The sequence below is a fragment of the Chitinibacter sp. GC72 genome (assembly GCF_009760905.1).
GTDB lineage: Bacteria > Pseudomonadota > Gammaproteobacteria > Burkholderiales > Chitinibacteraceae > Chitinibacter.
In genome coordinates, this window is the sequence record NZ_VIRW01000002.1 from 229851 (window position 1) to 287521 (window position 57671).

Below are 57671 nucleotides of genomic sequence, written 5' to 3' on the forward strand. Positions count from 1 at the left end.
CAACGACGGCCAAATCTTGGGCAGCTTCGTTGGTGTGATTCCTTTGGATCAACTCAAAGAAGGCGTGGTATTGGATCTGGCTCCAACTTCGGTGCCATTGCTCGACCAAGCTGGTCGTGTAGTGATTACCAAAGCTGAATCTTTGGCGATTACCAGCAGCGAAGAAGACGAAATCAAAGGCGCGATCGCGAGCGATAACGACGACGGTACCAGCGAGTTCTTCTACTTCGAACTCGAAAAAAACTAATTGAGCAATCCGCTCAATAAGCAGAAAGGCGCCAAACGGCGCCTTTTTTTATGGCTAATCCAGCTTAAATTTGCTCAATAATCGCAAACAAAGCGGTCAGCAAACTACTACCCAACTGAGTCGAACGCTCGCCATTCCAGCCGACCTCCGGCAATGGCCGATTGGCCGTGTCTTTAAACGGCATTTCCACCGTGTAGGCCAGGCAATCAAATTCATTGCCAACCCAGTTGGTACCCAGCGTTAAAGTCTCTGGGCCAAATTTGCCCACTTCGTAGCCGTGTTCAACCTGGAAGTCGGGGCTGGCAGCGAGCCACGCTTTTTTGAACGCTTCCTGCAAATCATGCTGGCGGCACGAGAATGATTCATTGCTCTCGCAACCGGCCACGAAATTATGCGGAATGCTCTCGTCGCCATGAATATCAAAAAAGGCGTCGACGCCAACCTGCTTCATTTTCTCGCGCACCCAATACACTTCAGGACTGCGCTCTAGACTTGGCGTTTGCCATTCGCGGTTTAAATTGGCACCCAGTGCATTGGTACGCAAATTGCCGCACATGCTGCCATCGGGGTTCATATTCGGCACTACGTAAAACACGCACTTTTCCAGCAAAGCTCGCGCGATGGCGTTTTGCGGGTCGAGCAAGGTTTCGAGCAGCCCCTCAACAAACCACTCGGCCATGCTCTCGCCCGGATGCTGGCGCGCCGTGATCCACACTTTCTTTTTATTGATGCCGTAATAGCCTTTTTGCACACCGATACGCAGCAAATCGAAATCATGCCCGTCCGGCGTCACGCCCAATTGCTCCAGCTTCACCCACGGTGCGGCGGTAATCGCATTACCGATCAGCGTTTGGTGGCGCTCCCAGCTATACGGCTCGAAATAGGCAAACCACATTACATCAGTATGCGGCGTGTGCTTGATCGTCAGCGTTTGGCCATCGTATTCGGTCTCGACGCGGAACCAGTTCTCGCGGTCATACGAGGCCACCGCCTGATAATCCGGCCAGCCATCGGGGTAAGCGCTCTGCCCCGCATTTTCGATCTTCAGCGTGCAATCAACATCGCGTGCGCCGCTCAAACGAAAATGAAACCACTGCGCAAAGTCGGACGCATTATCGGGGCGCAGTTTCAGACGAATATTGGCGGCATCGCTGGTATCAACGACATCGATTGAGCCTGAATCGAAGTTACTCGTAACACGAATCATCATATTTCCTTAAATTGAATAAAGCACTTAATCGATAACATCATCATGGGTAACGGATTCAAGCTGCTCCACATCATGTACCGCACCTGCTTTTGCAATATCACGTAAACGCCAAGCAATTAATCCTGAAAAGAATGCACAGGACCCAATCGCCAAATGCACCCAATTTTGCAGTGAAATCGGCCAAAGATTTAGCAATTGAGTCAATACCAGCAGCAACAACCACATCGCAAAAAAGCTAAAGAGATACTCAAGTAGCGTTTTGCTCATACTCAAATTGGCTCCCTTTGCGCAAAGCGTAGCGAGAGGCGGGAGAACAAGGCGAGCAAATAGCGAAAAACCGGAATGTACATTAAGTACATGAGGATTTTGAGCTGTTTGATCAACGCAGTTATCGCGCCTCGCAGTAGCGTTGTTAATCCAGCGGCGACCAATCGGTCACTGGCTTAAATTCATCATCATCTTCACTTTTGACAAAGCGCTCGAACACGCTACCAACGGGCGAATCTAGCAAAGGAATGATGTGGCTGTCGTAATTGGCGATCACATTCACATCAAATTCGCTGTGGTTTTTTGGGTTGTTTAAGTATTTTTGATCTTCGGTGCCCGAGAAAAAGCGCCAGCCGCTGTCGCCGTCTTTTTGTGGTTTTTCGCGGTACATTAAGCCGACCGGATAGCCTTCGATAGTGATTTCGTCGCTGGCGATGCAGCTGCCGTGCCCAAGGGCAATTTTCTTGATAATGCGCTCGTCGAGCAGGAATTCTTTCATGGGGTATATCTCGCTAGATTAATTTGGCACTGACCTACCGGGCAATACCCAGCAACGTATCTCGTGCATGTAAAGTCATCGCCAGCGCAGCGCGCGTTTTTTTGTGCGTCATGATCGTGCTTTCCAGCTCACCTGCGCGCAGCAGCTCGCAAAAATGTTCTGTTTCGTAATTCAGGCCAGAGCCTTGCGGCGTAATCGCGAGCTCTTCGCGCTCGCCAAGTGAATTGACCAGCGTGGCTTTGGCCGGATTCCACCATTTATCGTGGATAATCACATAGCCCGCGCTACCGCCAATCAGCGCCTCACCGCTACCGGTGATATCAAGCCCGCAATACAGCTGGCTAATGCCGTGTTCGTGCTGGATATTTAAGCTGGCAAAGGTATCGACACCGCTCGCGCCAATTCGCCCCAAGGTTTGAATTTCACCGGCAGCGCCAAGCCAATCGACCGCTAGAAAAGCTGAATAAATACCAATATCGAGCAAACCACCACCCGCTTGCGCCGGATCAAGCACAGCGTGACCGGCGGGGACGTTGGGATTAGCGAAGCCAGCGCGAACAAAGCGCGGCTCACCAATCGCACCAGCGGCAATGCGCTCGCGGATGAGCTGATACAGCGGGAAAAACGGCGGCTTCATCGCCTCCATATACAAGCGGCCAGTGGCCTGCGCGGTGGCGATCACCGCATCTAATTCGGTCAAGGACGTCGCGGCAGGCTTTTCGCACAGCACCGCTTTGCCGGCATTAAGCGCGGCGATGCTCAGCGCTGCGTGACTGGGATGCGGGGTGGCGATATACACGGCGTCGATGTCGCTGGCGAGCAGATCGTCGATTTCGTCAAACACGGTGGGGATATGGTGCACCGCTGCAAACTGCCGCGCCTTGGCACCGCCACGGCTATACACCGCCGCCACACAGGCATTGGGGACGTGGGCGAGGCCTGCAAAAAAGCGCTGGGCAATGCTGCCAGTGCCGATGATGCCAAAACGAATCATGTTTAACCTCTGGGTATATCCCTGCAAAACAGACATCGTATGAACTACAGAGCAATACACCAATCAGGTATTGCGATTACTTGTTTCGCCTTGTAGGGTGCGCGTGCGCACGCGGACTGTATCTTGATAGACACCCCGCTGCTAATTTGAACCGCATTCCGGTGCGCAAATCCCTGCGGGATTTTCACATCCTACGCCTGACTGAATTGCACCAGCGCCAGGCTACCAAACAGATTCGGCAGGAAATCAACCGTTTCGCCCTGATGCAGCACGACTTGTTTATCCACTTTCATGCCCATCTTGCCGAGCAGTTTGTCGAAATCTTTCACCGTGCAGAAGTGAATATTCGGCGTGTTGTACCACTCGTACGGAATCGTCTCGGATACCGGCATGCGGCCAATCAGGATTTGCCAGCGATTTTCCCAGAAGCCAAAGTTCGGGAAAGTAACGAGGCCGACTTTGCCGACACGCAGCATTTCCTGCAGGATGAGCTCGATATTGTGCATGGCCTGAATCGTCAGCGACAGCACCACATAGTCAAAACTGCCGTCTTCAAAATTTTGCAGGCCGCTTTCCATATCGGCCTGAATCACATTCAGGCCTTTTTCGACGCAGCTCACAATCGACATCACATCAACATCGACGCCGATGCCGCGAACGGCTTTATTGGCTTGCAACCAAGCGAGCAATTCGCCGTCGGCGCAGCCCAAATCAAGCACGCGTGAGCCGGGTTTGATTTGATCCGCAATGTGTTTTAAATCGGGGCGGAGGGTGTTGTGCTGAGCCATTACGCGATCTCCTTCGCCACATTATTCAAATAAGCGCGCATCACCGCCATATACGGCGCGTCCTCCATCAGGAAAGCATCGTGGCCATGCTGCGACTCGATTTCGGCGTACGACACGCTGCGATCGGCGTCGAGCAAGGCCTTCACAATCTCGCGCGAGCGCGACGGCGCGAAACGCCAATCGGAAGTGAACGAGACGACCAGGAATTTGGCTTCGGCCTGACGCATCGCCTCGGCGAGCGAACCGCCGTAATGACGCGCAGGGTCGAAATAATCAAGCGCTTTAGTCATCAGCAAATAGGTGTTGGCGTCGAACATCGTCGAGAATTTATCGCCCTGATAGCGCAAGTAGGATTCGATCTCGAATTCAACGTCAAAGCCATATTTGTATTCGCCGCTGCGCAACATACGGCCAAACTTCTCACCCATGCCATCGTCGGACAAATAGGTGATATGGCCGAGCATACGCGCCAAACGCAGGCCGCGTTTCGGCACCACGCCATGTTGATAAAAATCGCCACCGTGAAATTCAGGGTCGGTGATAATGGCCTGACGGGCGACGTCGTTGAAAGCGATATTCTGTGCGGTGAGTTTGGGTGCTGACGCAATTACCAGCGCATGGCGCACGCGCTCCGGGTAAGTAATCGTCCAGCGCAAAGCCTGCATACCACCGAGACTGCCACCAATAATCGCGGCGAACTGCTGAATGCCTAAGCGATCAGCCAATCGCGCTTGCGTTTCGACCCAATCGCGCACCAAGACCACTGGAAAACTCGAGCCATACGGCGCGCCAGTTTCGGGATTGATGCTCGATGGCCCTGTCGAGCCATGGCAACCACCGAGGTTATTGAGGCCAATCACAAAGAATTTATTGGTATCAATCGGCTTACCGGGGCCGACCATATTGTCCCACCAGCCTGCGGCTTTATCGCTCTCGGCATGCTTACCGGCGATGTGATGGTGACCCGATAAGGCATGGCAAATCAGGATGGCGTTGGATTTATCGGCGTTAAGTTCGCCATAGGTTTCCACCATCAGCTCGTAGCGCGGCAACACCGCACCGGAGGAGAGCGTGATGGGCTCGTTAAATTCGATTTTTTGCGGAATTACAATTCCGACACTGTCATTAGACATACTTGGCCTTTGGCACAGCTTGTTTATAGGGATTTAACTTAATACTTCGCCCTGCAATACACGATGATAAAGCTCAAGATAGCGCGCAACACAGCGCTCTATCGGAAAGGTATCGGCCGCAAACTGCCGACACCGCACCCGATCCAGGTGCGGGACATTTTCGGCTGCCTGGGCAAAATCGGCATCGCTCTGGCACAGCTGACCTGAAACACCATTCACAATCAGCTCGGGCATGGAACCACGCGGGCTGGCCAGCACCGGTGTGCCGCAGAGCATTGATTCTACAACTGCGAGGCCAAAAGGCTCATCCCATTCAATTGGAAAAACCATAAACGCAGCCTGCTGCAGCAAAGCCAGCTTTCGCACACCACCCACTTCGCCATGAAAATGGATTTTCGGTGACAGGCTATCGAGCAAGCCCCCGGCCTTGATTAAATCGAGCCGACGCCCACCAGCAACATCAAGCTGCCAACCTGATTGCCGCGCCATTTTCAATGTACGGGCAATCCCTTTGCTTTTGCGTTTCACCTTGGAAAAAAACAAGGCCTGACGTTGCGCAATGGCATTAAACGGATATTCATCCACCGGCAAACCATTATGCACAAAAGTGTGCCGCCCATGACGGCGAGCATGATCGGCACTGATGCACACCCAGTTGGGCAGAGGGAAAGTTTCGTTCAATTGCATATTGCCATGCAAGGTGGCCACAGCGGGCAAACCTTCGCCTGCGCCGTACCAGCCATGCAGATGAACCAGATCATATTGCCCTTGGTGCTGCAATAAAATCTGCCGCGCCTGAGCCTGCGTATTGGCTGGCCAGTGCGCAACACCTGGCAGCGCCGAGCCTGATGGCGCAACGAGGATCAGCTGATGGCCTAGGCGTAACAGTAGCTGTGCCATCCAGACCACCATCCGCTCGGTGCCACCATATTTGGCAACCGGCACAGGCTGATCAACGACAAGGACAATACGCAATACGGATGAAGAACGCATTTACGCCACCGAATCGGTCGTGTCCTGCTGCCCGGACAAGTGCCAAAAAACAGCCAGCATCAGAAAGTAAAACACAGCCGTAATATGGTGGGCGTACATGGGTTGGGTCAGATTGAAAACCAGCATCATGCCGACCATCGCCCCGCCCGAACATGCTGCGGCCCTAGCAGCCCCCTGCCGCTCAATGGCTCGCCGCATAAACAGATAGGCGCTACCGAGCATCGACAGCAGCAAAGCCGCCAACCCCAGAGCCCCATTATTGGCCAGTGTTTCCAGATATTGATTATGTGCATGCCCAAACAGCGCCAGATAGGCAGGAGCCTGTTTTTGCTCAACCCGCTCCGCTAGGTAAGCAGAAAAGCGGCCGCCACCCAGCCCTAGCAGCGGATTTTCCTGAAAAGCCTGCCAGGCTTGTTGCCATAGCATCAGCCTGATCCCTGACGATGTATTGGCATCTCCCTGCTCATAGCGGCTCATGTCCGCTTTGAATTCGGAGATACGAAACTTCTGCTGCATCCAGCCAGAATTGGCCACCACCAGCATAGCGATGAGTGCAATCAACAAAGTTGCAATCAGTTTTTGCACATTCCAGCGCACCATAAATAGGGGCAAGGCAAATGCCACCACCATAAATCCCAGCATGGCACCACGGGTACCGGATAAAAACAGCGATAATCCGGCACACACTACGCCCAATACCCAGCAGGATCGCGGCAATTGATTGCGCCAGATCAGCAGCACCATCGCATAAACGGCCATGATTTGTGCAAACGGGATCGGGTTTGTCATTCCCCCAGGCCGCCCCTGATCATCACCACAATAAAAAGCCTGATTAGCCTGCCCGGCTAAAAACAGAACGTCAGACACACAATACTGCATCTGATATAAAGCCAGCCCCAGCGCCCACACTGCCCCAGCCACCATCCCGGCCATCACATATCGCGGCTTGATGGTCTGCTCTCGCCAAAACAGCAGCAAAATCACGCAAATCAATGCGCGCAAGGCGTAATCAACCCCACCCCATTCACCGCGGTGGAACAGCAAATCCAGCAATAAATAAGCGGGGTAAATCAGTATTAGCGCAATGAATAAAATATCCTGTTTACTAAGCCCTGAAAGACGGCAGCGGCCCTTGATCAAGGCAAGCAAAATCAGGCTCGCGGCAATCACACCGTAGGATTTTGGCACCGTGACCAGCACGGCAGGGAACAGGAACATCAGAAAATGTATCAACCCGATGTTCCAGCTAGAAGGCTTAATCTGCATTTATCGCACCAATATAAAATGTTTCTTGGTGAGATCGTAACCAGCCAATGCTTCGATTTTCATTAAGAGCCGATGCCTGCGCTCACGTTTGGAAAGTGTGTAATGCGGATCGGGCTGAAAAGCAGGCTCGGCCATCTCACGCAGCCACTGCTGTGCAATCTGCGGGTGTGTTCCTTCAAATCGCTGCAGGATGGCGGCGTCGATTTGCGAGTAATCGTGCGCTTTGGGCGCGTGGCTCCAGTATTTGGCGACCTGGCGGTTTTTTTCCTGCATTTTGGCGGCCGAGCGCACATGGCCGTAATGATAGATCGGGCAGCCCGCCAAAGCGGCGCGCGGATAACGGCCTTTTTTGTTTTTATCCATCACCACCCAGAACAGGCCATCGGGCGCCCATGAGCGGATGGTATTGCGGATAATTCGCGGCGCCTGCCGATACCAGGCCGGGCTTTTGGCGACCAGATCGGGGCAGCCGTAAAAATGGTGGTAATCAAAGGCGATTGCTTCGACTTCGGCGTTGTTCAGGTGTTTTTCCAGCACGGCGCGGATTTTTGGCGCGTCCTCTTCATGGATCACCTCGTCGCCTTCCAGATAAAACGCCCAGTCGCCGGTGCAATTGAACTGCGCAATCATCTTTTGCTGCGCGTAAACATAACCGCGCTGCGCCATGCCTTCGTTCCAGACCGTTTCGATGATCCGGATGCGCGGGTCATTAATCGCCCGCACCTGCGCCAGCGTGTCGTCTTCACTCTGCCCGACGGCCACCACGACTTCATCGCAGACCATCAGCAAGCTTTTTAAACTCTCGATATACGGGTAGCCCAGCATCGTGCCATTACGCAGAAATGTAAAACCACTGACTTTCATCCAGACTCCGAATTGCTTGCATGAGTAAGCTCAAAACGCGATTATATCAGCCCGATTCCATCCTTAGAGATTTCCATGCCGACACTGGGCGTTGCGATCATCAGCAAAAATGCGGCCGCGCATCTGGCTTCGTGCCTGGCTGCCGTCAGCTGGGCAGACCAGATTGTCGTGCTCGATTCGGGCAGCAGCGACAACACCGAAAGCATCGCCCGTGCGGCGGGCGTTCGCTTTGAGCAAACCAGCGATTGGCCGGGCTTTGGTATCCAGAAAAACCGGGCAATCGCCCTACTGGACACCGACTGGGTGCTGGCGCTCGATACCGATGAAATTGTCAGCCCCGAGCTGGCACAAGCGATTCGTCACGCCATCGCCGAGCCGCGAGCGGATGTCTACCGGCTGGAACGCAGCTCGGCATTTTGCGGGCAATGGGTGGCGCACAGTGGCTGGAATAATGACTGGGTGGCACGGCTATTCAAACGCGGCGCGGCGCACTATTCGGATGATCTGGTCCACGAGCGCCTCGTCCACAACGCCGCGGCGCAGCCGCTGGCGGGCAAGCTCTTGCATTACTCGTACGACGATTTTGAAACCGTGCTGAACAAGATCAACAGCTATTCCAGCGCGGGCGCGGCACAACGTTTTGCCAAAGGCAAGCAGGCCAGTTTGGGCATGGCAATCCTGCGCGGGCTATGGGCTTTTTTGCGCACCTACCTGCTCAAGCGCGGTTTTCTGGATGGCCGTGCCGGTTTTCTGATTGCGCTAATGAATGCCGAAACCACCTTCTACCGCTTTGTAAAGCTAGAGCAACTAGGTAGGGTATCTGCCCGTAGCAAAGAGCAATAAAGCGCTACAGGCATATACCCATTAGGATTCAATACTGAATTGCACTGCATGCATTTGTGCATACACGCCCTGCTTGGCCAGCAGCGCTGCGTGCGTGCCCTGCTCGACAATCCGGCCGCTTTGCATCACCACGATTAGATCGGCTTTTTCAATCGTTGAGAGTCGATGCGCAATCACCAAGGTCGTTCGGCCTTGCATCAGGTATTCAAGTGCTTCCTGTACTTTGCGCTCTGATTCGGTATCGAGCGCGCTGGTGGCTTCATCCAGAATCAGCACCGGTGCATCTTTGTAAATCGCGCGCGCAATGGCCAGACGCTGGCGTTGGCCGCCGGATAGCCGCCCACCATTTTCGCCCAGCAGCTCGTCAAAACCATTGGGCATTTTGTCGATAAACTCGCTCGCGTGTGCCGCTTGTGCGGCGGCGCGGACGCGATCCATATCGACCTCTGCGCTGCCGTAGGCAATATTCGCCGTCACCGTATCATTGAACAGCACCATATCCTGCGCAACCAGCGCAATATGCGAACGCAGATTGGCCAGCTGATACTCGGCCAGCGGCACGCCATCGAGCAAAATCCGGCCTGCGCTGGCATCATAAAAACGCGGCAGCAGATTGGCCAGCGTGGTTTTGCCGCTGCCCGACTGCCCGACCAGCGCAATGGTTTGCCCCGGCGAAATATGCAATGAGACACCGTCCAGCGCCGGATTATGATCGGGCTGATAGCTGAATTTCAGCGCATGAAGCTCAATCTCGCCACGAACCCGCTGGACACGATGCTGGCCGTGATCGGGCTCTTCGTGCTCATCGAGCAAGGCAAAAATCGATTCAGCAGCCGCCAGACCGCGATGCAGCCGCTCGTTGATTTTGGTCAGATTGCGCACCGGCCCCTGGATCGCCACCATGGCGGCGATAAACGACAGGAAGGAACCGGCGCTCAGCTGCCCGGCTTGCGCTTGCAGGCTGGCAAAATACAGCACCACCGACACGGTCATGCCGATCAGCAGCACAATGGTGCCCGAGTTGATGGCCACCATCAGACCCTGCTTGATGCCCAGGCTCATCACGCGATTATTCACGTCGGCAAAGCGGCGCACCTCGGCATTCTGCCCACCAAAAACCTTGACGATGCGCTGGCCGGACAGCGATTCATCCAGCCGCGAATTCATTTCGCCCATTTTGTCCTGCGTTTCGCGCGCCAGTCGGCGCTGGCGCTTGGCCACCACGCGAATACTCAGCGCCACCACTGGCAACAACACCAGGCAGAACAGCGTTAAACGCCAGCTCGAATAAAACATCACCGCCAGAAAACCGATGACGGCGACGCCATCACGCACCAAGCCGGTGAGCGTTGACGTCCCCGCCTCCATCACCTGCGTGACATCGTAAGTCACCCGCGAGAGCAGCACACCGGTGGATGATTGATCAAAATAGCGCGTCGGCAGACGCATCAATTTGCCGTAGATTTTTTCGCGAAAATCGCGCATCACGCGCGAAGCCAGCCAGGCATTGCCGTAATCATTGCCGAAATTACCAATAAAACGCAGCACGGCCAGACCAAATAATTGCGCTGGCACAATCCACGCGGCCTGTTTCACCAGGCTATCGGCACTGCTCAGATTATTGTCGACCAGCGGTTTGAGCAGCAGCGTGAGCAAAGCCTCAGCCGCCGAGGCCAGCGCCATACAGATGATGGTCGCGATAATCACCCACAGATAGGGGCGAAAATGCGTCAGCAGGCGACGATAAAGGACGCGGGTATTCATGGAAGGATCTGTATTCATGCGGCCGATTATACCCGCTTCAGTTGAACGAAAGCGCAGGCCGTCAGCGGCACTTTTGACGTCTAGGCAAAATCACCATAGCGCAGCTGCAACAGGCCGGCGATCACTGGGGCAACGGTTTCGGTGCGGAAAATCCGCGGCCCAAGAATCAGCGAGGTATAGCCCTGTGCGATAGCCTGGTTGTCTTCTTCAGGCGAATACCCCCCTTCCGGCCCCACCAGCACGGTGACCGATTTCACCTTTTCCGGCAAAGCCGAATGATGGATTGCGCCAGTGGGACACATCAGCAGTTTGAGCTCGCTCTCGTCCTTGCTCGCCAGAAATTGCGCAAAAGTGATGATGGGACGAATGGCCATCAGTCGCGTGCGGCCGCATTGCTCTGCGGCGCTGGCGGCGATACCTTGCCAATGTGCGATGCGTTTCTCGGCACGCTCGCCGCTGTAGCGCTGCTGACAGTATTGCGAAATCACCGGCTGAAAAACACTCACACCGAGTTCGGCGGCTTTTTGCACCGTATAATCCATCCGGTCCGACGCCGATACGGCCTGCACCAATCTGAGCTGCAAAGGCGATTCGCGATCGACTGGGTCGAATGCTTGCACCTGCACCGTCACATTTTTTTTACCCATCGCAGTGATGATGGCCCGATATTCACCGCCCTGCCCGTTAAATAGCGTCACCACCTCGTCGGGCTGCATTCGCACCACCTGCACATGCCGCGCAACAGGTTCGGGTAAATCAAACTCTTGTGCCAATGCTAGCGGCGTATCGACATAAAAACGGGGTAAAGCCATCTGGATCAACCTAGGGTAAGGCGCTCGATAAACAGGCCGATACTGAAGATCACGCCCAAACCAAGCAGGGAAAACAGAACATAGCGGATGAGATTGAGCCAGCGCTGATCACGCTCGCGAACATAGCGAAAGCCGGCATAAACAATAATGAGTAGCGCGACAATGGCCAGAATCCGCAAGAGCGCAAACATAGCGCTAGATACTCAAGGGAGGAAGATCATGAAACGACGATGGCACGTGATCATCGTCGTTAAAGGTCACGATTTCATAGCTGTCGCGGTCAGCCAGCATGGCGCGCAGCAATTTGTTATTCATGGCGTGACCGGATTTGTAGCCGGAAAACGACGCAATCAACGGAAAGCCCAGAATATACAAATCACCAATGGCATCGAGAATCTTATGGCGGACAAATTCGTCTTCAAAACGCAAGCCGCCGTCGTTTAAGACGCGAAATTCGTCGATCACGACGGCATTATCCATATTGCCGCCGCGCGCTAAACCATTCGCACGCAGGTATTCAACTTCGTGGATAAAACCAAAAGTACGCGCACGGGCAATTTCGCTGATGTAATTGGTGTGCGCAAAATCGATTTCGATTTTCTGGGCGGATTTTTTAAAGGCGGGATGCTGAAAATCAATCGTCAGCGCGACTTTATAGCCGTCGTGCGGCTCGAATTTCACCCATTTGTCACCGTCGTGCACCTCAATTGGTTTGAGCACACGGACAAATTGTTTGGGTTTATTGAGCTCGCGAATACCGGCGCTTTGCAGCAGATAAATAAACGGTGCGGCAGAACCATCCATAATCGGCATTTCCGGCGCATCAACATCGACCAGTACATTGTCGATGCCAAGGCCGGCAAATGCCGACATCAGATGCTCGATGGTGCCGACACGCACGCCGTCTTGGACGAGCGTCGAGGAGAGTCGCGTGTCGTTCACCAGATCAGGGCCAACCTTGAAGGGCTTTGACTCGGGCAAATCAGAGCGTTGAAACACAATGCCATGGTCGGCGGCTGCAGGGCGCAAAGTGAGGGTCACTTTTTCGCCCGAATGCAAACCCACGCCGGTTGCACGGATGGTGCTTTTCAAGGTGCGTTGTAAAAACATGGCTATTCCTGCCTTATCACAGCTTCAATTGCATTAATTCTACCAGCCTCGGGTCCTGCTCTGGATGAATCATTACAATCGGGCTCATAGGCACCGTTTATTCAAGCGCTTAGTCGGCTTGACGGCGCAAGAAGGCCGGAATATCCATATCAATATTCGACATTGCCGGACGCGCTGAAGCCGCTTCCGGTGCCGTATTGCGACGGTTGTTACGCCAGATTGCCGGCGTATCCAAGGCGTCGTCATAGCCCACATTATCCGTACCGGTCTTCATTGTTTGGCTGCTAACTACTGACAGTTGCGGCTTATTCATGTCGCGACCGCCACCTAAACCCGTAGCCACCAACGTCACGCGGATTTCGTCGCCCAGCGATTCATCGTAAACCACGCCGTGTTTAACCAGTGCGCCTTCAGCAACATGAGCTTCGATGATTTCCAAGGCTTGGCGAGTTTCTGATTTTTTCAATGACGCGCGCGATGCGGAGAAATTCACCAGCACGCCACGCGCACCTTTAAAGCTGATGTTGTCGAGTAATGGGCTGCGAATAGCGTCTTCAGTGGCACGAATCGCACGATCTGGACCAGTCGCATAGGCCGACCCCATCATCGCCATACCCATTTCGCGCATAACGGTTTTAACATCGGCAAAGTCGACGTTAATAAAACCAGGATATTGAATAATCTCAACAATCGAACCCACGGCATTGCGCAATACATCGTCGGCTGCACGGAAGGCTTCGTCGATGGTGACATCGTCGCCCAAGACTTCTTCAAGCTTCTGATTTGAAACCACGATCAATGAGTCAACGTAGCGTGACAATTCATCGATGCCGGCTTGCGCGACTTTCTGACGGCCACCTTCATCCAAACCTGGCTTGGTCACCACGCCCACAGTCAGAATGCCTTTTTCGCGCGCCACCTGTGCAATGACCGGCGCTGCGCCAGTGCCTGTACCACCGCCCATACCGGCAGTGATAAATAATAAGTCTGCGCCAGAAATCAATTCGGCAATATGTTCGCGATCTTCTTCGGCGGCTTGACGACCAATATCCGGATTACAACCGGCACCAAAGCCTTTAGTTAATTCAGCACCCAACTGAACCACATTATCCGCTTTAGATAACTTCAATACTTGAGCATCTGTATTGGAAGAAATAAATTCAACACCTTGCATATGGTGTTCGATCATATTGTTGATTGCATTGCAACCGGCACCACCAACACCAATGACCTTGATATTGACGTGATGTGATACCTCTGGAACTTCAATAGTTAATGCCATGATTCTCTCTCCTGTTACCCGATTTTACCGCTTACCCGAAAATTTCAAAAATTATTTTGAAACCAAGACTTCATTCGGCCAAAAATGTCTCCAATTGAGCCATCTTTACCCCTTTGCCCAGGGGATTTTTGCATTTGTTGCCGAGCCACCAGCAATAAACCCACTGCAGTTGAATAGCGCGGGTTTTTAACGACCTCGGCCAATCCACCCACATAACGTGGTAAACCCAATCGAACCGGCATATGGAATATTTCTTCTGCCAATTCGGTCATTCCCGGCATTAATGACGCACCGCCGGTAATGACAATTCCGCTCGATAAACGATCTTCCAGATTAACGCGGCGCAATTCGGCCTGAACAAAGCTATATAATTCTTCAACCCGTGGCTCAATCACTTCAGCCAGCGTATGGCGGCTCATTTGTCGCGCACCACGCTCGCCCACTCCGGGCACTTCAATCATCGTTTGCGGATCAGTCATATGTCGCAATGCCACACCATGCTGAATCTTGATATTTTCGGCTTCACCCGTTGGCGTGCGTAATGCCATGGCAATGTCATTGGTAATTTGATCACCGGCAATTGGAATCACCGCGGTATGGCGAATTGCGCCATTAATAAATACCGCCATATCGGTAGTGCCACCGCCAATATCCACCAGACAAACACCCAGATCGCGTTCGTCATCGGTTAATACCGCATGCGCGCTGGCCAATGGCTGCAATACCACTTCGGCAATTTCCAAACCACAACGACGAACGCATTTGGTAATATTCTGTACGGCAGAAACCGCGCCAGAAACAATATGTACCCGCACTTCCAGGCGCACACCCGACATACCCAATGGCTCTTTCACATCTTCCTGGCCATCAATCACATATTCCTGCGACAAAATATGCAGTACTTGATGATCCGCCGGAATATTCACCGCACTGGCTGTTTCAATCACGCGGTCAATATCGGCCTGAGTAACTTCTTTATCTTTAATGGCCACCATACCGTGTGAATTAAGGCTCTTGATATGACTACCGGCAATGCCGGTATATACCTCACTGATTTTGCAATCGGCCATTAACTCGGCCTCGCCTAATGCAGCCTGAATTGCCCCGACGGTTTTTTCGATATCAACCACGACACCGCGCTTGAGGCCTTTGGATGAGGCCGAGCCCATGCCCACGACATTGAGCGAGCCATCCTCGGTCACGTCCGCAACCACCGCAACGACTTTCGACGTTCCGATATCTAGCCCCACGATGAGATTTTTTGCGTCCCTAGTCACTGACAGCCTCTTTACAAAACTTAAGAATTCACTTTAAAAAAACACGTCAACTCAATATTTTTAATTACTTTAATGAGTAACAAGCATAAATCATGCCGAAGCCTTAAGGGCTTTCGGTTTGACGACGACCGGTTTCCCCTGAGCATCAAGCTTGCCCGGCTCAAGCGGCACATAATCGGGCAATCGCACGGCAAATCCATTCGGATAGCGCAAATCAATATATTCAAATGACTGCTGCAGCAGCGCCAAGGAATTGGGATAGGCTTTAACAAACCGCTCTACCCGCTCGATGGGCTCATCACGCCCCACTTCAACCATCAGCTGCTTATCCAGCTCCATCCGCCAGGCTCGCCGCTCGGATAGCCAGATTTGCGTGGGTTTTTTGCCCAGCGGCTGGGTAATTTCATTAAGCCGCAATAGCCCTTCAACCATGACCCGTTCTGCGCCTTCCGGGCCTTCCAGTACGGGCAAGGCTTCATTACTCGCGGCATCAAATTGTTCACCATACTGATTTAACAAGGCGCTTGATCCCCAGCGGGCAATGGCGCGATGCTCCTCAATATTCACTTCCAGCCGATCAGGCCAACGCCGACGCACTTCAACCCTGCGCACCCAGGGTAGTTTTTCAAAATCCTGCCGAGTTTTATTCAAATCCAGCGTGAAAAACGTCCCTTTTAATTCGTTCTTGATTACATACTGCAATTGCTCACGGGTGGTATGCCGTAATTCACCATCGACTTTAATTCGCTTAACCGGAAATAGCGGCGAATGCACAGCTAAAAATAGCAGCGAATAAAACAGCAATAACATGGCCAGACCAGTCAATAGATTGGCGATCCACATTAGAAGCTGCGGCTTATCCCACATTATTTGCACCTCAACTGCGCTACTGCGCCAACTTCACGCTGCGGCGTGCGCTGCTCGCGATCCTCACGTACTTGATGTACGTTCCGGTCGCTGTGCTGCTGACTTCTTGCTTGAAGCCGGCTCGCTACGCACATTTGAGGACAAATATTCACTAGAAATACCTTTTGTTTACAAGGTCGTGGCCAAAATCTGGACGACCAGTTCTTCGTACGACAAACCGGATTCTCGTGCGGCCATCGGGAAGAGGCTGTGGCTGGTCATACCGGGCGCCGTATTGGCTTCCAACAGATAAATCGTGCCATCGTCATCAGTCAGAAAATCAATCCGTGCCCAACCTGCCGCGCCCAGTACGCGGAAGGCTTTTTCGGCCAGCGAGCGTGCCAGCGCTTCTTTTTCATCGCTCAAACCGGCGGGACAGCGATACTCGGTGTCGTCGCGGAAATATTTGGCTTCGTAATCGTAAAATTCGGTCTGCGGAATAATCCGCACACTTGGCAAAGCCTTGCCGCCCAGCACTGCGCAAGTGTATTCACCACCGCCAATATTGCGCTCAGCCAGCACCACCGAATCATGGCGCGACACTTCGGCCCAAGCGGCATCAACATCGGCCAGCGACTTGAGTTTGACTACGCCCACACTGGAGCCTTCGCTGGCCGGTTTGACAAACAGCGGCAAGCCTAATTCTTCTGCAGCCAGTACCAACTCAGTGGCACTATCGATGATGCGATACTCAGGCACCGGCAGTCCCGCCGCTTCCCAGAGCAATTTGGTGCGCCATTTATCCATCGCAATGGCCGAAGCCATTACACCACAACCGGTATAAGGCACGCCCATGAATTCCAGCGCGCCCTGAATCGTGCCGTCTTCACCGCCACGACCGTGCAAAATCAGAAATGCGCGCTCAAACCCCTCTTCTTTCAGGGCCGTCAGCATTTTTTCTGCTGGATCAAAGGCATGGGCATCTACGCCCTGACTGCGCAATGCCGCCAGTACGCCACCACCACTCATCAATGACACTTCGCGCTCGGCTGACGAGCCGCCCATGATTACTGCCACTTTGCCAAATTTACTCATGCTTTTGCGCTCACCAATTGCTTCGGGGTCTGGCCAATCGAGCCTGCGCCCATCGTAATAATCACATCGCCGTCCTTGGCTGCGGCAAAGATTGCCGCTGGCATATCGGCAATGTTTTCCACAAAGATCGGTTCGACCTTACCGGCCACACGGACAGCACGCACCAGCGCACGGCCATCGGCGGCAACAATCGGGGTTTCACCGGCGGCATACACTTCAGCCAGCAACAGACCATCAACGGTATTGAGTACTTTGACAAAGTCTTCAAAACAATCACGGGTACGGGTATAGCGATGCGGCTGGAAAGCCAGCATCAAACGACGCCCAGGGAAAGCACCACGCGCGGCAGCCAAAGTCGCCGCCATTTCAACCGGGTGATGGCCATAATCATCTACTACGGTAATTTGGCCGCCATCAGCAAGAGTCACTTCGCCATAACGCTGGAATCGGCGACCCACACCTTCAAATTTTTCCAGCGCAGCGACAATCGCCGCTTCATCCGCACCGACTTCAATCCCGATGGCAATCGCCGCCAAGGCATTCAAGACGTTATGCATGCCAGGCATATTCAACGTGACGGCCAGACGGCGCGTTTCGCCGTTTTGCCAGACGGCGTCAAATTTCATCTGTCCATTGGCGGCCACGATGTTTTCGGCGCGCAACATGGCATCGGCAGCCGTGCCATAGGTCGTAACCGGACTGGTCACTTTGGGCAGGATCGAGCGCACGTGCGGATCGTCAATGCACAAAATCGCCCGGCCATAAAATGGCAGGTGGTGCAGAAAATCGATAAAGGCCTGTTTGAGTTTTTCAAAGTCATGACCGTAGGTGTCCATGTGATCGGCGTCGATATTAGTCACCACCGAAATCACTGGCGAGAGCAGCAGGAAAGACGCATCGCTTTCATCGGCTTCGGCCACCAGAAAATCGCCCTGCCCCAGACGGGCATTCGAGCCTGCTGCGTGCAATTTCCCACCGATCACAAAAGTCGGGTCCAGCCCCGCAGCTTCAAGCACGCTAGCGCTCAAGCTGGTGGTTGTGGTTTTACCGTGCGTACCGGCAATCGCGATGCCCTGCTTGAGGCGCATCAATTCAGCCAGCATCATGGCGCGGGGCACGACTGGGGTCTGGCGCGAACGCGCTTCGATGACTTCCGGGTTGTCATCTTTAACTGCGCTGGAAATCACCACCACGTCGGCATTGGCGACAAACTCGGCCGCATGCCCCTGGTGCACCACAGCACCAGCAGCGCTAAGGCGCTGTGTGGTGGCGTTAGCGCCCAGATCGGAGCCGCTGACCTCGAAACCAAGGTTCAGCAAGACTTCAGCGATGCCGCTCATGCCCACACCGCCGATGCCGACGAAATGAATGCGTTTAACTTTATGCTTCATATCCACGAAGGGTATAAGACCAGAGAGCGCGCATTATATACTCTGCAGGGCTTTACCCTATACTCCTATCCAGCTAATTCTTCAATAACGGCAACAACTTGCGCGGTTGCCTCCGGTTTGGCCAGACGCTTGGCATTACTTGCCAGCGCCAGACATTGTTCTCTGCTTGTTTGCTGCAACAAAGCCGCCAGCGAATCGGCGGTCAGCTGGCTCTGTGGCAGCAAAATGCCGGCGTTTTCAGAGCTTAAAAATTGCGCATTTCCCGTTTGATGATCGTCAACCGCATGCGGAAACGGCACGAGCACCGCAGCCACACCAATGCAGGCCAATTCGGCAACGGTTAAAGCGCCCGCACGGCACAAGACCAGATCCGCTTCGGCGTAAGCACTGGCCATATCGCTGATAAAAGCGACGCAGTCGGCCGCCACGCCGGCAGCCGCATAATTGGCGCGCAGGGCGTCAATGTGTTTTTCGCCCGCCTGATGAATCACTTGCGGGCGCACATCAAACGGCATCATGGCCAGCGCCTTGGGCACTTGCTCGTTAAATACCTGCGCCCCGAGACTGCCACCGACAACGAGCAATTTCAGCGCCCCCGTGCGGCCAGCAAAACGCTCGGCTGGCGCGGGCACATTTTTCAATTCATCACGCACCGGATTGCCAACGCACTGCTTAGCAGGCAATGCAGCAAATGCATTCGGAAAAGCAAACAGCACACGATTGGCCAATTTGGACAGCACCTTATTGGTCAACCCGGCAACCGAGTTCTGCTCGTGAATCACCAGCGGCAACCAGCACAAACGCATGGCCAGGCCACCAGGAAAACCGGTAAAACCGCCAAAGCCAATTGCCACATCCGGGCGGCGGCGAAAAATCAGATTCAAGGCGGCCAGTAAAGCCTTAGCCTGCACCCACGGCTGCGAGAGCTTTTTCAGCCAGCCCTTGCCGCGCACGCCGGTAATTTCAAGCGTCACCAGCTCGATTCCGTGCTGCGGCACCACGCGCGTTTCCATCGCGTCTTTGGCCCCCAGCCAAACTACTTCCCAGCCTTTATCACGCATCGCATTGGCCACCGCCAAAGCAGGAAAAATATGGCCGCCCGTACCGCCCGCCATCACCAGCAAGGTTCGCTTGCTCATACGCGATACCCCCGAATCAGCTGGCGGTTCTCATAATCAATCCGCATCAGTACACCAATCGCAATCATATTGGCCACAATGCCTGAGCCGCCGAACGACAGCAGCGGCAAAGTCAGCCCCTTGGTGGGCATCAGCCCCATGTTCACACCCATATTGATAAACGACTGAAAGCCGATCCAGATCCCGACACCTTGCGCGACCAGTGCGTGCCAGTGCCGCTCAAGTTTGGTCGCCTGTACGCCAATTGCAAAAGCGCGGAAAACCAGAAACATGAACAGGCAAATCACCACGGCAATGCCAGCAAAGCCAAACTCTTCGGCAATAATCGCCATCAGAAAGTCGGTATGCGCCTCGGGCAGGTAGGATAATTTTTCCACGCTGGCCCCCAGTCCAACGCCGTGCCATTCGCCACGGCCAAAGGCAATCAGCGAATGGCTCAGCTGATAGCCTTTACCATACGGGTCTTGCCACGGGTCCAGAAAACCCAGTACCCGCGCCAGACGATACGGGCTTGAGGCAATCAAACCGACAAAGGCCACGCCCAGAATCGCGATCAGCCCCAGAAAAACCCGCCAGTTAAATCCGCCCAGAAACAGCGCACCCATGGCAATCACGGTGATCACGGTGAATGCGCCAAAATCGGGCTCCAGCAGCAATAATGCGCCCACCACCGCCATAACCAGCGCCATCGGGAACAGCACTTTGCTAATGCTCTCGCCCAGTTTGGCATCCATGCTGTGCGCTTTGCGCACGGTGTAATCGGCCGCGTACAAGACCACAAAAAACTTCATCAGCTCGGAAGGCTGCAGATTAATCACAAACAGGCTCAACCAGCGGCGGCTACCGTTTACCTCGCGGCCAATACCGGGAATCAGCACCAGCACCAGCAACACCGTGCCGATAATAAATAGCGATGGCGCCCAGAGCCGCCATTTCTCGGTCGATACATTAAAGGCCGCCACTGCAGCCAGGACGCCCACCAGCAGAAACACAGCGTGGCGCTGCAAAAAGTAATACGAGCGAAAACCGGTGTCTTTATCGACCTCGGCCATCGCAATCGACGCCGAGTACACCATGACCAGCCCAATCGACAGCAGCAGTGTCACACACCAGAACAGCGCCTGATCGTAGCTGCTCATGGTGGGTTTCATGCGGCTCATGGCCTGATAGAAGATCTGGCGCATCAGTGCTGCTCCAGGCCTTTCACTGCGGCAATAAATACTTCAGCACGATGATGGTAATTGCGGAACATATCTAGGCTGGCGCATGCTGGCGAAAGCAGCACCACATCACCTGGCTCGGCCAGATTGCTGGCAACGCTCACGGCCATTTCCAGCGTTGGTAGCTGCATCACCGGCAGATAGTTGTCATCGTCGTCAGGCAGAAAGCTTGAATGTGCTTCGTTCAGCACATCAGCCAGAGCCGGGCCATCGCGGCCAATCAGCAAGACGGCACGGCAGATCCGCTCGCACGCTTCAAGCAGCGGCGAAAAATCCTGGCCTTTGCCATCACCGCCCGCGATCAGCACCACCGGGCGCGTCATGCCTTTCAGTGCGGCTTCTGTTGCCCCCACATTGGTGCCTTTCGAGTCGTCGTAATACGCCACGCCATTGACTTCGGCCACCAGCTCTACGCGGTGCGGCAGGCCTTTGAACGCGCGCAAAGCTGCCAGCAATGGCGCTGTAGGCAAGCCAGCAGCACGGCACAGGGCAATCGAAGCCAGCGCATTCACGGCATTATGCAAGCCGGCCACCGGCAGCTCGCTGGCCTTGATCAGCTCGAAATCACCACAGCGCAGGCTGAAATCGCCGTCGATTTCAACCAAGCCATATTCGCTACCGTTGCGGGGGGTATCAGCCCCGAACCAAACTACATCGCGGCCTGGACGTGCCATACCCCGGCAATAGCCATCTTCACGATTGAGCACCTGCACGCCCAGACCAGCAAAAATGCCCGCTTTGGTCGCCGCGTATTCGTTCATCCCGGCGTAGCGGTCCAGATGATCTTCCGATACATTCAGCACCGTTGCTGCCGCAGGCATCAATGACGTTGTGGTTTCCAGCTGAAAGCTCGATAGCTCAAGCACCCAGAAGTCCGGCCATGCCCCCCTCGCCTCCCAGTCAGCCAGCGCAGCCAGCACCGGCAAACCGATATTGCCCGCCGTAACCGTGCTGAACCCGGCGGCTTCGCACATTTGCGCCACCATGGTGGTGACCGTTGATTTACCGTTCGAGCCAGTAATCGCAATCACCTTGCCTCGCGACTGATCCGGTCCACCCACCAGGGCCTGGGCGAGCAATTCGACATCGCCCACCACCGGAATACCATGCGCAATCGCAGCAGCAATCTCTGGCGTCGCCAAAGGCACGCCGGGGCTGGTCACCAGCAATTCTGCGTCGGCAAAGGTATCGACATTAAATGCGCCAAGGCGCAACTCGACCTGCGGCAGATCGGCTTGCAGATTGTCCAGATTGGGCGGTGTTTTGCGACTATCGGCCACAGTGACGCGTGCGCCTTTAGCCACCAACCAGCGGGCAGTGGCTAAACCGGTGTCGCCCAAACCGACGACAATGCAATGTTTCGCGTTCAATTCCACGATCTAGCCTCGAATCAACGTAATTTCAGCGTGGCCAAACCGACCAGCACCAACAGCATGGTAATAATCCAGAACCGCACCACTACCTGCGTCTCTTTCCAGCCTTTCAGCTCGTAGTGATGGTGCAGCGGTGCCATTCTGAACACGCGTTTGCCGGTCATCTTGAAACTGGCGACCTGGATCATCACCGACAGGGCTTCCACGACAAACACGCCGCCCATAATCAGCAGCACGATTTCCTGCCGCACAATCACCGCGACAACGCCAAGGCCAGCACCGAGCGCCAGCGCGCCGACGTCGCCCATAAATACTTCAGCCGGGTAGGCGTTAAACCATAAAAAGCCCAAACCCGCGCCGACCATCGCCGCGCAGAACACAATCAGCTCACCTGCACCTGCCACATGAGGAACACCGAGGTAAGTCGCAAATTTCACGTTACCGGCGACATAGGCAAAAATGCAGAAAGCGCCCGCAACCAGCACCACTGGCATAATCGCCAAGCCATCGAGGCCATCAGTGAGATTGACCGCATTGCTGGTACCGACGATCACAAAATACGTCAGCACGCAAAACCCGATTGCGCCAAACGGATACAGGATTTCTTTGTAAAACGGGATAATAAAGCCGGTATTGGCCGCGTCCGGGCCAACATTGACCAGAAAAATACCCGAGCCAATGGCAATGGCCGATTGACCTATCATCTTGGCTTTGGCTGACAAACCCTTGGGGTTTTTCAGCGCGACTTTTTTGTAGTCATCAATAAACCCGATCACGCCGGTCGCCATCGTCACAATCAGCACCAGCCAGACATAACTGTTTTTCAGATCGCCCCACAGCAACGTGGTCAGGCCAATCGACAGCAAAATCAGCGTTCCGCCCATGGTCGGCGTGCCGGCTTTAACCAGATGCGTTTGCGGGCCATCATCGCGAACTGCCTGGCCGACTTTAAGCTCGGCCAGCTTGCGAATCACGTACGGCCCCAGCACCCAGGAAATTCCCAGCGCGGTGATCGTCGCCAGTACTGCGCGCAAAGTCAGGTAATTAAAGACGTTAAAGGCGCGTACCGACTCGCCCAACCATTGCATCAACATCAGCAGCATGGCTGTGCTCCTTGCTTGTTATCCAAATCTTGCGCGATCAGACCTTCGACCACGGTTTCCATGCGCATAAAGCGCGAGCCTTTCACCAGCACCTGTGTTTGCGGCGTGATCAGCTGGCGAATGACAGCAATCGCTGCAGCATGATCGCTGCAGTGCTGCGCACGCTGTGCCCCTGCCGCCTGATTAAACGCCTCAACGGCATACTGCATATCAGTACCCATCGCAACAACATGATTGATCTGGCTTTCAGACGCATACCTGCCTACTTCACGGTGGCAATACTCGGCACTGTCGCCCACTTCGCCAATATCGCCCAGCACCAGAATGGTGGGCTTGCCTTGCTGACCAATCGCCGCCAAGACATCGATTGCCGCTTTCATCGAATCCAGATTGGCGTTGTAAGTGTCGTCCAGTATTGCCGCACCATTAAATGCAGTTTTGGCTTGCAAACGGCCTTTCACCCCGGCCCAGCGTTGCAAGCCTTGTGCAACATGTTCCAAGCTCACGCCAACGGCCAAAGCCGCCGCCGCTGCCGCCAGCGCATTGCGCACATTGTGTTCGCCCGGTACGGACAGCTGCACAGGCACATCGCCTTGTGCAGTTTTCAATCTGAACTGGCTGCCCGTCGCCGCCAGCATCACTTCGGCAGCACTCACCTCGCCGTTAAAGCCAAAAGTGCAAATCGCATGTGGTGCGGCCAGCTGATGCCACAGCGGCGCAAATTCATCGTCGGCATTGATAATCGCTGTACCGTTGGCAACCAGACCGGCAAAAATTTCGCCCTTGGCTTTCGCCACGCCTTCAACCGAACCCAAGGCTTCCAAGTGCGCCGCACCAGCGTTATTCACCAAAGCCACGTCAGGCTGGGCAATGTGCGTCAGATAGTCGATTTCGCCAAAGTGATTCATGCCCATTTCGGCGACGACATAACGATGCGTCGAATTGATTCCCAGAACCGTCAAAGGCAGGCCGATGTGATTATTCAAATTACCTTTGGTGGCGTGGACCCGGCTTTCATTCGTAGCGGTCTGCTCATCGCCAGCTGCCACAGAGAAAATCGACGCCAGCATTTCTTTCACGCTGGTTTTGCCATTGCTGCCAGTTACGCCAACCAGCGGGATATGTGCATGTTTGGTGCGCCAGTATTTGGCCAACTCACCCAGTGCGGCGAGCGTGTCTTTGACCACAATGCAGCTTCCCGCCGCAGGCGCTTGCTCAGCGTGCAGGCTGTCATTTTGCACAATCGCTGCCACCGCACCTTGCGCGAAAGCCGCAGAGACAAAATCATGCGCGTCAAAACGCTCGCCCTTGAGCGCGACGAATAGATCACCTGCGCGAATATCGCGGCTGTCGGTAGTGACGCGGCTAAACGTCAATTGGGAATCGCTGGCCAGCAATTTGGCTTTCAGCGCTTGCGCGGTTTCCCGCAAACTCAACATCATTACTTCTCTTTCCTTGTGACTTTTCTAGCCAATGCTTTTTCGGCGTGTTCCACATCGTCGAAGTGGTAACGCTCGCCTTTGATTTCCTGATAATTTTCATGCCCTTTACCGGCGATCAGAATCACGTCGCTGGCATGCGCCACCTCGACGGTGTCGGCAATCGCGGCTGCGCGATCCGATTCGATCGAGTAATGCGCTTCGCCATTACCCGGCACGCCTTCAACACCGGCAACGATGTCCTGAATAATCGCTTTGGGCGCTTCGGAGCGCGGGTTGTCGCTGGTAATCACCACCGAATCGGCCAAACGGCAGGCAATTTCGCCCATCAGCGGACGTTTGCCGGTGTCGCGATCTCCGCCACAACCAAAAACGCAATACAGGCGCGAACCTGCGGGCATGGCTTCGCGCAATGTCATCAACACTTTTTCCAGCGCGTCTGGCGTGTGGGCATAATCGACAACGACCAGCGGCTTGCGGCTACCATCGGCCATCAGCCCACCTAGGCATTGCATCCGGCCAGCAGCTGGGCGGATTTTTTCCAGCGCTGCCGTGGCATCGCTCAATGACACGCCTTGTGCCAGCAACACCCCCAGACAGGCCAGCAAATTGCTGGCATTGAAACGCCCCAGCAAACCCGATTGAATCCGCGTATTGCCGAACGGCGTTTCCACGGTCAGCGCCAGCCCCTGCAGCGATGATTCAAGCTGCACACAGCGCAAATCGCCGTCGTTAAAGCCGTAGGAATAGATTTTTTTGGCCGTGGTAAAGCCAATCAGCTCACGACCAAAAGGATCGTCCGCGTTGATAACCGCCGCCTGCAGACCTTCCCACTCGAATAGCTTGGCTTTGGCTGCGCCGTAGGCGGCCATATCGCCGTGGTAATCCAGATGGTCACGTGTCAGATTGGTAAATACGGCAGTGTGAAACTGCACGCCATGCGCGCGTGCTTGCGTCAGCCCGTGTGATGAGACTTCCATCGCCACCTGAGTCGCGCCCTCGGCCCGAAAGCGAGCAATCCAGTGTTGCAGGCTGAGCGGATCAAGCGTGGTATGCGTCGAGCTGCTCAGCTCACCCACAAAACCATTGCCCAAAGTCCCTAGTACCCCGGCTTTGCCGCCCAAGGCATTAAAGGCTTGCGCCAGCCAGTTGGCAATCGACGTTTTGCCATTGGTTCCGGTAATACCCACTACAGGTAAATGCCCCGCATCATTACCCAACAAGGCTGCCATTAATATACCCACCTGATAGCGCAGAGCAGGCACGGCAATATTGGCAACATCATGAGCCGGATTCCAGCTAAAGCCGTCCGCCTCCCAAATCACGGCAGCAGCGCCGTTGGCAATGGCGTCGTCAATATACTGGCGACCGTCAACATATTCGCCCTGATAGGCGATAAATACGTCCCCGGCTTTGACTTTGCGGCTGTCGGCAACGACAGCTCGGCCACGGGTCAGGGCGGTGATTGCGGCAAAATCGATGGCAGGTAGTGCCCAGCTCACTGGTTTCATGCGTCTTCCTTCACGTCTTCCACCCCATTGCCGGGCAGTAAAATATTCGTTGTTGGAGCATCAGGCGGAACACCCAGCAGACGCAGGCTGCCCGCCACCACATTACTAAAGACCGGCGCGGCAACCAGACCACCGTAGCGCAGCGCAAACGAAGGCTCGTCGATCATCACCGCTACAATCAGCCGCGGATTCGATATCGGCGCCAGACCAACAAACGAGCCCACCCGCGCGGTATCCGAATAAACCCCATTCACCAGTTTTTTGGCCGTTCCGGTTTTACCGCCAACGCGGTAACCCACCACCTGGGCACGCGTGGCGGTACCACCGGGCAGCGTCACCATTTCGAGCATTTTTCGCACTTGCGCCGCGGTTTCGGCCGAAATCACCTGCTTGCCCGGTGCGGGCGCCACCAGCTTGGTAAAGGTCACCGGATGCACTTCGCCATTCCCGGCAAAGATCTGGTAGGCACGCGCCATCTGCATCACCGATACCGAGACGCCATAGCCATACGACATGGTGGCCTGCTCGATCGGACGCCAGTTTTTCCATGGCCGCACGCGGCCAGGCGATTCGCCAGGGAATCCGGTATTCAATTTTTCGCCAAAACCGATGTCGTGGAAGAAATTCGACATCTCTTCGCGCTCCATCATCAGCGCCATTTTGACCGCACCGACGTTGGACGACTTTTGCATGATGTGCTCAACTGTCGCAGCGCCCACCGGATGATCATCACGAATCGTCGCCGGACCAATGGTCATCGTGCCACCGCCGGTTTGAATGACCGTCGATGGTTTAACCTTACCAGCGTTCAGCGCCATGGCCACGGTAATGGCTTTCATCGTCGAGCCCGGCTCGTACAAATCAGTCAGCGCACGATTACGTTTGTGCGCAGGGTCAATTTTGGCGCGGCTATTGGGGTTGTACGACGGCGCATTGGCCATCGCGAGCACTTCGCCAGTCCGTGCGTCGAGCACCACAATGGCGCCGCCAGCAGCCTGACTATTGTCCACGGCGGCTTTCAACTCGCGATACGCCAGATATTGAATCCGGCGATCAATCGAGAGCTGCAGTGTCTGGCCTTCCTGCGGCGGCACGATGGTTGAGACGTCTTCAACGATGTAGCCACGGCGATCACGAATCACCGTGCGCGAGCCGGGCTTGCCGGCCAGCATGGCATCCTTGGTCAGCTCGAAGCCTTCCTGCCCTTTGCCATCCAGATTGGTAAAGCCCACGACATGCGCCATTACCTCACCCGCAGGGTAGTAGCGGCGATATTCGGTTTGCGAATACACGCCGGGCACATTCAAAGCCAAAACCCGCTTGGCATCAGCGGGTGAGATATGGCGCTTGACCCAGAGAAAATCGGATTTAACCTCTTCGCCCTGTTTGTTTTTCCGGGTGGTATTGAGTTTCTTTAATAATTCATCGGAGGAAATGGCCAGCATGGCGGCCAGCTTTTTCACTTCATCCACCGAGATGGGCACCAGCTCATCTTCGGTGGCCTGCTTCCAGTCTTTGGGCCGATTCTGACCAATCGGCAGCACCTGCATACTGCGCGGACTGAGCCAGATGGATTGCACAGGCGTAGATATGGCCAGCGGCTCGCCATTGCGGTCGGTAATCACACCGCGATTAGGCTCAAGCTTGAGTGTGCGGCGATAGCGGGCATCACCCTGATTTTGCAGAAAATCTTCGTTCCAGGCCTGCAGGTACAAACTGCGCCCGAGCAATACAATAAACAGCCCCAGCAGGCAGCTGAGCACAAACCAGACGCGCCAGCGCTCCAGCCGGGGTTTCACCGCATATTTGTCAGATCGCCGTCCGGCGATTGCGCGCGCATGTCGAATCATTGCAGATCCGACACCACGGGTTTTGGCACTTGCTGACCATGCTCCAGAATCACCTGGGTGCGATTAGCGGGCGCAACCTGCATACCCATTTTCTGCCTGGCCTCGGCTTCAACACGCGAATGCATCGCCCAGGTGCTTTGCTCCAGCTGTAACTGACCCCATTCGACATCAAGCTTGCGCGTGAGTGCATCTTCTTTTTGCAGCTCGATAAACAGCTTGCGCGCTTTATGCTGGCTGGTCACCACGCCCATGGCACACACCACCAGAATGGAGAGCAGAAATAGATTCAGACGAGTCACAAGGACCCCTCGGTGCGCTCAGCCACGCGCAAAATCGCGCTGCGAGCGCGAGGATTTGCTTTCACCTCTTGCTCGCTGGCGCGAATCGGTTTGCAAACGATTTTTAACGGCGCTTGTGCAATTTCACTCGCCATCACTGGCAAGCGCGACGGCAGACGATCGCCCGTCGATTTATCCTGCATAAAGCGCTTAACGATGCGATCTTCTAAGGAATGGAACGCAATCACCGACAAACGGCCGCCTTGCTTTAACAAAGACAGCGCCTGTGGCAGCGTTAGCGATAACTCCTCAAGCTCGCGATTGACGTAAATCCGTACAGCCTGGAAGGTACGCGTCGCCGGGTCCTGGCCCGGCTCACGGGTGCGGACTGCCGTTGCCACGACCGCGGCAAGTTCGCCTGTTGTAGTAAAAGGTTCGACTGCCCTACGCGTAACAATCGCTGCTGCAACCTGCCGAGCAAACCGTTCTTCGCCATAATCTTTTACCACCTCTGCAATGTCTTTTTCATCAGCCGAATTAATCCATTCAGCCGCAGTAATACCCCGCGTGGTATCCATGCGCATATCAAGCGGAGCATCAAACCGGAAGCTAAACCCCCGAGAACCATCGTCAAGCTGTGGCGAGGAAACGCCCAAGTCCATCAGCAAGCCATCAATCTGTGTCACACCGAGTTTGGCCAGCGAATCAGCTAGCGTGACAAAACCTTCGTGCACAATCCTAAAGCGCGAATCAGAAATCGTCGCCGCCTCGGCAATCGCATACGGGTCTTTATCAAATGAAATCAGTCGGCCAGCAGGGCCGAGTTTGGAGAGAATCAGCCGCGAGTGACCACCGCGACCGAAAGTACAATCGACATAAATACCGTCAGGCCGGATAGCGAGCGCATCCACAGCCTCATCGAGCAATACCGTGCGATGCACGAAGCTTTGTGTATCGCTCACAACAAAATTCCTTCCATATTATTCTCAAGTTCTTGCGGATCCATCCCCATGATGGCCTCGGTGGTCGCGATCCATCTCGCGTCATCCCACAACTCGAACTTATTGCCCATCCCGACCAGAGCAACTTCTTTATCCAACTTGGCCACCTGCCGCAGACGTGGCGGCACCAAAACACGACCCGACGCATCCATTTCGACTTCTTCGGCCTGACCGACGATAAAACGACGGATGTTCGCCTTCGCGCCAGTCAACTGATTCAGTTGATCCCGAATCGGCAACCAAGCTGTCTCCGGATAAACCAGCAAGCAACCCGCAGGATCGGCCGTAATGATGAGTTTGCCTTGAGCCTGGGCGAGCAAAGTATCGCGATGCTTGGCAGGTATCGCCAATCGCCCTTTGCTATCCAGATTCAAGGAAGAAACACCACTAAACATGACCGAATTACCACCTTTTAGGCGCTGTAAATACGCAATCTGCTCGTCAGGGGTTTTGCCCCCACTTTTGCTACAATCGAGAAGAAAAATGCACTTTTTCCCACTTTTCCCCACAGCGCCCCACTATAGAGTAAAAAAAAACCCGGCACAAGTTGCGCCGGGCCATTTCCCGTTTTGATACAATGATTTAGTGCTTAACTAAAGGCCAATTTAACCTTCATAAAAATCAAACACCCAGCTGATAAAGTTAAAGTATTACTTTAAATTCAATCACTTTCCCTGACGCCAAACATCCCCCAAATCAGCATCGGCCTCACTTTCTTACAAAAAACACGTGAATTTCCTGATGAACGGCAAAATCAATCAAGTTTTAGCATTCGCCTTGCTAACCCTACTGCTCTGGCAGCTGATCGGCGCGCAAAGACGCCAGCAACTTAGGCGCTATTCGAAAATAGCGGCAGTTAGCCTGCTAATCAGCGCAGTGGTGGCGGTGATTTTGCATTTGCGCTAATCACCACAACATCCGTCAACACGACTTGCCGCCTTCAATTGCCAACCGGCACCGCGAGAAGCTCAAACCTTACAAGCAACAAACTGCACCACTGCACCATCACTCTCCCTTCGGCCTTCGCGACGACGGTCGGACTCGGTTCTAGTATCAAGCAAGGGCTGGACACGATATTGACGCCGCGAACCCAGTCGACGATCTGCGTTTTGGCGGCGCTCCTGACCATTCCACACCTCAGCTCCCGGCGCTACAGGATGACGCGGCACGCGGTCATTTTTACGAGCACCGGCATCAAATCCGGCACAAGCCGTCAATGCAGAGACAGATAAATCAGAAGCCTCGTAAAATAAAAGCGGAGCTTTAGTCAAGAACATGAAAATTAACCATAAATATCAATCACTTAATATAATTATCGGCTATTTTCCATATTTCTTAAATACCAAAGCCTGTCTTATTCACCACAATTCAAAGATCAAAACTAGCAGATACTTCAGCAATCAGAACAGAATATAATCATTTATTAATATAATAAAAATCAAACATAAGAGATTTTGAATATGAAAGCAAATGAGCGAGGAAATCCCGTGCTACACAAGCCTATGTTTTATATGTACAATCGCGAAAAATTATTTGTAGCTTAGGCGTAACATTTAACACTTATTATTCAGCCGGTATTTAGAAATGGGTTTACCTTGTTTCAGCCACCTAGATACAGCCTTGGTTACGCCGCATAGGAATGCATGATGAAAAATACACCTCTCTCTATCGCCCTGCTGTTTGCATCCAGTGCGCTTTCGACCACCGCTTTGGCCGATGAACAGCCAAAGCAGCCACAGGCCGTATCCAGCGCAGAGCTGGCAGATCATCTGGCATCGCCCAATGCGACACAAAAGAAATCCAGCTTTAGCGCCAAGGAATTTGCCGACACAGGCCGCCAAAACCCAGCTCCTATTGAAGCTGGCCCGTTCTATATTTACCCGACTCTGGGGCTGAGTTTTGGTCACGACGACAATATCACCCGCGCGGCCAGCAATGAGATCCGCTCAAGTGCAGTAATGATCGCGCCTTCAATCGTGGCCGATCTGGTTAATAATGGTGATCGGTATGTCCTTGGCTACAATGGTCGTTTCACCCGTTATTTCGGGCAATCGGCAAACAATACGGATAGCCATGAGCTGCAATTTCAGGCGCAAAACGCCTATAGCGCTCGCCTGAGTACTTTGCTGTTTGCCAATGTATTACAAGCGGAAGACCAGGTAGGCGCAACCGACAGCGCCAGCAAATCACCAGACCGCTATCGCCAGTACAGCCTGCGCGGCATGATGGGCTATGGAGCTCCGGATGCCACTGGCCGACTGGAAGGCGAAATCACTTACGTCAATAAAGGCTATCTGAATAATCGGGCCAGCACTGCATTGCTTGATCAGGAAACCCTCGCCTTGGCTGGGCGATTCTTCTATCGCGTAGCACCACGCACGCGCGCCTTGCTTGAAGCCCGCTATCAGGACATCAACTACGACCGCGAAGGCAACCGCCAGAATAGCCAGGAATATCGTGCCTACACGGGTGTCACCTGGGATGCGGATGCCTACTTCACTAGTTCGGCCAAGGTCGGCATGATGAGCAAAAAATACGATGATGCTCGCCGTGGCAGCTATGACGATTTCAGCTATGAAGCGCTGGTGCGATTTATGCCACGCACCTACAGCAGTATTGATTTCACTGCGGTACGCACCATTGCCGAATCAACCGGCGTAGGTAACTATCTGCTCGATGATATGTTCTCGGTCGCGTGGAACCATGCCTGGAGCAATTTCACCAGCACACGTACCACATTGAGCTATGTGGCCAGCGATTATGTGGGCGCAACTCGCAATGATGACACTTTCAATGCGGCGTTCAATATCGATTACAAACTCACCCGCTGGCTGAAAACCGGCATTGAGCTGCGTTATGAAAACCGCAATTCCAATATCAATAGCTCGGACTACACCCGTGGCATCTATATGGTCAATCTGAGCGGCTCGCTATAATTTGCGCAGAGTCCACCCAGACCTCTGCCGTCGCTATAGCAAGGGGGCTTTATGCACCACAAAAAGCGACGGCATAGCTGGCCACATTTTGCCGCCCCAAACCGCGCCCCAAGTCAATTTACAAGTGAAAAGCAATCGATGTTGAAATCAATCAGGCTATTGCCCACGCAACAATCGGCTCAGCGTCGCCCAATGCGCTTATTCTCTGCCGTAGCGGCATGCGCCCTATGGCTGCTGTTTACACAGGCCCACGCTTCGATTTTTGATAGCCCAAGCCCGACACCTGAACCAGCAACTGCGACAGCGGATCACCTGAGTAGCGCGCCTGTGCGCAGTATTTCTCTATCGAATTACAAGCTAGGCGCTGGTGATGTGGTCACCATCCGTGTCTTTGGCGAAGATGAGCTGAGCCGGGAAAGAGTTCGCCTGACCGACGCAGGGACATTGCAATATCCGGTGATTGGCGAAATTGTGATCAAGGGCATGACTACGGGCGACTTGCAACGGCTGATTACTGAAGGGTTACGCGGTAAATATTTGGTTAACCCGCGCGTTGCCGTGCTGATTGACGAGTACCGTCCCTACTACATCAACGGCATGGTGTACAACGCGGGCGGCTTTCCGTTCCAGCCCGGCCTGACGGTACTGAAGGCGATTGCGCTGGCGGGCGGTTTTAAAGAGCGGGCCTCCAAGGACAAAATCTTTGTAATCCGTGCCGATGATCCTAGCCAGCGACAACAGAAAGTCGATCTCACCAGCCCCATTTATCCGGGCGACATCATCACGGTACAAGACAGCTTTTTTTAATATCACCGCCACCGACAATCTAGCAACGCCAGCTGCCGTGTTGCCACAAGGATCAAACGTAATATGAATCAGGCTCAGAATCTTCTTGGCTCGCAGCCAGGCACAGGCACGGAACCCAATCCGCTGCTTGAATACTGGCGCAGCCTCAACAAACGCAAATGGGCGATTATTTTATTTGCGCTGACTTTGGCCGCCGTTGCCACTGCAGTGGTGTTTTCGATTGCGCCATCATATCGCTCGACCACCACGGTGCTAATCGAATCAAGCCGCCAGAAAATCCTATCGGTCGAGGAAGTTTATTCCGGCGTATCAGCCAATCGGGAGTATTTCCAGACCCAAGCCGAGATTTTGAAATCGCGTGATCTGGCGATCAGCACGATCAAGGCACTCAAACTCTGGGAACACCCGGACTACGACCCGCGCCTGGCCGCCAGCAAAAAAACCTTCTGGTCGCAATTTCTGAAAACCCAGGATGAAGAGCAGGTCAGCTGGAATGAAGACAGCCTGGCTGCAGCGGTCTATCCGGTGTTCGAGAAAAACCTGGATGTAGAGCTGGTGCGTCTTAGCCAGCTGGCCAAAATCAGCTTTACCAGTACCGACCCCAAGCTGGCCGCCAGCGTACCGAGCAAGCTGGCCGAAGTGTATATCGAGAGTGATCGCGATGCGCGCATGCAAATGGCGCAAACCGCTGCCAAATGGCTGAATGAACGGCTGGGTGGCCTGCGCCAGAAGCTCGACGCTTCTGAAAAAGCGCTGCAACAATACCGCGAAGCCAATGGCATTATCTCGCTAGGCAAGGAAGCGCAAGGTGGCGCAGCAGCTCAGATCAGCAACACTACCGAGCAACTGATCGCGGCCAAAATGAAACGCGCCGAAGCTGAAAACGCCTACCGCCAAGTCACTGGCGTAAAAAATGGCGATTACAGCAGCGTGCCAGCTGTGATCACTAACCCGCAAGTCGCCGATGCCAAGAAACTGGAAGCCGAAGCCGAGCGCAAAGTATCCGAGTTATCACAACGCTATGGCACCGAGCACCCCCGCATGGTGCAGGCCGAAGCGGAGCTGAAAGCCGCCCGTGCCAATGCCAAGCGCCAAGTCGATGCCGTGGTGGGCAGCTTGCGCCAAAGCTACCAGGCCGCACTGGGCACCGAGCAGGCAATTGCCGGTGTATTGGGGCAAGCCCGTGGCAATGTCTCCAACCTGAACCGCAAAGAAGTCCAGCTGGGCGTACTGGAGCGCGAAGCCGCCGCCAACCGCCAAGTGTATGAAAGCTTTGTGGAGCGCGCGAAAGAAACATCTGCCGCACAAGATCTGCAATCAGCGATTGCGCGGATTGTCGACAATGCCAGCATTCCACTCAAGCCCATCAAACCGAAAAAAGCACAAATTATCCTGATGGCCTTCCTGCTTGGCCTGCTCACCGCAGCTGCAGCGGCAATTTTACTGGATCGACTCAATAACACCATTAACAGCAGCGACGATGTAGAGCGCCTGCTGGGCTTGCCGCTGCTGGCAGCCCTGCCACTGCTGCCGAAAAAGCTGGCCTCCAACAACGGCCGTCTGGTAGTGGAAGACCCCAAATCAGTCTATTCCGAAGCGATTTACACCGCCCGTACTGGCGTTGCCCTGTCTTCCATCGACAGCACGCAACGCTCACTACTGATTACCTCTAGTTTGCCTAACGAAGGCAAAACCACGTTCGCCGCCAATCTGGCGCTTTCGCTGGCCAGCACCCGCCCAACGCTGCTGATTGATGCCGACCTGCGCAAGCCGGGCATGGCCCGCAAAATGGGGCTGAACCCTGCGGCCAAAGGCCTGACCAATCTGGTCACCGGCACCGCCACGCTGAGCGAATGTCTGCAGCGTGTGCCCGGGAGTGATTTGCTCTGCATTGGCACCGGTGATGCACCGCCTAATTCGCTGGAAATCCTGATGTCCAAGCGCTTTGCCGAGCTGCTGGCGCAACTGAACGAACAATTTGAAATGATCGTTATCGATGCTCCGCCGGTGGGCCTGGTGAGCGATCCGCTGGTGCTCGCGCCGCTGTGTACCAACACCATTTTTGTAGCGCGCGCGCAGGAAACAGCACACCCACTAGCTAAGAAGAGCCTGGCCCGCATCAGTCAGGCGGGCGGGCATATCATGGGTGTGACGCTAAGCCATCTGGACTTCAAAAAAGCCGAACGCTACCACGGCCAGTACGGTACCTACGGGCAGTATGGCAATGCATACGGCAGCTAACATGACCTAAATAGATATACCCCGGAATTCGGGTGCGTTAGGCGGTTTTATGCCGCATACCCACCCACCGGGCGCGATATGAATAAATGCAGCGTCACGGTGGGTTACGCCCGAAACACCGTTTTAGCTTTAGGCAAGATCGTGGCGGCCTAACCCCTCCTACGTGTCTTCCCCGTTTTAAGCACTTGTACCCCTTTCGTGAAAAGGGGAGTTTTGTTTTATTTGGGCAGTAAAATATGGCCCTAACAACGCAAAAATGCCCCTTTGCCCAAGGGAAATAATGATAAATAGCTTGCGTAGATATTGATAAAGGCACGCGCTGCAGCATGATAGACCTACACTGCCACATCCTTCCCGGCATTGACGATGGCCCGAGCAATATGGAAGCGGCGCTGAATCTGGCTGCACTGGCAGTGGCGAATGGCATTCACACCGCCGTACTCACCCCCCATATATACCCTGCCCGCTGGAACAACCAGCAAACCCAGCTGCGCTGCGAGCTGGAGATCTTCCAGCTGCACCTCAATAGCCGCAAAATACCGCTGCAAATACGCCTAGGTGGCGAAGTGCGGCTGGGCGAAGACATACTGCCGCTGCTGGAGCGCGATGAAATACCCTATTTGGGTGAAGTAGACGGCATGAAGATCATGCTGCTGGAATTCCCCGACAAGCTGATCCCGGTAGGCAGCGAGCATCTGGTGCGCCATTTTTTGCAGCGTGGCATACGCCCGCTGATTGCCCACCCGGAGCGGAATCTGGCCATCCAGGCCAAGCCCGACAAGCTACAAACCTTGCTTGATCTGGGCTGCTGGCTGCAAATCACCGCTGGCTCACTGCTGGGCCAATTTGGCCGCAGCGCCAAAAAAACCGCCGAATTGCTGATTGAGAATGACTGGGTGTATGCCATGGCCAGCGACTGCCATAACGCCGATTACCGCCCGCCCAATCTGCAGCAAGGCCATGCCGCAGTCTGCGCCCTGCACGGGCAGGACTTTGCCGATATGCTGGTCATCGACAATCCGCAGCGCATTATTGGAAACCCGGCATGAAGCTGAGCCCACGCATCACCAACCTAATCAGCATAGTCGCCATCGCGCTGGGCATCGTGCTCAGCATACTGATTATCTGGCCCAGCCTGCAGCAAGCCTGGTACGACCTACATACGCTGCAAGCGCGTAAGCAGATAGACCGCTGGCTCAGCAATCCGCAACAGGCATTTGAGCTGGAAGACTGGATTGCCGCGCGCGACGCCTTGCAAGAAGCCAACCGCGCCTGCCCTGCTGTCGCCCAATACCACATTGAGCTGGCACGGCTGCAGGTATTTCGCGCCATCAAGGCACAGCAAGCCCCCGCCATACGCGACCTGTTTTACCAGCAGGCCATTGAGCACTACCGCATGGCGCTGAATGTGCAACCCAACAACATCCACAGCATAGCCAATCTGGTGCAATTTAAAGCGTATCTGGGGCAAGCCGACGCCGAATTTGCCCAGCTATTTCAGCGCGCGCAGCGCATAGCCCCGCATGAAGCCGATATCCAGCTCACGCTACTGAATGCCGGCTACCAGAATTGGCCACGCCTCACACCCGAAATGCACGCCCAAATCCGCCAGCTGGAAAACCGGGCGCTACAGCAACAGCAACAAAAAGTGCGTAAACTACAGGCCAATTATCCCAACCTGACATTCTGAATTGCAGCCCCAATTGCCGCAAATAGCCGCCCACCATCAGCCCAAACCGCCTCGCCTGCGCCAGCTAAAGTGGATCACCCTCGCTCTGGGGCTGGCCTGCGCGCTAACGGTGAGCGCCGGGCTAACTGATTTTTCCAGCAAATTGCTCAATGCAGTGAGCCGGAAATGGGGCACGCCTGCCTACCAGCGCCTGCTGGCCTGGCAAGAGCTGGTGCAGGAGCAAAAACCCAAAGCAGAAAACCAATGGGCCAGCAGCAACAGCAACGCCGCCCTGAACACACTAAAAATCACCAATGCATTCTTTAACCGCATTCCCTACTACAGCGACCACACGCACTGGGGCACAGAAGACTACTGGGCCACGCCAATCGAAATGCTGGGGTCTAACGGTGGCGATTGCGAGGACTACGCCGCAGGCAAGTATTTCAGCCTACGCGAGCTGGGCGCCCCCGTAGGCCAGCTGCGCATGGTGTACGTGCGCGCGCTACGCCGCAACGAAGCCCACATGGTACTGGCCTGGTACCCCACCCCGGAAGCCGAACCACTCATCCTAGACAACCTGATTGGCGACATCAAACCCGCCTCGCAGCGCACCGACCTGGAGCCGGTATACAGCTTTAACGATGACGACATCTGGACCGGCAACACCCAGCGCAAAGGCAGCGCCAGCCAGATCCGCTTCTGGCGCGAACTAAAAGAAAAAATGGCCAGCGAACAGGCCATGTAGTCGGAAATACCAGTCACGCAAAAATCTGGGCTTGCGTCAGCGTAATGGGGAGATAAGTCAGCAGCACCTGCTCCCCCTTTGAAATCATAAGTATCTACACAAGTTTTTCGCATTTGTTCCGCCCTTCATCGAAGGGGGCTAGGGGGATTTTGGCACTATTTGAGCAAGGGAATTTCTACAATCCCAATCAACTAAGCAGCCCGCCCCCGCCACCAGCGCCACAACCCAATAATGAAGCAAGCTGCCGCCACACCAGCCGACCCAGCCAGCCAATCAGCCAGCTCCGGTGAGCGCCCCGGCTGATACTGCTGAAGGTATTCCTCTACAGCCCCCATCGCTACTGGCCCGCAGAGCAATACCCATAAAGGGCAGCGAGCAGCCCACGAGAAGAAGAGTGGCATCAGAAAGAATACAAATGCGTGCAGATATTTATCCATAGGAGGAGGATAGAACGACCGGATAAAGGGTATACCAAGAAATTCTTTCAACCATAAAAAGAAAAAAAAACAATAAAGAGACGACCCAGTATATGAAAGTTATAGCGCATAGAGACCAAAAATATAACAATACGTCAGGAATGAAAAGACTTGAGAATTTATAGATATCAAAAATCAAGACCGCAAACCAAGAAATCCTATTTATACAAATCTAGTAAAATATCATAATTACTCAAAGTAAATGACTCCTCTGCAAAAGCTCTTGCGTTTCTACTCATTCGCGAAAGTTCAGATTCATCACTTAAAAGCTGATTAATCCTACACTCCAGCTCGACAACATTCATGCATAAATAACCATTAAATCCATTAATAACTACATCTTTTAATCCAGGTCGATCAAGAGCAACTACAGGCAACCCCATATACTGAGCCTCAATTGGTGCAACAGGTAGGCCTTCCCACTCTGCAGTCGAAACATAAACCCGGGAAGTAGCAAGCACCTTATACAACTCATCTTTTGGCAACCAGCCAGTAACTAATGCTTTACTATTCTTCTGTTCATACAAATAGTCATCACCGGAGCCGACCCAAATCGAAACCTTGTCCTTTCTTGCGAAGGTATCCACTATTGCTAGAAAATTAATAAACCCCTTCTGTGGCGCTATCCTTCCGACAGATACTAAATCGTATTTCTTTTCATCAACACTATGGCAGCATGGGTTTCTAATTGCATTTCTTGCAACTACAGACTTCGCACCGATTTTCTTTGAAATATTTAACTCAGTCATTCCACATGCAACTGTCATTCCGATCTTAGAACAGAACAACTCTATAAAAAAGTAAAGCAAGCGCTGAAAAAAATTTTTATTTTTAAACAAGAAAGCATAGCAATGTGGAGTGTATAGAATAATTGAGCGATTCTTAAAGAAAGACAATCGGCCAACAAAGCCCGCAAATGAAGAATGAAGGTGAATCGCAGTATACCCATCAACTTCATACCCTCGCAAATATTTAAAAAGCCTGAATAAAAAAAACGAGTCTCCTCGCGAAAAAGGCACCTCAATCAATTTACAGCCAGGAAAATACTCATGTATATTATTCGGGGTCTCTGGGCGTCTACAATACAAAATATCAAAATCCACATTTGAAATACTTTTCAAGTAATTCACTTGGTCGACAATAACAGAAAGAACTCCACCGCCTAATGCTTCACAAAAGATTAAAACCTTCATCTATTTCTCAACCGCATAAGAATCAAAAAAAACATCTGCACCGTACGAACCGCAGTAGCAATTGCAAATAATAGAATCAACATGAAAACTGGGTTAGAAAAGACAAACCCCAAGACACTAACAACAATGAGCGAGAATATATAATAAAGCCCCGTTCTAAGCTGCAGAGAAGTAAGACCAACCTTTACTGAAACAAAGCCAAGAAATGAATTAGTATAAATCAGAATCGAAAATATAGAAAAGCATACGAAATAGATAAAACCACCATATGAGACCCCAGGAAAAAGAGCTTCACGCAGAGAAAAGGGATTACACACAAAAAAAACAATCGCCGCAATACAAGTAACAAGTGAGATAATTACTGTAAGCACCATACCTTTATAGAATTCTGCGGTAGTAAGGCTGTCTTTAGCTATGCACAATTGGCCAACTATTGTCACAACAGGCATAGATGCCAGAAAAACTTGGTATGAGATAGAGTATAGCCCCACACCCAATACACCTGCTGCAAAAAGAATAGCTTGTCGTGTTATCACCTGAGGAATAGCGTTCACTACAGAAGAAATTGACAGCACAACAAAATGATGAAACAGTTTACTATCTGAATACAAATTTTTTATTGCAAGTGCATTTGAGGGCAACTGTCTAAATTCAACAAGTGAAAAAATAAATAGAGACAATGAACATAATACAAGTGCCATCAAAAAAGAGAGCCAGACAGCAGCAAAGTAAAGAACAAACATTAAGATAAAGAATCTAGCTAGACTTAAAGTCCATATTCTTTGCGAGTTCTTTAACGATTGCCAGCGACAGGTGTTAAAATCACATAGAGATTGTGCAACTCTATATAAAAAAACACCTGAAAACAATTTCTGATTAAGCAAAAATGCCGCAATACATACCACCGCAGAAAGAACTGTCGTAACATAATAATGGCGAGCCAAAGAACCAACTAGTTCGCAATCATTTTGGTAGGTAAGAGTTAAACTCTTAATATCAGAGTATATAAAAACAGAAATTGCAGTTGCAATCGCCATAACAAATGAATATTCACCGGCTAATTCTGCCCCACCATATCTGGTCGCTATGGCCAGAACATAAACCTGAAACACGGCAGAGAGAATAGTGTTCAACAATAAAGATGCAGCAATACTACGATTTGACATTAGCTAAAACGTCCCTTAGAAAAGCATGCTTCACCTCTACATTACGCTCTATTGTAAATCCTCTTGCAGTCACCAAATTATTGAATGAGGCAGACGCTAAAATATCTGGGCGCATTACTAGTTCGGCAATTTTTTCTGCCAATAATGTACTGTCTTCAGGAGAAACCAGAAATTGAGAATCTACAATCTCTGGAATTCCACCGACTGAAGTTGAAATTACAGGTAAGCCTCTCGCCATTGCCTCAATCACTGCACGTGGCATACCCTCTGCACGCGACGGCATAACGAAAATGTCCGCAGAATCTAGAACTGAACACATAGATGCACCATGCTCCACTAACCCAAGAAAATTAACATTTTCCTCTAGCCCCAACTGCTCAACGAGAATCTCTAGCTGTTTTTTCAACCGTCCTTCTCCAACGAGGTTTAGGCTTAAGTCAACACCCATTTCTTTACATTCGGCAAGTGCTTTTAATAAAATATCATGCCCTTTATATTCTTGGGCTAGCATAGCAACGTAGACTAGCGATAAACTTTTTTTCTCATATTTACTAGGAGGATATGCTTCGGCTAAAAAAGTACTCTCGGGTATATATACATCACTTGCGCCAAATTCACTTGCTTTATTCAGATTCGGATATTTATCTTGCAGAAATTTTTTAGTGACATATAAGGATGCGCAACTATATTTTGTTAAGTATTTTTGTATCGCGACAAAGGCAGGTTGCACTATAGGCTGCAGTGGATGCTTTAAAGCATTTTTACTTAGCTGATCTTGTGGATCAGCCACCACAATGATGCCATATGGTTTTCTTAGCAAGCGACGCAGAAGCCCACATATAAATGGCAATGTACCTGGCGTGTACAGTATCACTGTATCATTTGATGCTGCAATATTTTTTATTTCACCTAACAAATGAAATAAATTTGCCAAAAATTGCTTAAACCCCTTATACGATGCAAGTCTTTTAAAAGAAACGTTCTCACCTATTACCTCATACCCCCTTGCATGGCTAACCCCATAGGCTCGCGCGCAAATCTGAAGGTGTATCTCCTTATTGACCAAGAAAGTTTTACCAAACTTTTCATAATGCATATGTGCAGAAAATGGAAATCCATTAACCCAATCAAAGCGGCCATCCATGACAATTTTTAAATTCATGCTACTACATCCTTTATATCTTTGATAACACATTCTTTGACCTTAGCGACATTCTTCAGGCCATCTTCAATCTTTTGCCAGAATGCAGCTTGGGGATTAGAATGCAATTCTTCCAATTGTCGCACTATCAAGCTTGGATCAAAATTAAATGCATTATGAACAAATTCAGCGACTCCAAGATCGGTATAAGCACCAAATCCCTTCCTCTCATAACTCAAATGAATAGTCGGGATGCCATCTAAAATACTTTGTAGTGCCCCATGAAGCCTTACTGATACAACGGCAGAGGGCGAATATTCTTTTATCGCATCAACAATAAAAGGATAAACACCGCCAAATTCAAGTTCATCGTAAAAAAGTCGATCATTATTACCCCTACCTTCACTCTGAAGGACGGGGATACAATTAGGAATCGTTCGATAAAGTTCAAGTAATGATTTGATATATTTGTCGCGAATAGCACTAGACTTTTCAACATCTCTAACGACAAGAAGAGTGTATTTTGTATTTTTGTGTACCGGGGGTGTTGTATCTGCCAACTTCAAAACTGCTAAATCAGGGCTACGCACTGTATTTGTACATTGATGGAGTTCATCCATTGATCGATCATCACGAAGATAAACACGCGTCAGCTTTGACATCTTTTTCCTAACAAAAAAACCAACCGGGCCCTTCAGTGGCCCAACGCTTTGAGGAAAGTATATAGTTGGAACCTTCTGACCTGATGAATACAGAAGCTGCATACAATGGGAAAGTACAAACTTTAACTGCTGTTTATACCCTGTAGTTCTCATATAACCACCACCGACAGCAACAATTAAACTCGGCGCATCGGAAAAATGTGTAATCCAAGCATTTTTGTCAAAACCTAATCTCCGGGGTGACAACAATAAGTTTAAAAGTCCGCTCAATCGCTCTTTCAAGTTGGATGACGCTGGTTGGTACTGTATATATTTAACATTCTTTGTGTCGGTAAATGATCGCTGATCCATTGCAACCACCAAAAAACTCACGTCATTTCCATACGCGATTCGAAGCGTGTCAATTGTTTCATCAACCAGTAAGCCATCGCCTCTATTTTTTGATGAATATGCATGTAAAATTAATATTTTCATTTTTTACTATTAAAGTAGGTAATAATTATTGGCATCAATACAAATTGCATAGAAAAATACATAAGACTATTGCTATCATAAATTAATATGGCGATTGGCAAAATACTATATGCGGGATACAAGGCTAAATCTCTCGGAGCATGCGAACTAACATAAAACTTCCTAGAAAATGATCCAATCAAAAAACCAAAGGGAATTGCAAGCAATATCGCAGCATATCCGAAATTCACGAATGCCTCACCATAGCCGCCAAAAACCAAGTTGGTTTCAATTTCATCAACATGAGCCATCCCGGGGAAAACTATTTCCGTTTTCTCTTTTGTAAATGAATCTGGTCGATTTGGAAATAATGCGGAAGGTATAACTGAAGCAAGACCGCCAATATACGACCTCCCCAATGATAATGGATAATCTTCGAGGGCGACCTCACGCATAGCTGTGACCTGGACATCCATTCGGCCGAAATCACGCATAGCCACGAAAGCAAGTGGATTTTCTATCTGCCGGTTAATCATAATTTCTTGACGCTTCCCCTCATCAAAGAGCGCCTCAACACCCCCAAATTTATATGCCATATATACATTCATGAATACAAAGATAAGTAAAACCCCTAAAAAAATCCATTTCAGGTTTAATCTTTTCACAATCAATGCAACATAAGAAAACGCAAAAAATACTGTATAAATAAAGTTAGAGCGGCTACCTGTCAGACCAACAACCAACAATGAAATAATACCAAAAATAAGAAACGCCAAAAATAAGGTTGATACACTTGGTTCTCGATTCTTGAAATAGAATGTCATAGCCAAAGCGACAAGCACTGGAATTGAATCACCAATATATACTACAGGCCCAATACCTGACAATGGATTATATGAACTAACACCTACACTTAGTCGATCTTCATAAGCAGAAAGCAGCCCACCTATTCCACCAAATTTAAGAACAACCAAACATTTAGCGACGACCGCCACTATAAGCAGAATACATAAGACAGACAATACAGATTTATCTAACCTAAAGAGGCTTTGATTGCCGCGCATTGACATTGGTAAAATGGCGTTTTTGCGTGCAACCCAAACTACAATAACGGTCATTACAGCAGCAAACAAGAACCAGTACTTAACAAACGATTCGTTTTTATCATCCCAAAATAAATATGGATAAAAATCCATCGAATACTGTAAAAAAGGACTAAACACTACAAAATGCAGGCTAAACATACAAAATAACGGCAATGGATCTAATATGTGTCGCTTTGATGTTAGCCACTCAGTCAGCGGCACAATACAAATTGAAACACTGGCAAGCATCGATAAGAAAATCAATGGTTCAAATTCTTTTTCCGAGCTAAAAACCAAGTAGATAATCGCGAAAAACAAAGACAAAAATAGTAAAAATCCAACATCACGAACAGATGGAAATTCATTCAGTCGAGAGCCGACACCAAACATACACCCTCCTAAAATTTATCAGCACATCGACTTAATAAGTCACCATACAGTTTTTAACACAACAGAATCTATGACTTCTAAAAACATAAATACACACAATTTATAGAACAGGTAGAAATTCGACACCAAGCACTCAAACACCACTTGACAACAAACTTAAATCTAGACGACCAATTAGAACTTATCAAGACATCAACTACGAATAATGTGACCAATATCAACAATCTTCCAGCAAGCAATTTCATTTATTGAAAATGCGAGCCGTTAATCTATATATAATTTTAAACTCAGAAAATAGCCATAATTTCCGAAAGGTTAGCACTAATGACTACTGAGGAATATTTTTCTAAAATTCGAATTTCTTCCCATTCATTAGCAGCCATCATCTCAAAAAGAGCAAGAATATAAACTAATACGCATTCTTATTGACAAATCCTTTAAATATCGTAAAAAACACTATTTTCAAATCAAGGAACAACGACCAATGTTCCAGATAATGTAGGTCGTACTCCACCCGTGCTTCCATCTTATCCAGCGTATCGGTTTCGCCGCGCAGGCCGTTTACTTGCGCCCAGCCGGTAATGCCGGGTTTCATTTTGTGGCGCAGCATGTAGCGGGGGATGAGCTCTTTGTAATGGTGGTTGTGCTGCACCGCATGCGGGCGCGGCCCTACGATGCTCATGCGGCCTTGCAGCACATTAATAAACTGCGGTAATTCATCGAGGCTGGTGCGGCGCAAAAATGCGCCTAACGGAGTAATTCGGTTATCGCCCTTGGTGGCCTGGCTCACATGGCCGTCGCTTTCCTGGTGGACTTTCATACTGCGGAATTTATACACAGTGATTTCTTCACCATTCCAGCCATGGCGGCGTTGCTTGAAAAACACCGGCCCCGGCGATGTCACTTTCACCGCGATTGAGATCGCAATCATGATCGGGCTGATCAACAGCAGGATCAGGGTGGCCAGAATATAGTCTTCCACTAGCTTCACGATTTTGTTAATCCCGCCCAGCGAAGAGGCCGAAATATCCAGCATGGGCACGCCCATGATGAAAGTGATACCGTGGTTGATAATGCGATAGGTCAGCATATCGGGTACCACACGAATGTCAGCGGCACTGTGGCGCAGCGCGTGCAATACCTTGGGGATGAGCTCGGTATCGTGCGCCGCCAGATTGATCCAGACCTCATCAAAGTCATAGTGGTCGGCCAGATCTTCCACTTGCTCCAGCGCGTGCGGGTTCACAATCTGGCTGATGCGATAGCCGCTCCAGGCCGATAGGCGGGCGCGATCACTCAATGCGGCGCTCATCGGGCCAGTACCCACCAGCAATACATCGCGGGTGCGATAGCCTTTTTTGCTCAGCCAGCGCAGCACCAGCATAAAGCTGCTGCGCTCAATCAGCAGCCCTATCAGCATTAGCCCCATCCAGGTGCCGATAAACAGCCGCGAATAATCGCCAGCACTTTTGGAGAACACCAGCCAAGCCATCAGCAGCACGGATACGGCAAACCAGCATAATTTCGCCCGGGCAAACACGGCCCACCAGCTACCACCCCGAAAAGACTGATACACCGCCGATGACACCCCCGCCATAATCAGGCTGGTGGCCAGTACCAGGGTGGCATAGCTGTTATGCAAGCTCGCATCGCCAAAGCGCCAGTAGGCCGCGGCATACGCCGCCCCCCAGACGACCAGCATGTCGCACAATAAAATTAGCTTGCTAACAATGGTTGTGCCATGGCGAGTTGCGCTTTTTCGCATTGATACTTACTGCCTCATCGGGTTATTCAATTTGGTTTAAATTTCGTGTTTTTCGGCAATATCGCCGTAGGGCTGAGTCAGCTGCCCTGGTTTGCGCTTGGCGCAACAACACGTCTGCTCGCATCCAGCACAGCGCGCGGTAGCTCATGCCATTGGCAATTGATCGGGAGTGTGGCTAGCCCGTTTTACCCAATTCATCACTCCACTGGGCATTGGCTCAGGCCGTGTATTGCTTGGCGCAGCAGGCATTTGCTGCAGCGGTTCAATCCACTTTTGCCCGATTTTTCAAATCGGCATGCACTTGTTTTGTTTAATCTTTACATATGATTTTAACATAAATATTACATGTCTAATTAATTACAAAAACCACACATTTAATTGGCAATATATTTGAATATTAATAAATTCTAATAATCAGATTTAATGAATACTGTTAGGCATTTTTCAATTTAAGAAAAATTTAATCTCAAAAACACCCACACCGCCCATTTTTCATGCAAATGACGTTGACAACTGTGTGCCATCTCACTACCCTCGGGGGCAATAATGTATTCACCCTCATAGGTTAAAAATCATGAACATAAAATCAGTTGCTCTGGGTTTGGCGCTGTCTGTGTCGCTCAGCCTGACAGCCTTTGCAGCGTTCGATAAAACAATGACGCCCACACAGATTGAAGCCATGGTGCAAACCATGAAAAAAGAAAACAAAACCGCCGAAGACATCACGGCAGCGGCCTTGGCTGCGGGCATTTCAGCCGATCAGGTAGCAGTGTCTTTGCTGAACCAAGGCTTCAAAGCTGACGCCGTGGCAGCCAGCCTGGCTAAATCAGGCGTGAAAACCGATGCCATCATGTCTGCCATGTCTGCAGCGGGTGCCAAAGGTAGCGAGATTGCCAGCGGCCTGGCTTCCGCGGGCGTTTCCGAGCAAGCGATTGCTGCTGCAGCGGTGAGCAAAGGCCTTGACCCGGCCCAATTTGCACAATCAACCGCATCGGGTGACAACCCTGCTGCCAACAATGCAGCCCCCCCTGCAGCCGGCAATGCTGCAGCACCAGTACTGGCTCTGCCTAGTGCGCCTTCACTGGGCGGTGGCGGCAGCTCTGCGGTTTCGCGTAATTAATTTGTGCCTTTTTTGGCGTCAAGCTAAACCCGGGAAGATGCCTTGCGCATCTTCTTTTTTTTGTGTTGTTCAATCGTTCTGTCGTATTTTTTCTGCTAACGGTTTAGCCACCCTGGATATTGTGTAGAGATGGTCAATTCTGCCGCCCTTCGTTCGGATCGTGATGCGCCGCTGTTCTGGCTGCTGATACTGCAATTGGTCTGGGCGCCCCTGCCGTTGGCGAGCAATCGTACCTGGGCGGTGGGTATTTTGCTCTTGCTGACGTGTGCGCTGTGGCTGGGTGCGGTGTGGATTTTCCGTGGGCAATGGTCTGCGGTTTGGGGCCGCTGCCTGCAGTTCAAACTCCCCATAGGTATATTGCTGAGTATATTGCTGTTAGTCACCCTCCAGACCATACCCCTACCTTATTCGATTCTGACTATACTATCGCCCACAGTGGCGGAAACCTGGCATAGTGTTGCGCCGAGTGGTAGCGCCAGTTTGTCGCTCAATGCGGCGCACACCCAGCTGCAAGCTGCTTTATGCCTCATTTACGCATCGGCCTTTCTATTCACCGTGCTGCTGGTGCGCTCGGCGCGCCGGCTGAATGCGCTGGCATATGCACTGATAGTCATGGCTCTGTTTCAAGCTTTACTGGGCGGCTATCTGTTTTCGGTTGAGGCGCAGTACGAGCTGTTTACCAGCGAAGTGCTGCACGACCGGATGCGCGGCACTTTTGTTTATCACAACAATACTGCAGCCATGCTGGCAATGTGTTTATCGGTGGGGATTGGCCTGTTTCTGGTGCAGCTGGAAAAATCCAGCCCGGCCACCAGTAAGCGCTGGCTGGTGCATGGGCTGGATTTTCTGCTGAGCCGGAAAATGCTACTGCGGCTGGCGCTGGTAATTCTGGTGATTGCACTGGTCATGACGCGTTCGCGCATGGGCAACGCCGGTTTTTTCATCGCCATGCTGCTGAGTCTGGCGCTGTATGCGGTGTATAGCCAGAAGACGCGCAAAGTGGTGCTCGTCCTGCTGGCCAGCCTGATCGTGATCGACATCTGGGTTCTGGGGCAGTGGGTGGGGCTGGATAAGGTGGTGGCACGGCTGGAAGCCACCCAAGTCAGCAAGGCAGAGAAGAACCAGCTGGCCGCTCGGGCGCAGCAGCAAGCCAGCGACGAGCTGAATTTTGTCAAACCCCGGCTGGAAGAATCCATTGAAGAGCGCGCGCTACCCGTTGCCTATGCGCGCCCGGCGATTGCCGATTATTTCTGGTTTGGCTCGGGTGCCGGGACTTTCTATTCGATTTTCCCGCAGTACCGCCCTGCCGAATCGCGTGGCTATTATGATCATGCTCATAACGATTATGTCGAGATCCTGACAGACTATGGCGTGATTGGCGCCAGCCTGTTTGCGCTGCTGGTTCTGGCCTCGTTCTGGCGCATTATCCGCACCATCCAGACCCGCTCGCACCCGGTTGCCAAAGGCATTGCGCTGGGCGCACTGATGGCCATGCTGGAGATCGTGCTGCATAGCACGGTGGATTTCAATCTGCAGATTCCGGCCAATGCGCTGCTGATTACGGTGATTATCGCGCTGGGCTGGTGCGCATCACAGGTCGATAAAACACCCCCTTCATTAACCCGTGTGCCGCCGCCGGCGGCCGATTGATCGAGCCAAAGGCCATCATGTCATTACGGATCAAGTTTTTAATCGGCCTCACCTTATTGTTTACGGTGCTGATGGCCGGGCTATTTATCGAGCGGGTGCAGAGCACGCGCCAATACGCGCAAGACCAGCTCTCGGCCACCGCGCAAGATGCAGCGTCATCGCTGGCCTACCCGCTGGCGCGCGCGCTGGGCAAAAACGATGTCATTCTGGCCGAAACGGCGATCAAGGCTTTGCTTGATCGCGGCTATTACCAGCACATTGAAATTGTGTCGGTACGCGGCAATAGTCTGGCCAAACTCAGCCAGACCAGAGTCATTGAAGGGGTTCCCGCCTGGTTTATCTTGGCATTGCCGCTGGAGCTCACGCCAGGCAGCGCGCTAATCAGCGACGGCTGGCGGCAGATGGGCCGCGTGGTGGTAGTGAGCGATCCGGCACTGGCGTATCAGCAGCTCTGGAAAACGCTGACACGTACCACGGCGATTCTGAGTCTGGTCTATATCATTAGCCTGCTGCTGATGGTGGTGCTGGTGCGCCAGCTGCTCAAACCACTGCGCCAGATCGAGCAATCGGCGCAGCAAGTACAGCAAAGGCAGTTTCACCCCATCAGCGATCTACCCGGCACACGCGAATTTCGCCGGGTGGTCGAAGCATTCAATGTCATGATCGAGCGCGTACGGCAGTTTCTGGCCATTGAGCAGCAACGCGCCGAAGAATACCGCCATCAGGCTTTTACCGATCCGATCAGCGGGCTGGATAACCGCCGCAGCCTGGATTTGCGGATTGACCATATTCTGAAAAATCAGCCACACGACAAAAACGCGGCGGCCATCGCCGTTCAGCTGGCCAATCTGGTCGAATTCAATACGCAGGAAGGCTATCAGAATGGCGATCTGGCGATTGCCGAATTTGCCCGCGCGCTGCGCGACACCATCGGCCCACAAGCGCAGATTGTGGCGCGGCTCGATGGCACCAGCCTGCTGGCGCTGCGCTACGATCTGGACGAGCAGCAGCTGGTGCAGCTGAGCGATGATATTTTGCTCGCGCTACGCAGCATTACCATCAAAATGCCCAAGCCGATCCGCTACGCGGTGGCAATTGTGGATTTTACCGCCGGGATGAATAAATCCCGCCTGCTGGGCGCGGTCGATCTGGCCTTGCAACAGGCTCTGTATGGCGGCGGCGAAAGCATCCAGCGGACCACAGCCAGCACCAGCGGCGACGATTACCCCAGCGGCTCGCAGGAGTGGCGCGAAGTACTGCAAACGGCCATCCGCAACAAACATTGGGGTATACAGTCGCAGCCAGTGCAAACCATAGCTCACAAGGCAATACTCCACCATGAAATTACCGCAACGCTGCAACACGATCAGCAGCCCTGGATCAAGGCCGCGCTATTTGTGCCGATGGCCGCACGCCACGGCCTGCTGGAAGAAGCCGAGCGCTCTTTGTTCGAGGTGATTATTGGCAAGCTTAAAACCAGCCCGACTTTGGCCGGGGAATCCATCGCGCTCAATATGGGGCTGCTCGGTGCTTTGGGTACGGTAGAGGGGCAGGATATTTTTCTGCAGCAGCTGGATAAAATCAAAACCTACGCCAGCCGGATCGCATTTGAAGTACCGGAACATCAACTACTGGCGCACCCCGAGCTGGCCAGACGGCTGGCCAAACTACTGGCCGATAGCGGCTTTCGCTTCGGCATCGACCATTTCGGCTTTTCTGCCAGCGCGGCGTCGCTAATGCAAAGCCTGCGCCCGCAATACGTAAAAATTGACCGGCGCTTGATCCGGGATATGAACGATCATCAGGATTCGCGCCAGATGATTGCCTCGCTGCTGCAAGTGGCCGATTCGCTCAATATCCTGACCATCGCCCAGGGCGTAGAAACGCAGCAGCAATGGCAGCAGTTGGAAGAAATGCAGCTGAAGGCCGCACAAGGCTATCTGATTGGCCGCCCTACCGAAGTGATTTAAACGTCATCGCCAAGCACACCAAGCAATAAAAAAGGAGAACCGAGGTTCTCCTTTTTTCTACGTCATTTTCTGCACTAGCCGGCATTCACCGCAGGTATTCACACCATGGCGGGCAGCAGCGCCTGCTTCATTTTTTGCAAGGCTTTGGCTTCGATCTGGCGAATACGCTCGGCAGAGACCTGAAACTCGGCGGCCAGATCGTGCAGGGTCGAAGACTCGCCTTCATCAGTCAGCCAGCGCGCTTCGATAATGCGACGGCTGCGTTCATCCAGTGAATCGAGCGCGGCACCAATACCCACCGATTGCAGCTGGTCCAGACGGTTGCGCGCCATCACGGCAGTCGGCTCGCTATGGCTATCAGCCAGCCAGTCAATCGGTGCGTAGCCTTCATCGTCGCCATCATCAGCTACCAGCGCGATGTCCTGCCCGGTCATGCGGGTTTCCATTTCCAGCACTTCTTCGGGTTTGACGCCCAGATCATCAGCGATTTCTTTGGCCTGGGTATGGGTCAGCGCGGCAAAGCTGGACTTCATCGAGCGCAGATTGAAAAACAGCTTGCGCTGCGCTTTAGTGGTGGCGATACGCACCAGACGCCAGTTGCGCAGAATATATTCATGAATTTCGGCTTTGATCCAGTGCACGGCAAAAGAATACAAGCGCACGCCACGGCTGGCTTCAAAGCGTTTCACGGCTTTCATCAGGCCGATATTGCCTTCCTGGATCAGATCGGCTTGCTGCAGGCCATAACCGCTATAACCACGGGCAATCGACACCACCACGCGCAAGTGCGACAGCACCAGCTGACGAGCGGCATCCAGATCATTGTGTTCTTGATGGCGGGTAGCCAGATCGTGCTCCTCTTCCGGAGTGAGCATCGGAAACGCGTTCACACGCTGAACGTAACGCTCAATGCTGTCACCAACAGATAGTGCAGGTAGCGTTAGTGCAGTACTCATGATTCGATCTCCTGTCCAAAAATACATTGACTGCTCAATATTAGCACTCTTATTGCTAGAGTGCTAAATCTGTTGAGAGTTCAATGATTGAATCACAGAACAGCAGCATACTGCACGGTAATTATTACTATCGGATGGATAGATTTCGCCTTTCTACAGGCTGGCCTGACACACCCGGTTGCGGCCTTCGGATTTAGCGCGATACAGCGCCCGGTCTGCGCGGATCATCGCGTCCTGCACCGACTCGGCAGCACCGACCAGCGCAACACCCTGGCTGATCGTATAGGAAAAATGCCGCTCGCCCTCTTCCACCACGACCTTGCTGTTTTGCACCAGAGCACGGATGCGCTCGGCAATCGCCAGAGCGTGTTCCAGATCGGTGTCGGGCAGCAGAATAATAAATTCTTCACCGCCCGTTCTGGCCATCAGATCGCTGGAACGTAAGGCTTGGGCACACCAGCGCGCCAACTGCACCAGCGCCTGATCACCACATTCATGCCCGTAGCTATCATTGATTTTTTTAAAGTGGTCAATGTCCAGCGCAATCAGGCTCAGTGGCGTGCATTTGCGTTTGGCGCGGTCGCCCTCTTGTCTGGCTCGTTCGTACAATGCGCGACGATTGAGCAAGCCAGTCAGCGGGTCGGTGCGGGCGACCACTTCCAGCTGGGCGATCAGCTCGGTGTTTTTATTGATCAGCTCGATTAGATTATCGTTCACTGTATTGAGTGCGCTGGCCGTCATCTTTTCAGTGGTCAGATCCGTCGCCAGCTCAAAAAAGATCTGCTCGGCATCCGCTGCCGATTTCAGGGCAATCAGCAAAGAGCGGGCCCAGTAAGGACTACCATCCGGGCGTTGCCCCGAAAACTCCAACGTAACCGGCGTACCCTGCTCGGCCAGTGTTAGGTAATAGCCAATCGACAAGCCTTCGGGCTGCAGGCCGAATTCGGCACGTGATTGACCCAGCATGGCTTTGGCAGCCTGACCGATCAAACGCCCGTATTGTTCACTCACATAGGTAAATCGCCCCTGGCGGTTCATCATTGAAATCAGTGCGTGATCCTTCATCGCCCGCAGCCAGCTGGACTGGCTATTGATCTGAATCTGTAATTCCTTGCGCAACTGCTTTTCAGCAGAAATATCGACGGCAAACCCGGCAATCCCGCTTAATTGCCCGGCCTCATCGTAAAGGCAGGAGCGATGGCAGCGCAGCGTGCGGGCATTTTCCCCCGGATAAGGCAGCTCCAGCTCGGCAATGCGCGGATGGCCTGTTGCCAAAACAGCCAGCTCTTCAAACTGGACATGCTCATACAACCAGTCGGGCAACAAATCGGCGTCGCTGTGCCCTAGAAACGCCTGGGTAGACAAACCATGCAAGTGCTCCAGCTCGGGATTAACCCAGATATAACGCGACTGCAGATCCTTGATCCAAGCGGCAACCGGTAAAGCCTGCAGCAAGGCCGATTCGGCAAAATGGACACTATCGGCATCGTCTTGATTCATGCTGGCCCCGGTCAATTGTACTCAACCACATAGCGATAATAATCACTACGGAAATAGGAGTAGGTCAATTCAAAAGCGCGGCCATTCGGTAAAAAACTAACCCGGGTCAGACGCAGCAAAGCCTGTCCGGGCACAAAACCGCATAGCTCGGCCATGGGCTGATCGCAGATGTAGGCGTCAATTTCTTCGACGGCCTTGGCAATCACCAATTGATGTTCGTGCATGTACTGATATAGCGATGCACCGACTTCATCAGGGTTGGGCAGAATATGGCTGGGCAAAGTCGTTGACTCGTAGCCAACCACCTGATCATTGGCGGTACGCAGGCGCTGCAGACGGCTGACTTTTTCGCCTGTTTTCAGCTTCAGCCGCCACTCTTCTTCCAGCTCCGGCTCGCCTATTTCACGCTTAAGCCAGACCGAGCCCGCTTTAAAGCCACGCGCGTGCAATAAGTCGGAGAAATTGCTCAGGTGCGACATCGGCTGATCAATTTTGGGGGTGATCTGGTAATACTGGGTACTGGTCTGCAATAACCAACTTTCGCTAACTAGCCGGTCAAATACCACCTGCACCGTAGCCAGCGGCAAGTCAAACAGCTGGGCAAATTGCAGCGCGGTGGGCAAGGATTCATTGGGCAACCAGTACCCCGCCGTGATCGCGATTTTCAGCTTCTGGTAGAACTGCACCATCAGCGATTGCGGGGAATTAGGGTCAGGGGCGAGGGCCCGCAATTTGCGATCTGAAAGCGGATTGGACTGCATGGTAAGAATCCTCGGTGACAGGCTCTGAGCATAGCAGTACCGCGCCAAATTGCTAATGCGCCGCCGAGGATCTGCTAAACACTAGCGCATCAGAATTTCTCGCCCCGCAACACGCGCACTTCGGACAGCCACTGCACCAGGGCAAAATGCTCGCCAAAACGCTGCATGATTTCCTCAGCCAGTGCTTCAGCGCTGGCGGTATCGGTGATCAGCTCGATCTGGATATTTTCATTGGCGTCAAAATTGCCCCGCTTTTCACCATGAGCGCCCTTGCCCCGGGCAGCAACGATGGTCCAGCCGCGAATCTTGCGCTCATTGAACAACTCGACCAGATCATTCTCCAAGACGGCCTCGGTGACCAGCGTTAGCATGGATTTGGGATAGAAAGCCATTGTCTGTCCTTAAAAAAACAGCATCGTGAATTGGTGATACACCGGAATGCCCACCAACAAATTAAACGGGAAAGTCACGCCCAGCGCAGCACCCAGCGACAAGGCCGGATTGGCCTGTGGCACCGCCATCCGCATCGCGGCAGGCGCAGCAATATAGCTGGCTGACGCCGCCAGCGTGGCCAGCAACACTACACCGCCCGGCGACAAGCCCATCATCAGGCCAAAACCGATCCCGATCCAGCTCAAGGCCAGCGGCACGCCCACGCCAATCGCCAGCACCAGCGCGCCATGCTGACGCAAAATGCCGAATTTACCGGCCACAACCAGCCCCATTTCCAGCAGGAACAGCGTCAGCACCGGCTTGAATAGATCAAGATACATTCTATCGAGCGGCTGAATGCCCTGCGGGCCGGCAATCAAGCCAATCAGCAAGCCGCCAATCAGTAGCACCACGCTTTTGCCCAGTAATACTTCATGCAGCAGCTTACCCCAGCCGTGCCCCGCCTGCTTGGCCGCGCCAGCCGCGCTGCCTTTGAGCCGCGAGAGAATCACCCCCACCACCAGCGCAGGCATTTCCAGCAAGACCAGAAACAGCGTGGTTTGTGATTCGTAGCTGATATTCAGCCGCGAAAGGTAGGCCACACAAACGGCAAAAGTAACCACTGAAGTCGAGCCGTAATGTGCGGCAATGCTGGCCGCATCGACCTGACTAAGCCGGATGCGCAGCAAAGGGTATAAAAGCAGTGGGATAATGGCGCCCATTAGCAACACCAGCATCGCCTGCGGCAACACATCCATAATCGGTTGCTTGGCCAGCGCCAGACCGCCCTTAATACCAATGGCCAACAGCAAAAATACCGATAGCGTGTCGTATAGCGCACTGGGCAACTTCAGATCGGATTTGGCCAGTCCGGCAGCCAGCCCCAGCAGAAAAAACAGCACAACGGGATCGATTTGCATGTAGAAATGTTTCACGTTTATTGGAGTAATAGCGCAACTTTACTACATGGCGCCGAGTAAAAAAACTCATAAAAACAATGAGGACATTCAAGATGGCGTGTTGCTGACAGGCAGATTTCATTGGCAGCAGAGAAAATCGATAGACGCAACTGAGAGTAGTACTCCAAGATGCAAAAAAAACAATGGGTATTGCCTTCAAAGGCAATACCCAATTAATTTTTCTGCGCATACCCAGACGAATAGCATATCAATACTGCAAAAAATCTAGGCCGTGCTATTTTCCAGCTCGTGAACGCGCAATTGCAATGATTGGCGCTTGAAGCTGGCCAGTCGGTGGTTCATAACATGATTTACCAGCCCGTCGGACAAATCGAAGTGCTTGCTCCAGTGCTGGAACTCCAGATCGGTTTGCCCAAGTGAATTATGGCAACGAGCCAGCAATTCGTGCGATTGCATCATCAGATAAGGATTAGGTAATGAGCTGGAAACATCCAGCGCCTGATTGAGAAAATACAAAGCCTGATGTGGCCGTCGGGCGTCCAGATTGATTTCGCCAAGGCCAATCATGGTGACCGCCTTGCCCCAGTTATTGCTGCTATGGGCGTTCAGCACCAGCGCACGTTTCAGCTGATCACTAGCCGCGTCAATTTTGCCTTCGGCCCGGAACAAATAAGCGCGGTAGTAGTAAATTTCTGGCTCGTACTCACAAAACGGGATCCCTAGCACCAATTCCTGTGCCTGATCAATGTATTGATGAGACAACAGATTCTGCCGTCGATGATAGGCATAGGCCGCCAGATTAATCAGCAAACATACCTTCACTTCCACCGGCACCTGCTTGACCAGCTGCATTTCATGCTGAGCCTTGTGCGTGTACTCAAGGCAGGACTGGTGGTCTTCAAAAATCCAGAACAGTTTGCCAATACCAATATAGGCTTGCGCCCTTGCTTGCGCCCAATCACGGTCAATGCCCACTTCCAACAGTTGCAACCAGTAATCCATTGCCGCGTCGTACTGGCTCATGCCGTACAGAATATCGGCGTAGCAGTTCAGCGCCTCCAGCCAGATAGGCTCTTGCTGATGCGCTTGCGCCAGCGTAATGGTGTGCAAGGCGGTGCCTTCAATAACATCAATCGGGGTGGATGCTTCGGCGCGGTAGGCCAGCAACTTGATCAGTGCGGCTTCGGCTTCAAAAGTGCCATAGCCGAGGATATTGGCCCGTTCGGCGGATTGGTCGGCTAGGCGAATGGCTTCAAACGGATTTGAGTGGATGAGGGTTTTGGCAATATCAAGGGTCTGGCTGATTTGCTCGCGTAGATTATATTGGCCCATGGTCTTACTCCATCTGACTTGCTTCACGCCGCCCTGTGGGCTGGTCGTGTTTGCGCCGCAAGTACATCTATATATTATTATGTGCTTAATTATAGAGGAATAAAAAAGCGGGCATAAGCCCGCTTATCAGCCTGAAGATGACTGTAATAATTTATGCTTGACCCGAGATGATCAGATATTTCTGGTGCAACTCTTCCTTGCTTTCCTTGTGGTCCGGATCAAGCGGAATACAGTCAACCGGGCAAACCTGCTGGCACTGTGGCTCGTCGTAGTGGCCGACGCATTCGGTACACAGGTTGGGGTCGATCACATAGATTTCTTCGCCTTGAGAAATCGCACTATTGGGGCATTCTGGTTCGCATACATCGCAATTGATGCATTCGTCAGTAATGATCAGAGCCATGATAGATAATCCTTAACAAAACAATCGAGTAACTAGATATACAGAATTGTCCCACTTTCACGCGGCAACGACAACCTTACTCTGCAATCTGGCCGCTTATTTTTTGATCATCGACCGATGCGCGGCAGATCAGCGCATATTTCACCGTCCCGGCCTTGCCCTCGCGCAGGATCTCCCAGCCGGTCAGATCCGGCCATTCGGCACATTCTATATACACCCGCGCATCGTCGGCCAGAAACGGCACGACCAGCGGCAGGACCTTCTCCAGCAATGGCGTGGCAAAGGGCGGATCGAGCAAAA

56 protein-coding genes (2 of these 56 cut by a window edge) are annotated in these 57671 nt (G+C 52.5%); 12 read left to right on the plus strand and 44 right to left on the minus strand.

Annotated elements, in window-relative coordinates:
- Positions 1–247 carry the 3' end of a hypothetical protein gene (locus tag FLS37_RS02725; protein ID WP_157314389.1) on the plus strand. The gene continues 728 nt to the left of window position 1, outside the view, so only the last 247 of its 975 coding nucleotides appear in the window; its start codon lies beyond the left edge, outside the window; it ends in the stop codon at positions 245–247.
- A 64-nt stretch (positions 248–311) separates the two neighbouring features.
- On the opposite strand, the gene FLS37_RS02730 is transcribed toward FLS37_RS02725, so the two are convergent.
- The 9 genes from FLS37_RS02730 to FLS37_RS02770 all read right to left on the minus strand — a co-directional run bounded on the left by FLS37_RS02730 (position 312) and on the right by FLS37_RS02770 (position 8261).
- A complete protein-coding gene (locus FLS37_RS02730; protein ID WP_157314508.1) occupies positions 312–1454 on the minus strand; it encodes a M14-type cytosolic carboxypeptidase in 1143 nt (380 codons plus the stop codon).
- Between the two features lie 27 nt (positions 1455–1481).
- A complete protein-coding gene (locus FLS37_RS02735; protein WP_157314390.1) occupies positions 1482–1724 on the minus strand; it encodes a hypothetical protein in 243 nt (80 codons plus the stop codon).
- A gap of 145 nt (positions 1725–1869) precedes the next feature.
- Positions 1870–2223 (minus strand): DUF2185 domain-containing protein, encoded by a 354-nt coding sequence (locus tag FLS37_RS02740; protein ID WP_157314391.1) that lies wholly within the window; start codon positions 2221–2223, stop codon positions 1870–1872.
- Between the two features lie 34 nt (positions 2224–2257).
- Positions 2258–3217, minus strand: coding sequence for a Gfo/Idh/MocA family protein (locus FLS37_RS02745; protein ID WP_157314392.1), 960 nt, complete (start codon positions 3215–3217; stop codon positions 2258–2260).
- Between the two features lie 191 nt (positions 3218–3408).
- Entirely contained in the window at positions 3409–4005 is a 597-nt protein-coding gene (gene metW / locus FLS37_RS02750; RefSeq protein ID WP_157314393.1) for a methionine biosynthesis protein MetW, read from the minus strand.
- Positions 4005–5138 (minus strand): homoserine O-acetyltransferase, encoded by a 1134-nt coding sequence (locus FLS37_RS02755; protein ID WP_157314394.1) that lies wholly within the window; start codon positions 5136–5138, stop codon positions 4005–4007. Before FLS37_RS02755 ends, metW begins: the two co-directional genes overlap by 1 nt.
- Positions 5139–5171: 33 nt before the next feature.
- Complete coding sequence (locus FLS37_RS02760) at positions 5172–6131, minus strand: glycosyltransferase (protein ID WP_157314395.1); 960 nt, start codon at positions 6129–6131, stop codon at positions 5172–5174.
- Complete coding sequence (locus tag FLS37_RS02765) at positions 6132–7397, minus strand: O-antigen ligase (RefSeq protein WP_157314396.1); 1266 nt, start codon at positions 7395–7397, stop codon at positions 6132–6134.
- On the minus strand, positions 7398–8261 hold the full coding sequence (locus tag FLS37_RS02770; RefSeq protein ID WP_157314397.1) for a glycosyltransferase: 864 nt from the start codon (positions 8259–8261) through the stop codon (positions 7398–7400).
- Positions 8262–8336: 75 nt separating this feature from the next.
- Here FLS37_RS02770 and FLS37_RS02775 point away from each other — a divergent pair, with 75 nt between their 5' ends.
- Positions 8337–9104 (plus strand): glycosyltransferase family 2 protein, encoded by a 768-nt coding sequence (locus FLS37_RS02775; RefSeq protein ID WP_232522471.1) that lies wholly within the window; start codon positions 8337–8339, stop codon positions 9102–9104.
- Between the two features lie 21 nt (positions 9105–9125).
- Here the strand turns inward: FLS37_RS02775 and msbA are convergent, their stop codons facing one another.
- From msbA to mraZ, 19 genes are all read right to left on the minus strand, one after another.
- Entirely contained in the window at positions 9126–10868 is a 1743-nt protein-coding gene (gene msbA, locus FLS37_RS02780; RefSeq protein WP_157314398.1) for a lipid A export permease/ATP-binding protein MsbA, read from the minus strand.
- Positions 10869–10948: 80 nt separating this feature from the next.
- Positions 10949–11680, minus strand: coding sequence for a 16S rRNA (uracil(1498)-N(3))-methyltransferase (locus tag FLS37_RS02785; protein WP_157314399.1), 732 nt, complete (start codon positions 11678–11680; stop codon positions 10949–10951).
- A gap of 5 nt (positions 11681–11685) precedes the next feature.
- Positions 11686–11871, minus strand: coding sequence for a hypothetical protein (locus tag FLS37_RS02790; RefSeq protein WP_157314400.1), 186 nt, complete (start codon positions 11869–11871; stop codon positions 11686–11688).
- A 4-nt stretch (positions 11872–11875) separates the two neighbouring features.
- Positions 11876–12790: a UDP-3-O-acyl-N-acetylglucosamine deacetylase gene (gene lpxC, locus FLS37_RS02795; protein WP_157314401.1), complete on the minus strand. Its 915-nt coding sequence runs from the start codon at positions 12788–12790 to the stop codon at positions 11876–11878.
- 109 nt (positions 12791–12899) lie between these two features.
- Positions 12900–14072 (minus strand): cell division protein FtsZ, encoded by a 1173-nt coding sequence (gene ftsZ / locus FLS37_RS02800; protein ID WP_157314402.1) that lies wholly within the window; start codon positions 14070–14072, stop codon positions 12900–12902.
- Between the two features lie 44 nt (positions 14073–14116).
- Positions 14117–15349: a cell division protein FtsA gene (gene ftsA, locus FLS37_RS02805; RefSeq protein WP_198314463.1), complete on the minus strand. Its 1233-nt coding sequence runs from the start codon at positions 15347–15349 to the stop codon at positions 14117–14119.
- Positions 15350–15439: 90 nt separating this feature from the next.
- Complete coding sequence (locus FLS37_RS02810) at positions 15440–16192, minus strand: cell division protein FtsQ/DivIB (protein WP_232522472.1); 753 nt, start codon at positions 16190–16192, stop codon at positions 15440–15442.
- A 192-nt stretch (positions 16193–16384) separates the two neighbouring features.
- Positions 16385–17290 carry a D-alanine--D-alanine ligase gene (locus FLS37_RS02815; RefSeq protein ID WP_157314404.1) on the minus strand — a complete coding sequence of 302 codons (906 nt, stop codon included), beginning with the start codon at positions 17288–17290 and terminating at the stop codon, positions 16385–16387.
- Entirely contained in the window at positions 17287–18681 is a 1395-nt protein-coding gene (gene murC, locus FLS37_RS02820) for a UDP-N-acetylmuramate--L-alanine ligase (protein WP_157314405.1), read from the minus strand. The genes FLS37_RS02815 and murC overlap by 4 nt, the downstream gene beginning before the upstream one ends.
- Positions 18682–18746: 65 nt before the next feature.
- Positions 18747–19820: an undecaprenyldiphospho-muramoylpentapeptide beta-N-acetylglucosaminyltransferase gene (murG, locus tag FLS37_RS02825; protein ID WP_157314406.1), complete on the minus strand. Its 1074-nt coding sequence runs from the start codon at positions 19818–19820 to the stop codon at positions 18747–18749.
- Positions 19817–21004, minus strand: coding sequence for a putative lipid II flippase FtsW (gene ftsW / locus FLS37_RS02830; protein WP_157314407.1), 1188 nt, complete (start codon positions 21002–21004; stop codon positions 19817–19819). Before ftsW ends, murG begins: the two co-directional genes overlap by 4 nt.
- Positions 21004–22416, minus strand: a complete 1413-nt coding sequence (murD, locus tag FLS37_RS02835; RefSeq protein WP_157314408.1) for a UDP-N-acetylmuramoyl-L-alanine--D-glutamate ligase — start codon at positions 22414–22416, stop codon at positions 21004–21006. The genes ftsW and murD overlap by 1 nt, the downstream gene beginning before the upstream one ends.
- Before the next feature lie 14 nt (positions 22417–22430).
- Entirely contained in the window at positions 22431–23516 is a 1086-nt protein-coding gene (gene mraY, locus FLS37_RS02840; protein ID WP_157314409.1) for a phospho-N-acetylmuramoyl-pentapeptide-transferase, read from the minus strand.
- Positions 23507–24958, minus strand: a complete 1452-nt coding sequence (gene murF / locus FLS37_RS02845) for a UDP-N-acetylmuramoyl-tripeptide--D-alanyl-D-alanine ligase (RefSeq protein ID WP_232522473.1) — start codon at positions 24956–24958, stop codon at positions 23507–23509. Before murF ends, mraY begins: the two co-directional genes overlap by 10 nt.
- Positions 24958–26466: a UDP-N-acetylmuramoyl-L-alanyl-D-glutamate--2,6-diaminopimelate ligase gene (locus FLS37_RS02850; protein WP_157314410.1), complete on the minus strand. Its 1509-nt coding sequence runs from the start codon at positions 26464–26466 to the stop codon at positions 24958–24960. The genes murF and FLS37_RS02850 overlap by 1 nt, the downstream gene beginning before the upstream one ends.
- Positions 26463–28316, minus strand: a complete 1854-nt coding sequence (locus tag FLS37_RS02855; RefSeq protein ID WP_157314411.1) for a penicillin-binding protein 2 — start codon at positions 28314–28316, stop codon at positions 26463–26465. The genes FLS37_RS02850 and FLS37_RS02855 overlap by 4 nt, the downstream gene beginning before the upstream one ends.
- Positions 28313–28615 (minus strand): cell division protein FtsL, encoded by a 303-nt coding sequence (gene ftsL / locus FLS37_RS02860; protein WP_157314412.1) that lies wholly within the window; start codon positions 28613–28615, stop codon positions 28313–28315. Before ftsL ends, FLS37_RS02855 begins: the two co-directional genes overlap by 4 nt.
- Positions 28612–29556, minus strand: coding sequence for a 16S rRNA (cytosine(1402)-N(4))-methyltransferase RsmH (gene rsmH, locus FLS37_RS02865; RefSeq protein WP_157314413.1), 945 nt, complete (start codon positions 29554–29556; stop codon positions 28612–28614). Before rsmH ends, ftsL begins: the two co-directional genes overlap by 4 nt.
- Positions 29553–29990, minus strand: coding sequence for a division/cell wall cluster transcriptional repressor MraZ (gene mraZ, locus FLS37_RS02870; protein WP_157314414.1), 438 nt, complete (start codon positions 29988–29990; stop codon positions 29553–29555). The genes rsmH and mraZ overlap by 4 nt, the downstream gene beginning before the upstream one ends.
- A 346-nt stretch (positions 29991–30336) precedes the next feature.
- Here mraZ and FLS37_RS02875 point away from each other — a divergent pair, with 346 nt between their 5' ends.
- Entirely contained in the window at positions 30337–30501 is a 165-nt protein-coding gene (locus FLS37_RS02875) for a hypothetical protein (RefSeq protein ID WP_157314415.1), read from the plus strand.
- 62 nt (positions 30502–30563) lie between these two features.
- On the opposite strand, the gene FLS37_RS02880 is transcribed toward FLS37_RS02875, so the two are convergent.
- On the minus strand, positions 30564–30872 hold the full coding sequence (locus tag FLS37_RS02880) for a hypothetical protein (RefSeq protein WP_157314416.1): 309 nt from the start codon (positions 30870–30872) through the stop codon (positions 30564–30566).
- A 369-nt stretch (positions 30873–31241) separates the two neighbouring features.
- Between FLS37_RS02880 and FLS37_RS02885 the strand changes: the two genes are divergently transcribed.
- The 6 genes from FLS37_RS02885 to FLS37_RS02910 all read left to right on the plus strand — a co-directional run bounded on the left by FLS37_RS02885 (position 31242) and on the right by FLS37_RS02910 (position 37996).
- Positions 31242–32531, plus strand: a complete 1290-nt coding sequence (locus FLS37_RS02885) for an outer membrane beta-barrel protein (RefSeq protein ID WP_157314417.1) — start codon at positions 31242–31244, stop codon at positions 32529–32531.
- A 192-nt stretch (positions 32532–32723) separates the two neighbouring features.
- Positions 32724–33338, plus strand: coding sequence for a polysaccharide biosynthesis/export family protein (locus FLS37_RS02890; protein WP_157314418.1), 615 nt, complete (start codon positions 32724–32726; stop codon positions 33336–33338).
- A 63-nt stretch (positions 33339–33401) separates the two neighbouring features.
- On the plus strand, positions 33402–35579 hold the full coding sequence (locus FLS37_RS02895) for a polysaccharide biosynthesis tyrosine autokinase (RefSeq protein WP_157314419.1): 2178 nt from the start codon (positions 33402–33404) through the stop codon (positions 35577–35579).
- A 326-nt stretch (positions 35580–35905) separates the two neighbouring features.
- Positions 35906–36628, plus strand: coding sequence for a tyrosine-protein phosphatase (locus tag FLS37_RS02900; RefSeq protein ID WP_157314420.1), 723 nt, complete (start codon positions 35906–35908; stop codon positions 36626–36628).
- The gene (locus FLS37_RS02905) at positions 36625–37269 is read left to right on the plus strand and encodes a hypothetical protein (protein WP_157314421.1); all 645 of its coding nucleotides are present in this window, start codon (positions 36625–36627) and stop codon (positions 37267–37269) included. Before FLS37_RS02900 ends, FLS37_RS02905 begins: the two co-directional genes overlap by 4 nt.
- 13 nt (positions 37270–37282) lie before the next feature.
- Positions 37283–37996 carry a transglutaminase-like cysteine peptidase gene (locus FLS37_RS02910; RefSeq protein ID WP_198314464.1) on the plus strand — a complete coding sequence of 238 codons (714 nt, stop codon included), beginning with the start codon at positions 37283–37285 and terminating at the stop codon, positions 37994–37996.
- A 191-nt stretch (positions 37997–38187) separates the two neighbouring features.
- Here the strand turns inward: FLS37_RS02910 and FLS37_RS17075 are convergent, their stop codons facing one another.
- The 7 genes from FLS37_RS17075 to FLS37_RS02940 form a co-directional block, all read right to left on the minus strand.
- The gene (locus FLS37_RS17075) at positions 38188–38433 is read right to left on the minus strand and encodes a VanZ family protein (RefSeq protein ID WP_374756825.1); all 246 of its coding nucleotides are present in this window, start codon (positions 38431–38433) and stop codon (positions 38188–38190) included.
- Between the two features lie 197 nt (positions 38434–38630).
- Positions 38631–39665: a glycosyltransferase gene (locus tag FLS37_RS02915; RefSeq protein ID WP_157314422.1), complete on the minus strand. Its 1035-nt coding sequence runs from the start codon at positions 39663–39665 to the stop codon at positions 38631–38633.
- A complete protein-coding gene (locus FLS37_RS02920) occupies positions 39662–40831 on the minus strand; it encodes a hypothetical protein (RefSeq protein WP_157314423.1) in 1170 nt (389 codons plus the stop codon). The genes FLS37_RS02915 and FLS37_RS02920 overlap by 4 nt, the downstream gene beginning before the upstream one ends.
- On the minus strand, positions 40818–41993 hold the full coding sequence (locus FLS37_RS02925; RefSeq protein WP_157314424.1) for a glycosyltransferase: 1176 nt from the start codon (positions 41991–41993) through the stop codon (positions 40818–40820). The genes FLS37_RS02920 and FLS37_RS02925 overlap by 14 nt, the downstream gene beginning before the upstream one ends.
- Positions 41990–43108 (minus strand): polysaccharide pyruvyl transferase family protein, encoded by a 1119-nt coding sequence (locus FLS37_RS02930; RefSeq protein WP_157314425.1) that lies wholly within the window; start codon positions 43106–43108, stop codon positions 41990–41992. The genes FLS37_RS02925 and FLS37_RS02930 overlap by 4 nt, the downstream gene beginning before the upstream one ends.
- Positions 43105–44562, minus strand: a complete 1458-nt coding sequence (locus FLS37_RS02935; RefSeq protein WP_157314426.1) for a hypothetical protein — start codon at positions 44560–44562, stop codon at positions 43105–43107. The genes FLS37_RS02930 and FLS37_RS02935 overlap by 4 nt, the downstream gene beginning before the upstream one ends.
- Before the next feature lie 409 nt (positions 44563–44971).
- Positions 44972–46327 (minus strand): undecaprenyl-phosphate glucose phosphotransferase, encoded by a 1356-nt coding sequence (locus FLS37_RS02940; RefSeq protein WP_157314427.1) that lies wholly within the window; start codon positions 46325–46327, stop codon positions 44972–44974.
- Between the two features lie 574 nt (positions 46328–46901).
- Here FLS37_RS02940 and FLS37_RS02945 point away from each other — a divergent pair.
- The 3 genes from FLS37_RS02945 to FLS37_RS02955 all read left to right on the plus strand — a co-directional run bounded on the left by FLS37_RS02945 (position 46902) and on the right by FLS37_RS02955 (position 51067).
- Complete coding sequence (locus tag FLS37_RS02945) at positions 46902–47447, plus strand: hypothetical protein (RefSeq protein WP_157314428.1); 546 nt, start codon at positions 46902–46904, stop codon at positions 47445–47447.
- A gap of 129 nt (positions 47448–47576) precedes the next feature.
- Positions 47577–49097, plus strand: coding sequence for an O-antigen ligase (locus FLS37_RS02950; RefSeq protein ID WP_157314429.1), 1521 nt, complete (start codon positions 47577–47579; stop codon positions 49095–49097).
- A gap of 17 nt (positions 49098–49114) precedes the next feature.
- Positions 49115–51067 (plus strand): EAL domain-containing protein, encoded by a 1953-nt coding sequence (locus tag FLS37_RS02955; protein WP_157314430.1) that lies wholly within the window; start codon positions 49115–49117, stop codon positions 51065–51067.
- 98 nt (positions 51068–51165) lie between these two features.
- On the opposite strand, the gene rpoH is transcribed toward FLS37_RS02955, so the two are convergent.
- The 8 genes from rpoH to rsmD all read right to left on the minus strand — a co-directional run.
- Complete coding sequence (gene rpoH / locus FLS37_RS02960; protein WP_157314431.1) at positions 51166–52023, minus strand: RNA polymerase sigma factor RpoH; 858 nt, start codon at positions 52021–52023, stop codon at positions 51166–51168.
- A 153-nt stretch (positions 52024–52176) separates the two neighbouring features.
- Complete coding sequence (locus FLS37_RS02965) at positions 52177–53523, minus strand: diguanylate cyclase (RefSeq protein ID WP_157314432.1); 1347 nt, start codon at positions 53521–53523, stop codon at positions 52177–52179.
- 11 nt (positions 53524–53534) lie between these two features.
- Positions 53535–54284 carry a GntR family transcriptional regulator gene (locus tag FLS37_RS02970; protein WP_157314433.1) on the minus strand — a complete coding sequence of 250 codons (750 nt, stop codon included), beginning with the start codon at positions 54282–54284 and terminating at the stop codon, positions 53535–53537.
- An 89-nt stretch (positions 54285–54373) separates the two neighbouring features.
- On the minus strand, positions 54374–54676 hold the full coding sequence (locus FLS37_RS02975) for a P-II family nitrogen regulator (protein ID WP_157314434.1): 303 nt from the start codon (positions 54674–54676) through the stop codon (positions 54374–54376).
- Between the two features lie 9 nt (positions 54677–54685).
- Positions 54686–55636: a sodium-dependent bicarbonate transport family permease gene (locus tag FLS37_RS02980; RefSeq protein WP_157314435.1), complete on the minus strand. Its 951-nt coding sequence runs from the start codon at positions 55634–55636 to the stop codon at positions 54686–54688.
- Between the two features lie 264 nt (positions 55637–55900).
- On the minus strand, positions 55901–56968 hold the full coding sequence (locus tag FLS37_RS02985; RefSeq protein ID WP_157314436.1) for a lipopolysaccharide assembly protein LapB: 1068 nt from the start codon (positions 56966–56968) through the stop codon (positions 55901–55903).
- Between the two features lie 151 nt (positions 56969–57119).
- Positions 57120–57371, minus strand: coding sequence for a YfhL family 4Fe-4S dicluster ferredoxin (locus tag FLS37_RS02990; RefSeq protein WP_157314437.1), 252 nt, complete (start codon positions 57369–57371; stop codon positions 57120–57122).
- Positions 57372–57447: 76 nt separating this feature from the next.
- Positions 57448–57671 carry the 3' end of a 16S rRNA (guanine(966)-N(2))-methyltransferase RsmD gene (gene rsmD, locus FLS37_RS02995; RefSeq protein WP_232522474.1) on the minus strand. 361 nt of this gene lie beyond the right edge of the window, so the window shows 224 of its 585 coding nt (coding positions 362–585); its start codon lies off the right edge, out of view — the gene reads right to left on this strand; the stop codon is at positions 57448–57450.

What these genes read in the sequence shown, in the direction of transcription:
- FLS37_RS02810 (WP_232522472.1), bottom strand. Translation starts at nt 16,192, where the DNA reads ATGTGGATCGCCAATCTATTGACTGGTCTGGCCATGTTATTGCTGTTT.
- metW (WP_157314393.1), bottom strand. Translation starts at nt 4,005, where the DNA reads ATGGCTCAGCACAACACCCTCCGCCCCGATTTAAAACACATTGCGGAT.
- FLS37_RS02730 (WP_157314508.1), bottom strand. Translation starts at nt 1,454, where the DNA reads ATGATTCGTGTTACGAGTAACTTCGATTCAGGCTCAATCGATGTCGTT.
- FLS37_RS02975 (WP_157314434.1), bottom strand. Translation starts at nt 54,676, where the DNA reads ATGGCTTTCTATCCCAAATCCATGCTAACGCTGGTCACCGAGGCCGTC.
- FLS37_RS02755 (WP_157314394.1), bottom strand. Translation starts at nt 5,138, where the DNA reads ATGTCTAATGACAGTGTCGGAATTGTAATTCCGCAAAAAATCGAATTT.
- FLS37_RS02890 (WP_157314418.1), top strand. Translation starts at nt 32,724, where the DNA reads ATGCGCTTATTCTCTGCCGTAGCGGCATGCGCCCTATGGCTGCTGTTT.
- FLS37_RS02855 (WP_157314411.1), bottom strand. Translation starts at nt 28,316, where the DNA reads ATGATTCGACATGCGCGCGCAATCGCCGGACGGCGATCTGACAAATAT.
- FLS37_RS02950 (WP_157314429.1), top strand. Translation starts at nt 47,577, where the DNA reads ATGGTCAATTCTGCCGCCCTTCGTTCGGATCGTGATGCGCCGCTGTTC.
- lpxC (WP_157314401.1), bottom strand. Translation starts at nt 12,790, where the DNA reads ATGTTTTTACAACGCACCTTGAAAAGCACCATCCGTGCAACCGGCGTG.
- FLS37_RS02785 (WP_157314399.1), bottom strand. Translation starts at nt 11,680, where the DNA reads ATGGCTTTACCCCGTTTTTATGTCGATACGCCGCTAGCATTGGCACAA.
- FLS37_RS02735 (WP_157314390.1), bottom strand. Translation starts at nt 1,724, where the DNA reads ATGAGCAAAACGCTACTTGAGTATCTCTTTAGCTTTTTTGCGATGTGG.
- murC (WP_157314405.1), bottom strand. Translation starts at nt 18,681, where the DNA reads ATGAAGCATAAAGTTAAACGCATTCATTTCGTCGGCATCGGCGGTGTG.
- ftsZ (WP_157314402.1), bottom strand. Translation starts at nt 14,072, where the DNA reads ATGGCATTAACTATTGAAGTTCCAGAGGTATCACATCACGTCAATATC.
- mraY (WP_157314409.1), bottom strand. Translation starts at nt 23,516, where the DNA reads ATGCTGCTGATGTTGATGCAATGGTTGGGCGAGTCGGTACGCGCCTTT.
- FLS37_RS02895 (WP_157314419.1), top strand. Translation starts at nt 33,402, where the DNA reads ATGAATCAGGCTCAGAATCTTCTTGGCTCGCAGCCAGGCACAGGCACG.
- FLS37_RS02885 (WP_157314417.1), top strand. Translation starts at nt 31,242, where the DNA reads ATGAAAAATACACCTCTCTCTATCGCCCTGCTGTTTGCATCCAGTGCG.
- FLS37_RS02945 (WP_157314428.1), top strand. Translation starts at nt 46,902, where the DNA reads ATGAACATAAAATCAGTTGCTCTGGGTTTGGCGCTGTCTGTGTCGCTC.
- ftsW (WP_157314407.1), bottom strand. Translation starts at nt 21,004, where the DNA reads ATGCGCCAGATCTTCTATCAGGCCATGAGCCGCATGAAACCCACCATG.
- FLS37_RS02965 (WP_157314432.1), bottom strand. Translation starts at nt 53,523, where the DNA reads ATGAATCAAGACGATGCCGATAGTGTCCATTTTGCCGAATCGGCCTTG.
- FLS37_RS02850 (WP_157314410.1), bottom strand. Translation starts at nt 26,466, where the DNA reads ATGAAACCAGTGAGCTGGGCACTACCTGCCATCGATTTTGCCGCAATC.
- FLS37_RS02935 (WP_157314426.1), bottom strand. Translation starts at nt 44,562, where the DNA reads ATGTTTGGTGTCGGCTCTCGACTGAATGAATTTCCATCTGTTCGTGAT.
- FLS37_RS02905 (WP_157314421.1), top strand. Translation starts at nt 36,625, where the DNA reads ATGAAGCTGAGCCCACGCATCACCAACCTAATCAGCATAGTCGCCATC.
- murG (WP_157314406.1), bottom strand. Translation starts at nt 19,820, where the DNA reads ATGAGCAAGCGAACCTTGCTGGTGATGGCGGGCGGTACGGGCGGCCAT.
- msbA (WP_157314398.1), bottom strand. Translation starts at nt 10,868, where the DNA reads ATGAATACCCGCGTCCTTTATCGTCGCCTGCTGACGCATTTTCGCCCC.
- FLS37_RS17075 (WP_374756825.1), bottom strand. Translation starts at nt 38,433, where the DNA reads ATGGATAAATATCTGCACGCATTTGTATTCTTTCTGATGCCACTCTTC.
- FLS37_RS02875 (WP_157314415.1), top strand. Translation starts at nt 30,337, where the DNA reads ATGAACGGCAAAATCAATCAAGTTTTAGCATTCGCCTTGCTAACCCTA.
- FLS37_RS02940 (WP_157314427.1), bottom strand. Translation starts at nt 46,327, where the DNA reads ATGCGAAAAAGCGCAACTCGCCATGGCACAACCATTGTTAGCAAGCTA.
- FLS37_RS02745 (WP_157314392.1), bottom strand. Translation starts at nt 3,217, where the DNA reads ATGATTCGTTTTGGCATCATCGGCACTGGCAGCATTGCCCAGCGCTTT.
- FLS37_RS02955 (WP_157314430.1), top strand. Translation starts at nt 49,115, where the DNA reads ATGTCATTACGGATCAAGTTTTTAATCGGCCTCACCTTATTGTTTACG.
- rpoH (WP_157314431.1), bottom strand. Translation starts at nt 52,023, where the DNA reads ATGAGTACTGCACTAACGCTACCTGCACTATCTGTTGGTGACAGCATT.
- FLS37_RS02790 (WP_157314400.1), bottom strand. Translation starts at nt 11,871, where the DNA reads ATGTTTGCGCTCTTGCGGATTCTGGCCATTGTCGCGCTACTCATTATT.
- FLS37_RS02765 (WP_157314396.1), bottom strand. Translation starts at nt 7,397, where the DNA reads ATGCAGATTAAGCCTTCTAGCTGGAACATCGGGTTGATACATTTTCTG.
- FLS37_RS02970 (WP_157314433.1), bottom strand. Translation starts at nt 54,284, where the DNA reads ATGCAGTCCAATCCGCTTTCAGATCGCAAATTGCGGGCCCTCGCCCCT.
- murF (WP_232522473.1), bottom strand. Translation starts at nt 24,958, where the DNA reads ATGATGTTGAGTTTGCGGGAAACCGCGCAAGCGCTGAAAGCCAAATTG.
- FLS37_RS02880 (WP_157314416.1), bottom strand. Translation starts at nt 30,872, where the DNA reads ATGTTCTTGACTAAAGCTCCGCTTTTATTTTACGAGGCTTCTGATTTA.
- FLS37_RS02930 (WP_157314425.1), bottom strand. Translation starts at nt 43,108, where the DNA reads ATGAAAATATTAATTTTACATGCATATTCATCAAAAAATAGAGGCGAT.
- FLS37_RS02775 (WP_232522471.1), top strand. Translation starts at nt 8,337, where the DNA reads ATGCCGACACTGGGCGTTGCGATCATCAGCAAAAATGCGGCCGCGCAT.
- FLS37_RS02985 (WP_157314436.1), bottom strand. Translation starts at nt 56,968, where the DNA reads ATGGGCCAATATAATCTACGCGAGCAAATCAGCCAGACCCTTGATATT.
- FLS37_RS02990 (WP_157314437.1), bottom strand. Translation starts at nt 57,371, where the DNA reads ATGGCTCTGATCATTACTGACGAATGCATCAATTGCGATGTATGCGAA.
- FLS37_RS02770 (WP_157314397.1), bottom strand. Translation starts at nt 8,261, where the DNA reads ATGAAAGTCAGTGGTTTTACATTTCTGCGTAATGGCACGATGCTGGGC.
- FLS37_RS02740 (WP_157314391.1), bottom strand. Translation starts at nt 2,223, where the DNA reads ATGAAAGAATTCCTGCTCGACGAGCGCATTATCAAGAAAATTGCCCTT.
- FLS37_RS02900 (WP_157314420.1), top strand. Translation starts at nt 35,906, where the DNA reads ATGATAGACCTACACTGCCACATCCTTCCCGGCATTGACGATGGCCCG.
- mraZ (WP_157314414.1), bottom strand. Translation starts at nt 29,990, where the DNA reads ATGTTTAGTGGTGTTTCTTCCTTGAATCTGGATAGCAAAGGGCGATTG.
- FLS37_RS02925 (WP_157314424.1), bottom strand. Translation starts at nt 41,993, where the DNA reads ATGAATTTAAAAATTGTCATGGATGGCCGCTTTGATTGGGTTAATGGA.
- FLS37_RS02980 (WP_157314435.1), bottom strand. Translation starts at nt 55,636, where the DNA reads ATGCAAATCGATCCCGTTGTGCTGTTTTTTCTGCTGGGGCTGGCTGCC.
- FLS37_RS02920 (WP_157314423.1), bottom strand. Translation starts at nt 40,831, where the DNA reads ATGTCAAATCGTAGTATTGCTGCATCTTTATTGTTGAACACTATTCTC.
- FLS37_RS02815 (WP_157314404.1), bottom strand. Translation starts at nt 17,290, where the DNA reads ATGAGTAAATTTGGCAAAGTGGCAGTAATCATGGGCGGCTCGTCAGCC.
- FLS37_RS02915 (WP_157314422.1), bottom strand. Translation starts at nt 39,665, where the DNA reads ATGAAGGTTTTAATCTTTTGTGAAGCATTAGGCGGTGGAGTTCTTTCT.
- FLS37_RS02760 (WP_157314395.1), bottom strand. Translation starts at nt 6,131, where the DNA reads ATGCGTTCTTCATCCGTATTGCGTATTGTCCTTGTCGTTGATCAGCCT.